The following is a 57,671-nucleotide window of genomic DNA, read 5'->3' on the forward strand; positions in this document are numbered from 1 at the left end:
CCGCGGCCATCAGGCTGGCGATCAGCCATTCCTCAAGATGGTCAAGAATTTTCATGGGAGTCTCCTACAGACGCATGGATGGCCCGCCCGACGCAATGCGGCCTGCCGGCGCAATGCCGGCAAGCCGCAGGAGGCTGCTGCAACGGACCGCTTGTGATTACTTGCCGCCGAGCGCGGCCGCTTCCTTGTTGACGGCGTCGATGGTGGCCTTGCCGATGCGGCTTTCCATGTCCTTCTGGACCGGCGCCAGCGCCTTGCGCCATTCGGCCTTCTCCTTGTCGTTCAGCGCATAGATTTCGGTCTTGCCGGACGCCTTGACCGCCGCCATGGCCTTGTCGTTTTCCTGCTGGGCGATGGCGTTGGCGTACTTGGTCGCATCCTTCATCGCCACTTCCAGCTGGGTGCGCACGTCCGCCGGGAGGCCGTCCCAGAACTTCTTGTTCACGATGACCGCATAGCCCAGGTAGCCATGGTCGGACACGGTCACGTGCTTCTGCACTTCATGCATCTTCTGGGTGTAGAGGTTGGACGGCGGATTCTCGGTGCCGTCCACCACGCCGGTCTGCAGCGCCTGGTAGACCTCGGAGAAGGCCATCACCTGCGGGTTCGCGCCCAGCGCGCGCATCTGCGCGTCCAGCACCTTGGACGACTGGATGCGCATCTTCATGCCCTTGAAGTCGGCCGGCACATGCATCGGCTTGTTGGACGACATGACCTTGAAGCCGTTGTCCCAGTAGGCCAGGCCGGTGATGCCCTTGGGTTCGAGCTTCTTGAACAGGTCCTTGCCGACCGGGCCTTCGGTGACGCGGTACAGCACGTCCTTGGACGGGAAGATGTAAGGCAGGTCGAAAACCTCGAATTCCTTCACGCCCAGCGGGCCGAACTTGGCCAGCGACGGCGCCAGCATCTGCACCGCGCCCAGCTGCAGCGCTTCCATTTCTTCCTTGTCCTTGTACAGCGTGCTGTTCGGGTACACTTCGACCTTCACGCGACCCTTGGTGCCCTTCTCCGCCAGTTCCTTGAAACGCTCCGCCGCCTTGCCCTTGGGCGTGTCGTTCGCCACCACGTGGCTGAATTTGATCACGATGGGCGCTTGGGCAAAGGCCGGTCCGGCCACGATGGCGGCGCCAGCCAGCGCCAGATAAAGGGACTTGAATTTCATGATTTCTCCAGGTGGATAAGAATGTTTCTTGTTTTTCTTGCTGTTAATTAACAGGCAGCACATTCTGTGCAAGTGGTTCCAATGTCACAACTGTGGATAACCACAATAGCCAAAGCCGGACTTAATGTTTCCGCAAAGATACAATTTCTGCCATGCCTGTTCCCCTCTTCTTTTCGCTGCCCGGTTTTCCAAGCAGAAAGCACGCCTGGCGCTGGCTGCTGCCGGTATTCCTGCTGCTGTTGTTCCTGTTTGCGCTGCTGTGGCTGCCCTGGCAGGCGCAGCACATGGAATCGACCGAGCGCCAGGAGCAGCTGATCGCCGACACGCTGTGGGTGGAGCAGACGGTGCGTTTCCAGCTCGGGCGCAACGAGGAAAGCCTGCGCCTAGTGGCGTCCGACATGCTGGCCGGCTACCTGGAAGGCCGCAAATGGAACGACAGGCTGGACGCCCTGCTGCGCAACAGCCGGGAACTGGCGCGGGTGGCCTGGCTGGATGCCGACGGCAACCAGGTCAAGGGCACCGACGACGGCAGCGAACTGACACTGGCCGAGCTGCCGCTGGCCTCGCGCCAGGCGCTGGAAAAGGCCCGCGACACCCGCACGCCGCAATACGGCCAGCCGGTGCGTTCGTCCAGCGGCGCGATGACGCTGGACTATTACGTGCCGCTCTTGCGCGGCAGCGAGTACCGGGGCACCCTGGTGGCGACCTACTCCACCGCCAGCATCCTCGACCAGCTGGTGCCATGGTGGTTTGCGCAGGATAACGAGATCCTGCTCACCGACAGCGACGACACCGTGCTGGACCGGCGCGCCTCGGGCGGCCCCGGCCGCAATGTGTACACCCATACCCGCGCGCTCGACCTGCCGGGCGTGGTGCTGAACCTGCGCACCAACAGCATCAAGAGCGCGCCGCGGCTGCTGCCCAACCTGCTGGTCGGCTCGGTGATCGTGCTGTCGCTGGGCCTGCTGTGGAGCCTGGCGGCGCTGTGGCGCGACATCAACCGCCGGCTGGCGGCCGAGGGCGCGCTGCGCCAGCAGGTGTCGTTCCGCGCCGCGATGGAAAACTCGCTGGTGACCGGCCTGCGGGCGCGCGACCTGGAAGGACGGGTCACCTATGTCAATCCCGCGTTCTGCCGGATGGTCGGGCTGCCGGCGTCGGACATCATCGGCCGCCTGCCGCCCATGCCCTACTGGGCGCCGGAAGCGATGGACGAATACCACGACCGGTTTTCCCGGGTGCTGGCCGGCAGCGTCACGCCGCGCTTCGAAACGGTATTCCAGCGCGCCGACGGCGAGCGCTTCCCGGTGCTGGTGTTCGAAGCGCCGCTCTTGGACGATGCCGGCCGCCAGACCGGCTGGATGGGCTCGATCCTCGACGTGTCCGACCTGCGACGCGCCGAGAACATCAACCGCCAGCAGCAGGAAAAGCTGCAGGCCAGCGCCCGCCTGGCCAGCATGGGCGAGATCGCCTCCACCCTGGCGCACGAACTCAACCAGCCGCTGGCGGCGATCTCCAGCTATGCCACCGGCGCGCTGAACCTGCTGGAACGGGCGCCGGCAGCCGGCGTCGACCACGGCATGCTCAGGAGCGCGCTGGAAAAAGCCAGCGCCCAGGCGCAGCGCGCCGGCCAGATCATCCGCAGCGTCCATGCCTTCGTCAGGAAGCGCGACCCGGCGCGGATGCCGATCGATGTCGGCCAGCTGCTCGACGGCCTGCTGCCGCTGGTGGAACTGCAGGCGCGCCAGTTCTTCGTGGCCATCCACATCAACAGCGCGCCCGGCCTGCCCAGGGTGCTGGGCGACGGCGTGATGCTGGAGCAGGTGCTGCTGAACCTGACCCGCAACGGCATCGAGTCGATGCAGACGGTGCAGCCGGAACGCCGCATCCTGCGCATCCAGGCCGCCCTCGACCAGAGCGCATCCACGCCGATGATCGCTATCTCCGTCACCGACCAGGGCCACGGCATCCCGGACGACGTGGCCGAGCGGCTGTTCTCGCCCTTTTTCTCGACCAAGTCCGAGGGCATGGGCATGGGCCTGAACATCTGCCGCACCGTCGTGGAATTCCACGGCGGCACCCTGAGCCACAGCCATAATCCGCAAGGCGGCACGGTGTTCCGCTTCACGCTGCCGGTCATGACGCGCGCCGCGGATGCGGCGCTGCCTGCGCAATGAGGCGGCGCAGAATGCGCATCGGGAATTTTCGATACACTGGTTTGCCGGAGCCGGAGCTGATGCTGGCGCCACCGCCGCAAACCATCTTTCACCAGGAACACCGATGCTGCACATTGTCGATGACGAGGAAGTGATCCAGGACGCGCTGTCCTGGCTGGCGCAGTCGCGCGGTATCGCCGCCACCGCCTATGACGGCGCCGACGCCTTCCTCGCCGCGCTGGAAGCCCGGCCCGGCTTCGACGAAGGCGGGGAATGCCTGCTGCTGGACATCCGCATGCCCGGCACCAGCGGCATCGCGCTGTTCGAGACGCTGGATGCGCGCGGCCTGACGGCGCGGTTGCCGGTGATCTTCCTGACCGGCCACGGCGACGTGCCGATGGCGGTCAGCGCCCTGAAGCGCGGCGCCTTCGATTTTTTCGAGAAGCCGTTCAACGACAACAGCCTGATGGACCGGGTCGAAGAGGCGCTGGCCGCCTCGCGCAGCGCGGGCGCTTCCGCCGCCATCCATGACCGCCTGACGGCGCTGTCGGCGCGCGAGCGCGAAGTGCTGGACCTGATCCTGGAAGGCAAGATGAACAAGGTGATCGCCGACTGCCTGGGCATCTCGATGCGCACGGTGGAAGTGCACCGGGCGCACATCTTCGACAAGATGAACGTCAAGACCGCCGTCGAACTGGCGCGCCTGCTGAAGTAGGCGGCGCAGCATGAACGGCAGGAACGGCGCGTGAAGCACAGGCTTGCGGTATTCGACTTCGACGGCACGCTGGCCGACTCGTTTCCCTTCTTTCTCGCCAGCTTCGGCGAACTGGCCCGTGCCCACGGATTCCGCCCGCTGGACCGCGGCAATCTCGATGAACTGCGCCGGCTCGACGCCAGGCAACTGATGCGCCATGTCGGCCTGCCGGCATGGAAGGTGCCGCTGGTGGCGATGGATTTCCGGCGCCTGATGGCGGCCAGGACGGCGCAGATCACGCTGTTCGACGGCATGCCCGCCCTGCTGCGCGACCTGGCCGATGCCGGCGTCGAACTGGCGGTGCTGAGTTCGAATTCGCGCGAGAACGTGCAGGCGGTGCTCGGCCCCGCCCTGAGCGGGCTGATCCGCCATCTCGATTGCGGCGTGTCGCTGCTGGGCAAGAAGCGCAAGCTGCGCGCGCTGCTCAACCGGACCGGCTTTGCGCCGGGTCAGACCGTGTGCGTAGGCGACGAGATTCGCGACATCGAGGCCGCCCGCGGCGTGCGGGCCGCCGCCGCCGCGGTCGGCTGGGGCTATACCCTGCCGGACGCGCTGGCGGCGCACCAGCCCGACACGCTGGCGCACACCGTGGCGCAGCTGCGCGACTACCTGGAACGGGCTTGATATCCCCCACCGCACCCGGCCCAGGCTTTTCATCCGGTAACATGTAGCCTTTCGCCGCACGGCAAGACAGCGCCCCTCCATGTCCATCGCATCCATTCTTCTGCCCGATTTTTCCCTGATCCTGCTTGGCGTGATCCTGATGCGCATCACCCGCTGGGGCAGCGAATTCTGGGCCGGGCTGGAAAAGATGGTGTATTACGTGCTGTTCCCGGCGCTGCTGTTCTATTCCACCTCGCGCACGCCGCTGGACTTTTCCGCCACCGGCAGGCTGATCCAGGCGGCGCTGCTGCTGGTGCTGGGCGGCGTGGCGATGGGCTGGCTGGCCAAGCCGCTGTTCAAGGTCGGGCCGATGAGCTTCGAGTCGGCGCTGCAGACCGCCTTCCGCTTCAATTCCTATATGGCGCTGGCGATTGCCTACCGTCTGGGCGGCGAAAACGGCACCTCGATGATGGCGCTGATCATCGGTTTCGCGGTCCCGCTGTGCAATATGGCGGCAGTCCATGCGCTGGTCCACAAGAGCGGCGGCCTGGCGAAGGAACTGGCGAAGAATCCGCTGCTGCTGGCCACCGCCAGCGGCGTGCTGTACAACCTGTCGGGCCTGCCGATGCCGGAGGTGGCCGGCGTGCTGCTGTCGCGCATGGGCAATGCGTCGATCGCGCTGGGCCTGATCCTGGTCGGCGCCGGCCTGCGGCTGTCGGGACTGTCGGAAGGCAAGGCGATGTCGACCTATTTCATCGCGGTCAAGCTGCTGGCGATGCCGGCGCTGGCGATGCTGCTGGGCCGCCTGTTCGGGCTGCCCTGGCTGCAGCTGCAGATCCTGGTGATGTTCGGCGCCCTGCCGACCGCGTCCAGCGCCTATGTGCTGGCGGCGCGGCTGGGCGGCAATGCGCCGCTGGTGGCCTTCATCATCTCGGCCGGCACGCTGGTGTCGATCGCCACCCTGCCGCTCTGGCTATACCTGTCGCGCTAACGCATGGCGCGCCAGCGCCCAGGCCACATGTTCCCGCACCAGCGGCGAACCATCCGCCGCGCGTGACTGCAGCGCGGCGACGATGCCGGCATCGCCGGCCAGCCCGGCATCGGCCGCATTGCCCAGGCCGACGGCGATGTTGCGCAGCCAGCGTTCATGGCCGATGCGGCGGATCGCGCTGCCCTGCAGGCGCTGGTCGAATTCCTGCTCGGTCCAGGCGAACAGTTCCGAAAGCGTTGCCTGGTCCAGGCCGTTGCGCACGTCGAAATCCGGCAGGCTGGCGCGCTGCGCGAACTTGTTCCAGGGGCAGACCAGCTGGCAGTCGTCGCAGCCTAGGATCCGGTTGCCGATCAGCGGCCGCAAGTCGAGCGGTATGCTGCCTTTCAGCTCGATCGTCAGATAGGAAATGCAGCGCCGCGCATCCATGCGCTGCGGGCCGAGGATGGCCTGCGTCGGGCAGGCCGTGATGCAGGCCTGGCAGCCGCCGCAATGGGCGCTGACCGGCGCATCGACCGGCAGCGCCAGGTCGGTATAGATCTCGCCCAGGAAATACATCGAGCCGGCGTCGCGGTTGAGCAGCAGCGTGTGCTTGCCGCGCCATCCGAGGCCGGACTTGTCGGCCAGCGCCACTTCCAGCACCGGCGCCGAATCGGTGAAAACGCGATAGCCGAAGGCGCCGATTTCCGCCTCCACCCGCTGTGCCAGCTGCTGCAGCCGGCTGCGCAGCACCTTGTGATAGTCGCGGCCGCGGGCATACACCGACACCACCGCCGCCCGCGGATCGGCCAGGCGCGCCGCCTCCCGCTCGCGCCAGCCGGCGCCGGCGTCGCGCGGCAGATAGTCCATGCGCGCCGCGATCACGCGCCGGGTGCCGGGCACCAGTTCCGCCGGGCGGGTACGCTTGCTGCCGTGGGCTGCCATATAATCCATCTCGCCGTGGAAGCCGGCGGCCAGCCATGCCTCGAACCCCGGTTCGCTGGCAGACAGGTCGGCATCGGCGATGCGCACGTCGGCAAAGCCAAGCTCGCGGCCCCAGGCCTTGATGGCCACGGCCAGCGCGTCAAGGTCGATAGCGTCGATAGCGCTTTCGTGTTGCACAATGATCAATCCCGTTTTCTCTGAGCCAGCCATTTTAAAAGATGCAGCATTTCGAAGCAGAACTGAAGGATGAAGCCGGCACCCTGGCCCTGGGCGCGGCGCTGTCGCGCGCGCTGGCGCCGGGCCTGACGATCTACCTGCATGGCGACCTCGGCGCCGGCAAGACCGCCCTCACCCGCGCGCTGCTGCATGCGGCCGGCCATCCCGGCCATGTGAAGAGCCCGACCTATACCCTGGCCGAGCCCTACACGGTGGAGCTGGCCGGCCAGCCGGTGGACGTGGTGCATTTCGACCTGTACCGCATGGCCGGCCCGGACGAGTTTCTCGACGCCGGCTTCCGCGACTACTTCAACCACCGCACCGTCTGCATCATCGAGTGGCCGGAAAAGGCAGAGGGCGTGTTGCCCCCGCCCGACATCAACGTCTTCCTCACCATGCATGGCACAGGCCGTAAGGTAGAATTACAGGCCCTGTCTCCCCACGGTTCCCAATGTCTCGAACGCCTGCACTTCGCGCCCAACCTGTAACGTCGCGCAACCGCCGCGTGCTGCTCAAGGCCGGCGGCACCCTGCTGCTGTCGATGATGGGACCGGCACCGGCGCGTGCCGCGCAGATCGTCGGCGTGCGTGTCTGGCCGGCCGAGGAATATACCCGCGTCACGCTGGAAAACGACAGCGACCTGAAGACCACCCACTTCCTGGTGAAAGATCCGGAGCGCATGGTGGTCGACATCGAAGGCCTGGACCTGAGCCCGGCCCTGAAGAGCCTGGTGGCCAAGATCCAGTCCAACGACCCTTATATCCGCCAGGTGCGGGTCGGGCAGAACCGGCCCGGCGTGGTGCGCCTGGTGTTCGACCTGAAGGAGGAAGTACGGCCGCAGGTGTTCGTGCTGCCGCCGGTGGGCAGCTACCAGCACCGGCTGATCTTCGACCTCTACCCGGTCAATCCGCCCGACCTGATCGCCGCGCTGATCGAAAAGGGCGACTGGATGAAGGAATTGCCCAAGGGGCCTTCGCGGGAGCTGCCGCCGGAATTCGGCGCGCCTGCGCTGGAAAACCGGCCGCTGCCCAAGCCGCAGCCGTCCGAGCCGCAGATCGCGAAGAAGGAGCCGCAGGAAGACGCCCCGCCCAACCTGAACCGCATGATCACCATTGCGCTCGACCCCGGCCATGGCGGCGAGGACCCGGGCGCGGTCGGCGCTTCCGGCAGCTTCGAGAAGGACGTGGTGCTGGCCATCGCCAAGCGGCTCAAGGCCAAGATCGAGCAGCAGCCCAACATGCGGGTGATGCTGACCCGCGACGCCGATTATTTCGTGCCGCTGCAGGTGCGGGTGCAGAAGGCGCGCAAGGTGCAGGCCGACCTGTTCGTGTCCATCCATGCCGACGCCTTCGTCGAGCCGACCGCCCGCGGCTCCTCGGTGTTCGCGCTGTCGGAAAAGGGCGCCAGCTCGACCGCCGCGCGCTGGCTGGCCAACAAGGAAAACGCGGCCGACCTGATCGGCGGCGTGAACCTGCGCGGCCAGGACAGGCAACTGGCCAGCGTGCTGCTGGACCTGTCCACCACCGCCCAGATCAATGACAGCATGAAGCTCGCGCGCGCGGTGTTGAATGAAATCGGCGGCATCAACCGGCTGCACAAGCGCTCGGTGGAACAGGCCGGCTTTGCGGTACTGAAAGCACCGGACATTCCCAGCATCCTGGTCGAAACCGCCTTCATCTCCAACCCGGAGGAGGAAGCGCGGCTGACCGACAACGGCTACCAGGACCAGATGGCGGAGGCGCTGATGACCGGCATCCGCAAGTACTTCTCGAAGAACCCGCCGCTGGCCAGGAACAAGCTGACCTGAGCGGCGAACGCGCCGGGCGGGTTAATCCAGATGACTGCGTGGCTTAACCGCGTGCAAAGCGGCGGTAGAACTTCAGCATCACGCCCAGCGCCACCGGAATCACCGCGGCGCCTACGCCGATCAGGACGATGGTGGTCAGGTGGTCGCGGATGATGGGGATATTGCCGAAGAAGTATCCGGCCGCCACCAGGCCCACCACCCACAGCAGCGCGCCGGTCACGTTATACAGCTGGAACTTGGCAAAGCTCATGTTCGACACGCCGGCCACGAACGGCGCGAAGGTGCGCACCACCGGCACGAAGCGCGCCAGGATGATGGTCTTGCCGCCGTGGTTCTCGTAGAAGGCATGGGTTTTTTCCAGCGCCGCGCGGTCCAGCCAGCGGTAGTCATGGGTAAACACCTTCTGGCCGATGGCACTGCCGATCAGGTAGTTCACGGTATTGCCGGCAATCGCCGCAAACAGCAGCAGGCCCATCAGCAGCCAGACATTCAGTTCGCCGGTGGCGGCAAAGGCGCCGCCGATGAACAGCAGGGTGTCGCCGGGCAGGAAAGGAAACACGACCAGGCCGGTCTCGGCAAACACGATGGCGGAAAGCACGCCATAGACCATCTGGCCATATTCGGCGATGACCTTGCCGAGAGACTTGTCGACATGCAGGATCATGTCGACGAGTTGCATGAAATCCATTGTTTTCCTTGTAAAAATGTTAAAGAAAGGCCGCAAAATCATACACTACGACTTGCCGGAACGACCATCCTTGCCGGGCGTTCAACGCTCGACGGCGCGCAAACCTGGTGTTCGCAGAAGGCTATAATCGCTGTATGAATGCACAGATACAGCAGGCGCGACGCGCCATCCAGCCGCTTTCCGACCAGCTCATTTCCCAGATCGCCGCCGGCGAAGTCATCGAGCGCCCCGCCGCAGTGGTCAAGGAACTGCTGGAAAACGCGCTCGACGCCGGCGCCACCCAGATCACGATCAAGCTCGACCAGGGCGGCGTCAAGCGCATCGCCATCTGCGACAACGGCCGCGGCATTCCGCCTGAGGAAATGCCGCTGGCCCTGGCGCGCCATGCCACTTCCAAGATCGCCTCACTGTCCGACCTGGAAAGCGTGCTGTCGCTGGGCTTTCGCGGCGAGGCGCTGGCTTCCATCGCCTCGGTGGCCCAGGTCACGCTGACCTCGCGCACGCCCGACGCGGCGCATGCCTGGGAAATCGCGCCCGGCGCCCGCGAGCCGGCGCCGGCATCCGGCGCGGTCGGCACCACGATCGATGTGCAGGACCTGTATTTCAATACGCCGGCGCGGCGCAAGTTCCTGAAGTCGGAACAGACCGAGTACGGCCACTGCGTGGAAGTCGTGCGCCGCATCGCGCTGGCGCGGCCGGATGTCGCCTTCACCCTGAGCCACAACGGCCGCACCGCCGAGCACTGGACCGCCTGCGAGATGGACAAGCGCAGCGCACAGTTGCTGGGCGACGACTTCGCCCGCGCCAGGCTGCCACTGGAGGAAGCCAGCGGCGTGCTGCGCATCCACGGCTTTGCCGGGCTGCCCACCGCCGCCCGGCTGCGCGCCGACGCCCAGTACTTCTACGTCAACGGCCGCTTCGTGCGCGACAAGCTGCTCACGCACGCGGTGCGCGCCGCCTACCAGGACGTGCTGCATGGCGACCGCTATCCGTCCTATGTGCTGCGGCTGGACCTGGACCCGACCCTGGTCGACGTGAACGTGCATCCGTCCAAGATCGAGGTGCGCTTCCGCGACGGCCGGGCGGTGCACCAGTTCGTGTTCCACGCCGTGAGCCGGGCGCTGGCCCAGACCTCGGCCACCGCCGCCGGCGCCGCGCCGGCGCCGCAGCCGGCCGCCACACTGGCGGGCACGGCGCCCTGGCGGCCGCAGCCGCAGCAGCAGGCCACGTTCGCGTCGCAGTTCACGCCGCGCTTCGGCGATACCGGCAGCGGCGGCGGCGTGGCCCAGTCCACCGCCAGTTACGGTGCGCTGTTTTCGGACCTGAAGCCGGCCGGCGACGCCAGGCCAGCCAGCCTGTTCGACGCCGGCGACCTGGCCGCTTCCGCATCGACAGCCTTCGCCGCGCCAGCCGCCCATGCCCAGTCCCAGGCCGGGAATGCGGATGCCGAGGAATTCCCGCTGGGCTTCGCGCTGGCCCAGCTGCACGGCATCTTCGTGCTGGCGCAGAACGCGGCCGGCCTGGTGCTGGTGGACATGCATGCGGCCCATGAACGCATCCTGTACGAGGAATTCAAGCGCTCGCTGGACGCGGACGCGGTGCAGGTGCAGCCGCTGCTGATCCCGGTGACCTTCTTCGCCGACCCGGTCGAGGTCGGCGCCGTCGAGGAAAACCGCGAGACGCTGGAAGCGCTCGGCTTCGACATCGCGGTGATGTCGCCCACCACGCTGGCGGTGCGGGCAATTCCCGTGCTGCTGAAGAATGCCGACGCCCAGGGCCTGGCGCGCGACGTGCTGCGCGATTTGCGCGAATACGGCGGCTCGCGGGTGCTGGTCGAGCGCCGCAACGAATTGCTGGGCACGCTGGCCTGCCATACCGCGGTGCGCGCCAACCGGGCGCTGACGGTGCCGGAAATGAATGCGCTGCTGCGCCAGATGGAAGCCACCGAGCGCGCCGACCAGTGCAACCATGGCCGGCCGACCTGGGTGCAGCTTGGGCTGTCCGAGCTCGACCGCCTGTTCCTGCGCGGCCAATAGCATGAGCGACCCGACAAGCCAGGCGCTGCCGCTGGCGGTGGCCATCATGGGCCCGACCGCGTCCGGCAAGACCGGCGCGGCACTGGAGATTGCGCGCCGGCGGCCCTGCGAAATCATCTCGGTCGACTCGGCCCTGGTCTACCGCGGCATGGATATCGGCACCGCCAAGCCCACGCCGGAGGAACTGGCGGCGGCGCCGCATCACCTGATCGACATCATCGACCCGGCCCAGAGCTACTCGGTGATGCAATTCCGCGACGACGCGCTGCGCCTGGTGCGGGAGATTCAAGGCCGCGGCGCGCTGCCGCTCTTGGTCGGCGGCACCATGCTCTATTTCAAGGCGCTGCGCGACGGCCTGGACGACCTGCCGCGCGCCGACCCGGCGCTGCGCGCCGAACTCGACCGCGACGCCGCCGAACTCGGCATGCCGGCGTTGCACGCCCGCCTGGCCGAACTCGATCCGCCGACCGCGGCGCGCCTGAAGCCCAATGACAGCCAGCGCATCCAGCGCGCGCTGGAAGTCATCCGCCTGACCGGCCAGCCGATGTCGGCACTACTGGCCAAGGCGCCGCCCGCCGCCCTGCCCTTCCGCCTGCTGCCGATCGCGCTGGAACCTTCCGACCGCGCCCAGCTGCATGCCCGCATCGCAGCGCGTTTCGATGCGATGCTGGAGGCGCCGGGCGGCGGCCTGCTGGAAGAAGTGCGCCGCCTGCGGGCCCGGGGCGACCTGCATCCCGAGTTGCCGTCCATGCGCTGCGTCGGCTACCGCCAGGCCTGGGAATACCTGGATGGCGAGATCGACCAGGCAGCGCTGCGCGACAAGGGCATCGCCGCCACCCGCCAGCTGGCAAAGCGGCAGCTGACCTGGCTGCGTTCCATGCCCGACCGCATCGTGGTGGATTGCCTGCAGACGACGCCGGCGGAACGGGTTCTGAAACAGATCGACGCGGCGCAGGCGTGATTTTGCATCCCTGGTGCAACTTATGGCTTGACAGTTCCAGCCAAACCGGTCAGAATCTCGTGCTCGTTTGGTGATATAGCTCAGTTGGTTAGAGCACAGCACTCATAATGCTGGGGTCGGTGGTTCAAGTCCACCTATCACCACCAGAAATACCAAGGCCGCTGATTCGCAAGGATCAGCGGCCTTTCTGTTTCGGCACAGCGAAAAGCCGTGCCTGGCGGACGCGGCCGTCCGTCAAAACGCCAAATGCATCCTCGCCGAGGCCACCGACACCGGCCCCCTGTCACGGTTGTAGCCGGGGTTGATGATGCGCTGGTAATCCAGGCTGAGCCAGGCGCTTCTGGCCAGGCGCAGGCTGTAATAGATCTCGCCGATGCGCTCGCGGCCATAGTTCAGCGCGCCGTCGCCCAGGAAGGCGCCGAGGCCGCCGGCGGCCAGGTAGCGCTGGTGGGCCGGACTCAGGCCATTGAATGCCACCGCCATTCCCAGCGTGTCGTCCGCGCGCGACCATGCGCGTCCCTTGATCGATACGCCGGTCGACAGCGACTGGTCGATCTCGGTGAAGGCATAGGTCTCGGTGCGGCCGTCATGCCTGCTTGCGCGGGCGAAGATGCCAATGTCGTCCCACACTTCCTGCTCGAACGCCAATGCCACGCCGCGCTTGGATTGCTCGCGCCGCACCGCGGACAGGTCGGGGATGGCGCCGGCGGCGCTGGCGATGGCGTCGTCGAAAGCGCCCATGCGAGCATGGTTGCGGAACAGCAGCAAGCGCGTTTGCCCCGGCCGGCCAGCCAGCTGGTGCGCATGCTCGATCTCGATCTGGTCGCCGTAGTGGCGTCCGATGCGCCTGTCCAGCGCCAGGCCGTTGGACTGGGCAGGCTGCATGAAACGGCCGGCCCGGAATGCCCAGTCGTCCCGGTAGTACTCCAGCGCGGCGCCCCAGGAATAACCGCGCGCATCGGCGGCGAAATCGTAGGCGCCATGGGTCAGGAAGACCCAGTTCATGAACTGGGTGCGGGCGTCGTGCGCATAGCTGCTGGGGTCGAATACGTCGGTGACGGCCAGGTTGCCGGCGGTGAGCACCAGGCGTTCCTGCTTCGTTGTCATGGCGAACTGGTTGGCCTCGCCTTCCACCGGCAGGTCCTCGCCGCCCAGTGCCCAGGTCTTGCGCAGGAAAAGTCGCGACCGGTACAGGGTCGGATTCGGGCCGCTGACCTTCTGCTGCTCGCCGTTGGGAAAGCCGCCAAAGCCGTGCAGGCCGGAAAACGCCACGCCCTGCACCAGCTCGGGGTTGAACCAGATTTCCAGATCGGATGCCGGGCGCCAGCCAAGATAGGCGGTGCTGCTGAAGGTATAGGCTTTTTCCCTGCCGGGCAGCAGGCTGTTGGGACCGCTGTAGGCTGCCCTGAACGAGGGCTTCTGCTGCCAGATATAGGTGGCCTGAAAGCGGGCATCCCAGCGCTTGTCCTGCTCTGCTTGCTGGTCCGCTTGCTGGTCCGGTTTCTGATCCGCCTGCTGGGCGTGGACGGTGCAGGCGCCGAAACTCAATGCCAGGGCGGCCACGGTCCTGGCCAGGTGCCGTTTGCGTTTCGCAGGCGTCTTGCCACGATGTTGCTCACAAAATTTCTGCCGATTCATGTTCGCACTGCGCTCCTGCCCCATCGGCAAACGCCATGCCGGGCTGTTCGTGATTCTTCTTCCCCCGGCACAGGCTGGCGCATGTCATTGCATGGCCGGACCCTGCGCATCCGCCGGGCTCTGGCCGGCAGCGGTTGTTCCCCTGGGCTTGCGGAATGCGTACCAGGGCAATGCCTTCCTGAGCGCCGCCACCTCCCCGCTGGACTGCGCATTGTATCCCGGCATGTTGGCGATCGCTTCGAGCCACTGCTGCTGCCGCAGCAGTTCGCGCAGGCGCATCACGGCCGGCGTGTCCAGCGTCTCCTTCAGGCAGGCGAAGTAGTATTGCTCGCGGCCGAGCGGAATGAACTCCAGCCCGAACTGCGCCGCGGCGGCCTCGATGCCGATGCCGACATCGGCCGCGCCGCTGGCCACCGCGGCGGCGACGGCAAGATGGGTGGTCTCGGTATTGTCGTAGCCGATGACCGAGCCGCTGTCTATGCCTTCGCGCGCCAGCATCTGGTCGATTTCCAGCCGGGTGCCCGATCCAGGCTGGCGGTTGATGAAGCGCACGCCGGCGCGCTTGAGGTCGGCCAGCCCGGCAATGCGCCCGGGATTGCCGGCGGCCACCATCATGCCCTGCCGGCGCGTCAGGAAATTGATCAGCTTGTGCTTGCCGGGCTTGAGCAGCTTCTTGAAGGCTTTCTGGGTCAGGCTGCCGGGCGCGCGGTCTTCGCTGACATGAAAGCCGGCCAGCAGGCATTCGCCGCGCGACATCGCTTCGATCGACTCCATGCTCGGGCAGAAGTGCAGGTTCAGGTGCAGCCTGGCTTCGCGCTCGGTGTACTGCTTCAGCCGCGACAGCGCCAGGTCATGGCTGGCATGCAGCGACAGCACATGCACTTCCGGGTCGAAGGCCAGCGCGAATTCCCGTTCCATGCCGGCGCGCAGGTTTTCCAGTTCCGGCAGCGCCCGCGCCTTGGCGCGCTGCTCGGCAAACAGCAGTTTTTCGCCGAAGCCGGACAGGCGCGCGCCCCGGCCCTGGTTCCACACCACCAGTTCGGAGCCGAGCTGGCTCTCCCATTTGCGCAATGCGCCCCAGACATGCCGGTACGACAGCTTCAGCCGCTGCGCGGCCTGCGCCACCGAGCCGGTCTGGTGGATGGCGGCCAGCATGTCGAACAGCGGGTTGTCGAGCTGGGTCTGGGTGCTGGTTTCCTGCACCAGGGTGTAGGCCATTTTTATGCGTAACATAGGAAAACCCGTTCATATTGAGAGCTTAATTTTCGATGCGTAACATAGCACGGTGCCCGAAAGCGGCGATCACCTCAGGGGAAAAACGTGCAGAACATGAAACGACGCGTACTGGTTTTTGCAATGGCGGCAACGGTGGCAGCGGCGGCGCTGCCGGCAATGGGCCAGGAAGTGATCCGGCTCTCCACCACCACCAGCACCGAGAACTCCGGCCTGCTGCAATACCTGCTGCCCGCCTTTGAAACCAAGACCGGCAAGCGGGTGCATGTGATCTCGGTTGGCACCGGCAAGGCGCTGGAAATGGCCAGGAACGGCGATGTGGACGTGACGCTGGTGCATGCCCGCCCGTCCGAAGACAAGTTCGTCGCCGAAGGGCATGGCGTGAACCGGCGCGACGTGATGTACAACGACTTCATCCTGGTCGGCCCGCCCGCCGACCCGGCCGGCATCAGGGGCAGCAAGGATGTGCTCAAGGCCATGAAGAAAATCGCCGACAGCAAGGTGAAATTCATTTCCCGCGGCGACAACTCCGGCACCGACCAGATGGAAAAGGCCTACTGGAAGGAAGCCGGCGCCAAGCCCGAAGGCAGCGCCTATGTATCAGCCGGCCTGGGCATGGGCGAAGTGCTGAACATGGCGGCGGAAATGCAGGCCTATACCCTGACCGACCGCGCCACCTATGGCGCCTACAAGGCCAAGACCGGCCTTGCCGTCGAAGTGGAAGGCGACCCGAAGATGTTCAATCCGTACGGGATCATCGCAGTCAACCCGGCACGCCACCCGGCGGTGAACTACAAAGGCGCAATGCAGCTGATCGAATGGATCACGTCCGCCGAAGGACAGGCCAGCATCGCCAGCTTCAAGGTGGATGGCCAGCAGCTGTTCTTCCCTTCGGCAAAACACTGAGACCTTCACGACGTTGGCCGGCCAGAATGCCCTTTTGGCCGGCGCCTGCATTCCCGCTGCATCGCTGATCGACGACCATTCCCCTCTTTTCGTGCGAAGTTGCTTACACCGCGCACACATAATTTCCTAAAAGAAAAATAATTTGCCATCCGGAACCGGAAATAGTTACCATGCATCCCCTTGCTGTTGACATGGGATAGCGGCTCCCCTGCTCCCAGGCGATCTTGCATTTCATGCAACGCAGGCGACAGCAAATCGATGCGGGCGCCGCACTTGAAGGCGTCGGCAGAGCCGCATCAGCAGAAAAGGCAGTGGAAATCGTGTCAGTCCTGAAGAGAAACAATGTCCACATCCTCGGCAGCGGGCCAAAAGCCATGGTCTTCGCCCATGGCTACGGATGCGACCAGAATGTGTGGCGTTTCATCGCGCCCGCCCTTTCGGCGCAATACCGCACCGTGCTGTTCGACCATGTGGGCGCCGGCAAGTCCGACCTCGCGCAGTACAGTGCCCGGCGTTACAGCTCGCTGCAGGCCTATGCGGACGACCTGCTCCAGATCCTCGAAGCACTCGATGTCGAGCAGGCAATCTATGTCGGGCATTCGGTAAGCGCCATGATCGGCATCCTCGCAGCAATCCGCGCGCCGGAACGGTTCGACCGCCTGGTGCTGGTCGGTCCCTCGCCCTGCTACCTCAATGACGGCGACTACATCGGCGGCTTCACGCCGGCAGACATCGATGAACTGCTGGAAGTGCTGAGCGCAAATTACCTCGGCTGGTCCTCCAGCATGGCGCCGTTGATCATGAACCAGCCCAACCGGCCGGAACTGGCGGACGAGCTCTACAACAGCTTCTGCCGCACCGACCCGGAAGTGGCCAGGCAGTTCGCGCGCGTCACCTTTCTGAGCGATAACCGGGCCGACTTGCCGCTGCTGACCCGGCCTGCACTGATACTGCAATGCGCCGACGATGCGATTGCGCCGCCTACAGTGGGCGACTACATGCATCGCCATATGCCGCAAAGCACGCTGATCCGGATGGAGGCGGCAGGCCACTGCCCGCACATGTCCGCGCCGCAGGAAACCATCGCTGCGATCCGTTCCTTCGTATGAAAGCCGCTGACGCCTCAGCTCAGGCAGGCAACTGCCAGCCCGGTCCCGTGCTGCCGGAAGACAGCGTCGAGGAAATCTACGAGCAAGCCTCGTGCGGCTACCTGTCCACCGGCCCGGATGGCAGGATCATCAAGGTCAACCAGACCTTCCTCGACAGCACCGGCTACGCCCGCGACGAAGTGCTGGGCAGGAAGCGCTTCGAAGACTTCCTGACGCCGGCCGCGCGCATCTTTTTCCAGAGCCAGTCGTGGCCCTTGCTGCATCTGCAGGGCCGCATTGACGAGGTGGCTTACCAGATCGTCACCCGCAACGGCGAGCGGCTGCCGGCGCTGGTCAATATCCGGCAAAAGAATGACGGGCAGGGCCGCGCGCTGGTGCGGCGCATTACCGTGTTCAACGCCACCGACCGCTGGCGCTACGAACAGGAACTGCTCAAGGCGCGCCAGTCCTCCGAACAGTCCAGCCAGCAGTTCGAGGCGCTGAACCAGCAGCTGATGGACACGAATGCCGCGCTGCATGCGCAAGGCGAACGGCTGCGGGTCATCCTGAATTCGATCGCCGACGGCGTGATCGCCACCGACGTGGCCGGCCAGGTCACCTATCTCAACCCGGTGGCGGAAGCCATTACCGGCCGCAGCCGCAGCGAGGCCAGGGGCAAGCTGCTGGCCGACGTGCTGCCGATAGGCGAGGCGCAGGCAGCGGCGCTGCTGGCATCGGCCACCGGGCCGGCGCCAGGCCAGCCCGGCCACCGGGTGGCCCGGCTGCATCGTCCCGCGGGCGGAATCGCCCATGTGACGCTGTCGGCGCAGTCGATGCGCGATGCGGCCGGTGAACTGGTGGGCGCCGTGATTGCGATCCGGGACGTCACCGAAGCGCAGGAAATGCAGGCCCGGCTGCATTTCCAGGCCACCCATGACGCGCTGACCGGCCTGACCAACCGCAGCGAGTTCGAGCGCAGGCTGACAACCCTGCTGGCGGCGCCGGCCAGGAGCTGCGACATGCTGCTCTACCTGGACCTCGACCAGTTCAAGATCGTCAACGATACCTGCGGCCATGCCGCGGGCGACGAGCTGTTGCGCCAGGTGGCCACCATCATGCAGGGCGACCTGCGCGACAACGATACCCTGGCCCGCCTGGGCGGCGACGAGTTCGGCGTGATTCTGCGCCGCGCCACGCCCGAACAGGGAATGGCGGTGGCGCAGCGGCTGCGTGAGACCGTGTCGGACTTTCATTTCGTCTGGTGCGACAAGCTGTTTCCCATCGGTGCGAGCATCGGCGCGGTGCTGCTTGCGCCGGGACGGATGTCGATCACCGACGCGCTGCGGGTGGCGGACGCGGCCTGCTACATCGCCAAGGAAAGGGGCCGCAACCGCATCCACCTGTCGACGGCCGACGACCAGGCGATCCGGCAGCGCGAAGGCGAGATGAACTGGGTTGGCCACATCCACGAGGCGCTGCGCGAACAGCGCTTCGTGCTCTACACCCAGCGCCTGCAGGGCCTGGGGCCGGACAATGCCGCGGAAGACCATCGTGAAGTGCTGGTGCGCATGGTCGACCGCGACGGCGCCCTGATTGCGCCGGCCGCCTTCATCCCCGCGGCGGAACGCTACGGCCTGATGCCGCAGATCGACCGCTGGATCGTCGGCACCGTGCTGGCGCATGCCGCCGCGAACGCAACGACCTATGCGATCAACCTGTCCGGCGCCACCGTCTGCGACGAGACCTTTCTGGCATTCGTGCAGCAGAGCTTCCGCGACCATGGCACCGATCCCCGCCGGATCTGCTTCGAAATCACCGAGACGGCAGCCATCGCCAACCTGCGCCAGGCAACCGCGCTGATCCGGGAACTGAAGGTGATGGGCTGCCGGTTCTCGCTGGACGACTTCGGCAGCGGCATGTCGTCCTTCGCCTACCTGAAGCACCTGCCGGTGGACTACCTGAAGATCGACGGCAGCTTCGTCAAGGACATGCTGGACGATCCGGTCGACCGCGCGATGGTGGAATCGATCAACCATATCGGCCATGTAATGAAGCTGCGGACCGTGGCCGAGTTCGTCGAGAACGACGCGGTGCTCGATGCGCTGCGGGAAATCGGCGTAGATTATGCGCAGGGTTACGGCGTGCAGAAGCCGGTGCCGATGGGCACCCGCAGCCGGCAGGCCGTGGCCTGAGGCGGCCGGCGCCTGGCGCCACCATCCCACATTCCTTTCCTTACAAGGAGTCATGCGATGAAACACATGATCGCCAGCATTCTGCTCGTGGCGAGCCACGCGATGGCCGCCGACAGTCCCGCACCTCCGGCGGGCCTGGGCGCCACGGCGATTTTCGCCGGCGGCTGCTTCTGGTGCGTCGAAGCGGATTTTGAAAAGCTGCCCGGCGTGATAGCCGCCGAATCCGGCTACACCGGCGGCGCGGAAAAGAACCCGACCTATCAGCAGGTCAGCGCCGGCCGTACCGGCCATGCCGAGGCGGTGCGGGTCCGTTACGATCCGGCGCAGATCAGTTATGCGCAACTGCTGACGCACTTCTGGCGCAATATCGACCCGACCGTGAAGAACAGGCAGTTCTGCGACAGCGGCGCACAGTACCGCACCGCCATCTACTACCAGGACCCGGCGCAGCGCGAAGCGGCGCTGGCCAGCAAGGCGGCGCTGGAAAAGGAAAAACGCTTTGCACGGATAGAGACGGAAGTGACGGCAGCCGGCGCGTTTTACCCGGCCGAGCAATATCACCAGGACTATTACAAGAAGAATCCGGTGCGCTACAAGTTCTACCGCTACAACTGCGGCCGCGATGCACGGCTCAGGGAGTTATGGGGCGAGCCGCACTAGAGGGGGTTTACCTGGCGCAAGCGCTGGCCGGGCGCTTCCAGCCCCATGCCGATATTCATGACGGGCGCTATCGCGCCACCCAGCCGCCGCACACCGGAAACACCTGCCCCACGAAGCACGCCGCCGCGTCGCTGCACAGGAAGGCGGCAAACAGCGCATCCTCGCGCGGCGACACCAGCCGGCCCAGCGGCACTTCACGGCGCAGCCGTTCCTGGAATGCCGGCAGCGCCTGCACCTCGGGCGGAAAGTAAGTCGGGTTGTCGACGAAGTTCTGGGCGATCGCATTGACCTGCACATTGTGCGGCGCCACCTCCACGCCCACCGCCTGTATATAGGACAGCTGCGCGCCGCGGGCGGCGCTGTAGCTGGAGGTGCGCTTCATGCCGCGCAGGGCCGAGGCGCTGCCCATCAGCAGGATCCTGCCGGCGCGGCGGGCAATCATCGCCGGCAGCGCGCCGCGCACCAGCCGCGCCATCGGGTCCACCATGTGGCCGAATACATGCGCCCATTCCTCGTCGGTGGCGTCGGTGACGCTGGAAGTCGGCGCCGGCACCGCCAGGTTCAGCAGCAGCACATCGATCTCGCCGGCCTCGGCCAACGCCGCGGCCGAAGCCTCGGGCAGCCACAGCGACCGGGTGTCGGCCACCACCTGCGCGCCGAGTTCGGCGAACACCTCGCACAACGTCGGTCCCATGAAGGCGTCGGCCTGGGTAATCAGCACCCGCTTGCCGGACAGGTCAGGCATGGTCATAAGGCATTTCCTTTTCAGGTCAGCAGAACATCAGCGCCAGCATGGCGGCATCGTCCACCACCATCATGGTCAGCGTGATGGACCAGCACATCAGGTGTGCGCGGAGGTTTGCCAGTGAAAGTACATGCATGTCGGGCGGTGATCGGTTTTTGCTGTCGCAGTGTAGCAAAACCGTGATCGGTACAGGGACACGGAAACCGCTTGAAACGCGCAGAAAAAAATGCCCGCCAGAATGGGCGGGCTGAAAACAACATTGGAGGAGACTACAAGTCAATCACGGCGGCCAACCGGAAAACTTGATGCATCTGCACAAAATTATTTCTTCATAGAAATTTTAGCAAGCGCACCGCGCACTTCGAATTCCACCTTGTCCAATACCCTGCCCTGCCGGTCGAGCAGTTCCAGGCGATGCCGGCCTGGCCACGGCGCCCATGCATGGCCGTCGCGCCCATCGGCAAGCGGCTTGCCGTCCATGCGCCAGCGCGGCTGCGCCGTGCCCTGCGCCGAGAGCCGGATGCGCTGGCGCGCCGGCGGAATGTCCGGATCGAGCGCCACCACCATGCCCGGGGTCGGATAGCGGATCGCCGGCGCCAGCGCATCCGGTTCGACGGCGACGATCAGCGCCTGCCCGGTGCCGGGAAGGAAATACTCGGTGCGGGCCGCTTCCTCGCCGTGGCCGTAGCGGATCTCGCGCGCGGCAACGCCGGCCGGCCGGGCCGGCGCGGCGGCCGGCGCGCCGGCATGCAGGTAATGCATGATGTCCTGCCAGACCGGGGCCGCGCCGGTCACGCCGGAAACATTCCACATCGGCTCGCCCGAGGCATTACCGACCCAGACGCCCACCGTGTAGCGCGCCGAATAGCCGATGCACCAGTTGTCGCGCATGTCCTTGGAGGTGCCAGTCTTGACCGCGCTCCAGAAACGGGTGGACAGCGGGCTGTCCAGGCCAAAGGTGCGGGCGCGGGCGCTGTTGTCGGACAGGATGTCGCCAATGATCCAGGCGGTGCTGCCGTCCATGACCTGCGTAGCCGGCGCCGCCGGCGCGCCCAGCACGGTGCGCACCGGCTGGCTGCGCCCGCCGGCGGCCAGCGCCCGGTAGGCGTTGGTCAGCGCCAGCAGGCTGACGTCGGCGCTGCCCAGCGCCAGGCTGTAGCCATAGAAGTCGCCCGATTCCGGCAGCTTCACGCCCAGCGCCTGCAGCCGCTGGAACAGGCGCTCGGGCGTGACCATCACCAGCGTGCGCACGGCAGGAATGTTGAGCGAGGACGCCAGCGCGGTGCGCAGGCTGACCGCGCCCTTGTATTGCTGGTCGTAGTTCTGCGGCATGTACAGGCCGGACGCGGTGGCGAGGTTCAGCGGGCTGTCGTCCAGCAGCGAGGCCGCCGTCAGCCGGCGCTCTTCCAGCGCCAGGCCGTACACGAAAGGCTTCAGGGTGGAGCCGGCCTGGCGCGCCGCCAGCACCGCATCGACCTCGCGCGCGTCCGACAGCGCGCCGCTGGAGCCGACCCAGGCCAGCACCTCGCCGCTGGCATTGTCCAGCACCAGCACGGCGCTATCCTCGATATTGCGGCCGTCGAGCGCGGCCAGGTGCCGCTGCAGCACGTCGCGCGCATGGCGCTGCAGGCTGGCGTCCAGCGTGCTGGCGACCTGTCCGCCGGCCGCCTTCACCAGGCGCCGGCCGAGATGCGGCGCCAGCTGCGGCGCGCTGGCAACGGCGCGGTCGGGTCCGGCCAGGCGCGCCAGCCGCAGCTGCGTGAGCCCTTCCAGCCCCTGGCACAGCGCCGGCGCGCCCTGCTCGGTGACGATGGCGCAGGCGCGGCGCGCCACCAGCGCGGCGCTGGCATTGGGGCCGCGGATCAGCGCCACCGCCAGCGCCGACTCGACCTGGTCCAGCCCTTCCGGATGCTTGCCGAACATGACCCGCGCCAGCGCATGCACGCCGACCAGCTCGCCGCGGAAATTGACCAGGTTCAGATAGGCTTCCAGGATCTGGTCCTTGCGCCAGGTGCGCTCGAGCGCCTTGGCGGTCAGGGCCTGTTCCAGCTTCTGGCCGCCGCTGCGGGGCGCCGCACCGCGCCGCAGGTTTTCGTCGAGCAGGCCGGCCAGCTGCATCGTGATGGTGGAGGCGCCCCGGGTGCGGCTGTGCCAGACGCTGCCCCAGGCCGCGGCGGCCACCGCATTCCAGTCGACCCCGGCATGCTGGTAGAAACGCTTGTCCTCGGAAGCGATCAGGGCGCCGCGCATGGCCGGCGAGACGTCGGCCAGCGACACCCAGGCCAGGCGGCGTGCGCTGGCATCGATGCGCACCTGCTGCAGCGGCGCGCCGTGCCGGTCGAGCAGCAGCGCGTCCGACGGCCGGAAGCCGGCGCGCACCGCGTCATAGCCTGGCACTGCCTGGACGGCGGATGCCGCGCACAGCAGCAGCATGGGCAGCCAGCGCCGCATCACTTCACCTCCAGCGGCGCATTCGGCGCCAGGCCATGCATTTCCGGCGCATACATCGCTTCCACCCGGGTGGGCGGCAGCTGGAAGCGGCCGGGGTTGTTCAGGCGCACCGTGTAGCTGATGGTGCTCACGCCCTTGGGCAGGTAGCTGTAGTAGGCGCGGAAGCTGTCGAAGCTGCGCTCCTCAAAAGCTAGCCAGCCACCGGACGGCTGGGCATTGCCGGCGCTGGCAATGGCCGAGTCGCGCCCTAGGCCCGAGCCCAGGATGGTGGCGCCGGCCGGCACCGGGTCGGCCAGCACCACCTGGCTCATGTCGGCCTGGGCATCGACTTCCACCGTAATGCGCATCACGTCGCCGCGGCTGATTGCGCCCTCGGTCTGCCGCTCCACCATCTCGGTCTTGCGGGTGATCCGGTAGCCGCTGGAGAACGGCGCCTTCAGCGGCACCGCGGCCAAGCTCTGCAGCGTGACCCAGGGCTTGCCCGCGCCCTGCTGGGTCAGGGTGACGGCGTCGTCAGGCCGGGGCGGCGCCGCCTTCCACGGCAGTTCGATCTTGCCGGCGCCGCCGCTCCAGGCATGGCTGGCCGTCCGTTCGGCGCCGCCCTGGCGCAGCAGCGCGCGGGTGGCGCCGGCCGGCGCTTCGGCCTCGAACCGGGCCGAGAACTTGCGCAGCGCAAGCACGCCCCAGGCATTGGCGGTGGTGGTGTCCCAGTGGCCGCGCTGCTGGCGGCCGATGGCGCCGGTCAAGAGGCGCGGCAGGTCCTCGCGCCAGGCGGCATCGTCCAGCGAAGCCAGCACCATGCGCACCGCGTTGGCGTCGGCGCCGGCCATCTGCCACCACCAGTGGTCGCTGGCCTCGGTGGAAAAGCCCATGCGGCTGCCCTGGAAGTTAAGGCGTGCGCGCAATTCCTGCTGCGCATCCTGTAGCCGGCGCGCATGGTTGGGCAGGCCGGGCGTGCGGCGCAGGATGGCGATCCAGTCCAGCAGCGCCGAGGTCGGCCACAGGCCGGGCTGGACCTGGATCGCGTCCAGCCCGCGCGCCGGCATGCGGCCATAGCGCGACATCGCTTCCAGCGCCGCCAGCCGCCGCACGTCGCCATCCTTGCGCGGCGCCCAGTCGCGGCTGTCGATGCGGCCTTCGACATAGGCCTGCAGGCCCAGCAGCATGCGTTCCCTGCTCTGCTCCGGCAGCGCCAGGCCGGCTTCATGGCTGATCGCCAGCAGGTAGCTGGTCAGCGCGGTGCTGCCATGGGCATCGGCGCTGGAGGACGGGTAATAGCGGGCCAGGCCGTCGGTATCGAGATACAGCGGCAGTTCGGCCATCAGGCGCTGCCAGGCCGCCTGGTCGTCCAGGCCGATCGCGCGCGAGGTCTTCTGCTCCAGGCAGGAATACGGATATTCGCGGAAATAGCGCCGCAGGCCGTCGGCCGCGCCGGCCAGGCTGGGCGAGAGCGACACCGCGATGCCGCCGCGCCCCGGCAGCGCGTCGGCCGCCTGGGCCAGCGCGATGGTGCGACTGCCGTCCAGCTGGAACAGGCTGGCCTGCTGCACCGTGACCGGCACCGCCGGCGCCAGCCTTTGCTCGACCTTCAGCGCGTCGGCGGCGCGCACGCCGCCGCTTTCCTGCGCCTTCAATTCCCATGTCACCCGCTCGCCATCCGCCGGCGCCGTTACCTCCCAGCGCAGTTCCTGGGCCTGGCCGGCCGCCAGCGTCAGCCTGCGCGGCGCGGCATCGAGCGCCCGGCCGTCGACCAGCGCACTGACCGACAGCTCCATGCCGCGCTCGGCGCCGTTGCGCACGGTGGCCATCGCGCTATAGCGGTCGCCCTGGCGCACGAGCGGCGGCAGGCCGGCGATCAGCTGCACGTCCTGGGTGCTGCGGATGCTGGTCTGGCCGTAGCCGAACAGCGCAGCGCCGCTGGTGGCCACCGCGACGATGCGAAACGAGGACAGCGCATCGTTGAGCGGCACCTCGACCACGGCGCTGCCCTGCCCGTCCAGCCGCAGCGCCGGCCGCCACAGCAGCAGGGTGTCGGTCAGCTCGCGGGTGGCGGCGCGGCCGCCGCCACCGCCGGCCGGCATGGCCTTGCGGCCGAAATGGCGCTTGCCCACCACCTGCATCTGGGCGGTCGCCGTCTGCACGCCATAGCCGCGCCGCTGCAGCATGGCCGGCAACAGGTCCCAGCTGTCGTTGGACTGCAGTTCCAGCAGCGCCTCGTCCACCGCCGCCACGGCCACCTCGGCGCCGGCCGCCGGCCGGCCATCCGGCAGCGTGGCCCTGATCGTCACCTGCGCCTTGCCGCGCACCGGATAGGCCGACTGCGCCGCATCGACCTTCACCTCCAGCTTGTGGCCGGCGGTGCCCACCGCGATCTCGGCAATGCCGAAGCGGAAGGCCGGCTTGGCCAGGTCCACCATCGGCCCCGGCGCCTTCCAGGTGCGGAAGTCGGCCAGCCAGCTGCGCGGCTCGCGCCAGCCCCAGGTGAAGAAGGAATACCACGGCACCTCGCGCAGCCGGCCGCGCACCGCCAGCACCGACACATAGACATTCGGCGCATGGGCTGCCGTCACCGGCACCCGGATCACCGGGTCGCGGCCGTTGAGCTGCACCACCCGGGTTTCCAGCACGCCCTCGCGCTCGATGGCCACCAGCGCGGTGGCCTGGCGAAACGGCATGCGCGTCTGGAACACGGCGGTTTCGCCGGGCTGGTACTGCTTGCGCTCCGGCAGCAGGTCCATCCGGTCCTGGTTGCCGGCGCCGAACCAGACATCGTCGGCGCCGCTGACCCAGACCGTGGTCGATGCCCGCGCATGCCGGCCCTTGTCGTCGCTGGCCTGCGCGGTCAGTTCGACCTCGCCGGCCTCGCCCAGGTCGGCCTCGCAGACGAACAAACCGCGGGCATCCGACTTGCCGCTGCACAGCCGGCCGAGTTCCTTGCTGACGGTGTCGTTTTCATAGGCGTAGAAACCGCCGACCATGCGCTTGCGATGGGCATTGCGGCTATGGCGCACGCCGCTGATTTCCATCGCCACATTGGCGCGCGGCCGGCCGTCCAGGTCCAGCGCGAGCGCGGTCAGCCGGCTGCGCCTGCCAGCCGAAGCCCAGTGTTCCATCCTGATGCCGGCCACCACCGCCGCCGGCCACAGCGGCACGACCTGCGACACCGTCTGGATTTCGCCGTTGGGGTCGGCAAAGCGCATTTCCGCCAGCAGCTCGGATGCACCGGTGACGGCCGGCAGCTCGCGCACCGCGGTGCTGGCAATGCCGTTGCGGTCGAGCCGGATGGCAAGCTTGTCGGCGACGATCTTCTGTTCTTCCTCGTTCTCGGCGTTCCTGCCGGAGAAGCGGAATTCATCGTAGCCGGCAAAGGACGGCGTGCGATTGCGCATCAGCGCGGTCAGCTGCACCGGCAAGCCGGCCGCGCCGCCGCCGTTGAGGTAGTTCAGCTGCACCGTGAGCGGCACTTCCTTCGGCGCCACCTGCGGCGACTTCGGCGGCGCGATGCGGCCCTGCAGCACCGGCAGCCGGAATTCCTCGACCCGGAAGCTGCCGCTCGGGTAGCGGCGGCCGTGTCCGTCGTCGGCATCGGCATCGCCATCGGCATCGCCATCGGCATCGCCATCGGCATTGTCGCCGCCAGCCTTGACCGGGCCGCGGTCGAGCATCACGTCGTAGCGGCCCAGCCTGGCCTGCGCCGGGATGGCGAAACTGGTCTCGGCGCTGCCTTCGCCGCGCCAGGCCAGCGGAAAACGGAATTCCTGGCCGCTGCCCTGGTGCATGATGCGCACCCGGTTAGGCAAGTCGCCCGCCGGCGGCAGCGACAGGCCCTTGCCGGTTTCCACCCGCATCAGATGCTTCATCGACACCGTCTGGCCGGCGCGGAACAGGGTGCGGTCGAACACGGTATGGGCGCGCCTGGTGGCCACCGTAGCAGTGTCGACCGGCAGATTGAAACGGAACGGCTCGATGCCGTCATTCCAGGAGGTCAGCGCAAAGGCCATGTCGGGCTTGCCGCGGGCATCAGGGGCGCGGGCGCTGACGAACAGGCCGTCGACCAGCCGCTTGTCCCAGCGTTCGCTGCCGCATTGCGCGTCGAGCTGCCGGGACACCGTCGCCACGCCGTCGGCGCCGGTCCTGCCGCGCCACAGTTCCTTGCCGAAGCAATCGGAAATGCGCACATCGGCGTCGGGCACCGGCTTGCCTGAGTCGAGCGTGGTGACCCAGACCGCGCCATTCTCGCGGCCCACCTTCACATGCACGGCCAGGTTAGTCACCAGCGCGCTGGTGCGCACATACATCGGCGCCGGCTTGTCCAGCAGCGCCGTACCCAGCCGGGTCGAAGCCAGCTCCATCACATAGAAACCCGCGCCCGGCATCGGGATGCCGAGCACTTCGAACGGGCGCTGTGCGCCGCCATCGACATGCGGCCCGGGCAGCGGCGTCTTGCGCGCGCCTGGCTCCTTGTCCAGCAAGGCTAGGCTGCGTGTCTCCACGTTTTTACCGCCAACCGCAACCGAACTTTCATGGTAACGGTTCAGGCGCTTCATCCAGGCCATGATGGCGACGTCGCCTTCCACCTTCAGGCTGGCCAGCATGGGCGCGGCGGCGGCCTCGATGCCGCGCACCGTCACCGGCACCGCCGGCGCGTCGTCCAGCTCGATGATGCCGAACGGCGCGGCGGCGAACTTGGCCAGCGGCGGATAGGCCGCCATGGTCAGGTGCATCGGGAACAGGTTGGCATTGGCCAGAGGCCGGCCGGCATCGTCGACCAGCCGGTGCGGCAGTTCCAGCACCAGCCGGCCGTTTTCCGGGAAGGTGGGCTTGAAAGTGAGCATCGTCACCATGTCGGCGCCTTCATCGCCTTCGATGACCGGCGTGTATTTCCTGCTGCTGCCGCCCAGTGCGATTTTCTGCGCCATTTCGCGCTTGATCGGCGCGCTGAAGGACAGGGTCAGCGGCGACAGCGGCATGCAGCCGGCGCGGGCGTTTTCCCGTTCGCAGGAAAAGCTGGCGGTGAATGTCTTGCGTACCTTGTAGTCGAAGTGCTGCGGCTCGCTGGTGGCCATGCCGCTGGGCGTGGCCACGCCCTTGTCCCAGACCAGGCGCACCGCCGCATCGTTGGGCAGGCGCTGCGCGCATTGCAGCGCGGTGATGCGCTCGGGCGGCGTTTTCTGCGCGAACCGTTTGATCAGCGCCTCGCGCACCGGCCCCGTCACCAGCTTCACCGGAATGCGTTCCTGTATGCCCTCCGCCTCGCAATGGACATGGGCAAGCAGGCTGGCCTCGGTGGCCTGGCCGTTCTGCACGGTCAGGAATACCTGCTCCTCTTCCACCGGCATCCACTCTTGCGGCACGATGCGCTGCACCACCGGGCCGCCGATGTCGAACTGGAAGCTGGTCGCGCCCCGTACCGGCGTGCCGGATAGCAGCCTGAAGTCCTTATTCAATAGAAAGCGGCAGCTGACGCCTGCCGGCAGGTCGCGCTCGAAGTCATACACCCAGTTGCGCTCGTCGGCCCAGCGGCCGCTGCCGGCTTCGCTGCACCGGATGTCGAACGGCGCCGGCGCGCGCGGATCGCCGGCCTTCACCGCCGGCTCGGAAAACGTGGCCCGCACCTGGCGCGCCTTGCTGACCGTGCCCTGCGGCGAAAACTGGCTGATGGTTCCTGCCTGAGCCAGCACGGCCCAGGCCAGCAAGGCCACGCCGCACAGCCGACTGCGCTTACCCATATGCACTCCCTGTTGTTATTAAAGGCACAAAGCGACCCGAGTAAATTGCACCCGTTCCGGCGGCGCAGCCTCCCCGATTACGATAAACTCCTGATTTTTCATGATTTCGGATCCTGTTCATGGGCGCTAAACGCATCCTTTCGACCCTGGCAATCGGCGCGATGCTGGCCGCCAGCCTGCCCGCGCAGGCGCTGGAACGGCTGTTCCCGCCCAACTTCAAGCGCGGCACGCTATCCAATGTCGATTTCCCCAGCGTCAGCGTGAATGGCAGCCAGCGCAAGCTGGCGCCGGGCGCATGGATCAGGAACGAAAACAACATGATCGATATGCCGGTAACGCTGCGCGGTCGCGAGTTCACCGTGAACTACACCGAAAACCCGCAGGGCGACATCGACCGGGTATGGATCCTAACCCCGGCCGAAGCCAGCGCGCCGCTGCCCAAACAGTCTCAGCAATAACATTCCATGCAAAAGAAAGTATTCATCAAGACCTTCGGCTGCCAGATGAACGAGTACGACTCGGACAAGATGGCGGACGTGCTCAACGCTTCGGAAGGCTATGTCAAGACCGACACGCCGGACGATGCCGACATCATCCTCTTCAATACCTGCTCCGTGCGTGAAAAGGCGCAGGAAAAGGTATTTTCCGACCTTGGCCGGGTGCGCGAGCTCAAGCGGGCAAACCCGGATCTCGTGATCGGCGTGGGCGGCTGCGTGGCCTCGCAGGAAGGCGAGGCCATCATCAAGCGCGCGCCCTATGTCGACCTGGTGTTCGGCCCGCAGACCCTGCACCGCCTGCCCGACATGCTGCACAAGCGGCGCGACAGCGGCCGCTCGCAAGTGGACATTTCCTTTCCCGAGATCGAGAAGTTCGACCACCTGCCGCCGGCGCGGGTGGAAGGCCCGACCGCCTTCGTCTCCATCATGGAAGGCTGCAGCAAGTACTGCAGCTATTGCGTGGTGCCCTATACCCGCGGCGAGGAAGTGTCGCGCCGCTTCGACGACGTGCTGGCCGAAGTGGCCGGCCTGGAAGCCCAGGGCGTGAAGGAAATCACGCTGCTGGGGCAGAACGTCAATGCCTACCGCGGCGAAATGGCCGACGGCGAGATCGCCGACTTCGCGCTCCTGATCGAATACATCGCAGAACTCGACGGCATCGAGCGCATCCGCTACGTCACCAGCCATCCCAAGGAATTTACCCAGCGCCTGATCGACGCCTATGCCCGCGTGCCCAAGCTGGTCAATCACCTTTACCTGCCGGCCCAGCACGGCGCCGACAAGATCCTGGCGGCAATGAAGCGCGGCTATACCGCGCTGGAATACAAGTCCATCATCCGCCGCCTGCGCGAAGTGCGGCCCGACATTGCGATCTCCTCCGACTTCATCGTCGGCTTTCCGGGCGAGACCGATGCCGACTTCGAGGCCATGATGAAGCTCATCAGCGACGTCGGCTACGACAACAGCTTTTCCTTCATTTTCAGCCCGCGCCCCGGCACGCCGGCCGCCAACCTGGCCGACGACACGCCGCACGAAGTCAAGCTGGCCCGCCTGCAGCGACTGCAGGCGGCGATTGCCGACAACACCCGGCGCTACAGCGACCGCATGGTGGGCAGCGTGCAGCGCATCCTGGTCGAAGGTCCTTCCAAGAAGGACCCGCAGCAGCTGCAGGGACGCACGGAAAACAACCGTGTTGTCAATTTTGAAGGTAATGCGGAACTGATCGGCCAGATGGTCGATCTTCGTATTACCGAGTCCTTTGCCTATTCGCTGCGCGGCGAACTGATATCCGATTGAAACCCTTTCTCACAGACAAGAAGCACACCCCCGACTTGAAGAACAAACCCCTGCAACCCATGCATTTCGAGCCCCAGCCGGTAGACAACAACCGGCTGGCCCACCTGTGCGGTCCGATGGATGAAAACCTGCGCCAGATCTCCGCGGCGCTGGACGTCACGCTGTTCCGGCGCGGCGAAAAATTCATCGTCTCCGGCGCCAACGCCGAGCGCGCGGTCGACATCCTGCAAAAGTTCTATGCGCTGGCCGACCGGCCGGTGTCGGTGGAAGACGTGCAGCTGGCGCTGGTGGAACAGCGCGCCACCCTGGCGCAGGCGGTCGAGAAGCCGGCGATCCTGGCCAGGAAGACCGAGATCGATGAACAGCAGCCGCCGGTGGAGATGCCGGTGCTGAAAACCCGGCGCAACGACCTGCGCGGGCGCACGCCGCACCAGAACCATTACCTGAAGGCCATCCTGGAGCACGACGTCACCTTCGGCATCGGCCCGGCCGGCACCGGCAAGACCTACCTGGCGGTGGCCTGCGCGGTCGATGCGCTGGAACGCGACGCGGTCAAGCGCATCGTGCTGACCCGCCCGGCGGTGGAAGCCGGCGAACGGCTGGGTTTCCTGCCCGGCGACCTGGCGCAGAAGGTCGACCCCTACCTGCGCCCGCTGTACGACGCGCTGTACGACCTGATGGGCTTCGACCGGGTGCAGAAGATGTTCGAGAAGCAGGCCATCGAGATCGCGCCGCTGGCCTACATGCGCGGCCGCACGCTCAACCATGCCTTCATCATTCTGGACGAGGCGCAGAACACCACGCCCGAGCAGATGAAGATGTTCCTCACCCGCATCGGCTTCGGCAGCAAGTCGGTGGTGACCGGCGACGTGACGCAGATCGACCTGCAGCGCAACCAGAAATCCGGCCTGGTCGACGCGATGAATGTACTGAAGGACGTGCGCGGCATTGCCTTCACCCACTTCACCAGCGCCGACGTGGTGCGCCATCCGCTGGTGGCGCGCATCGTGGACGCCTATGAATTGGCCAGCGAAGTCAGCGCGGCCACAGCCAGCTTCAAAGATGCCCTCAAAAAATAAGCTGACACTGTCCCTGCAGTTTGCCGACCCGCGCGCCCGCGAGCAGTTGAACCGCTCCGACGTGCGGCGCTGGGCGCAGGCCGCGCTGTTCGCGCCGGCCGAACTCACCATCCGCTTCGTCGATGCCGAGGAAGGCCGCACCCTGAACCGCGACTACCGCGGCAAGGACTACGCCACCAACGTGCTGACCTTCGCCTATACCGAGGATGAAAACGCGCCGGTCACCGAGGCCGACATCATTCTCTGCACCGACGTGCTGGAACGGGAAGCGGCCGAACAGGGCCTTGAAATCGGCGCCCATGCCGCCCATCTGATCGTTCACGGCGTGCTGCATGCCCAGGGCTACGACCATGAGGACGAGGTGGAAGCGGCCGAAATGGAAGCCCTGGAAACCGAGATCCTGGCCACGCTGGGCATTGCCAATCCCTATGCCGAACGCTGAACGCCGAGTCGCCATGGCGCAAGTGCGCATCCGGTTTTCGTGGCCTCCCTGTCAACTGTTGTATCCTATCTCCCTTTAAAACGACGGCATTACGCCACTATGCAAGACTATCCCAGTAGCGTTAAGAATCCTGACGCCAAACCCCACCGGTCACTGCTGGAACGCCTGACCGCCCTGATTTCCCCCGAACCAGAAAACCGCGCAGAACTGCTGGAAATTCTGCACGACGCCCATGAGCGCAACCTGATCGACGCCGATGCGCTGTCGATGATCGAAGGCGTGTTCCAGGTTTCCGACCTGTCCGCCCGCGACATCATGGTGCCGCGCTCCCAGGTCGACATGGTCGACATCAGCAAGCCGATCGAGGAATGGATGCCGCTGGTGCTGGAAACCGCGCATTCCCGCTTTCCCGCCGTCGATGGCGAGCGCGACAAGGTGATCGGCATCCTGCTGGCCAAGGACCTGCTGCGCTATTACGCGGAAGAATCGTTCGACGTGCGCGGCATGCTGCGTCCGGCGGTGTTCATTCCCGAATCGAAGCGCCTGAACGTGCTGCTGCGCGACTTCCGCGCCAACCGCAACCACATGGCGGTGGTGGTCGACGAATACGGCGGCGTGGCTGGCCTGATCACCATCGAGGACGTGCTGGAGCAGATCGTCGGCGACATCGAGGATGAATACGATTTCGACGAGGAAGAGGACAATATCCTCGCCTTAAAGGACGGCCCCCTGGGCCCGCGCTGGCGGGTCAAGGCGCTGACCGAGATCGAGCAGTTCAACGACAGCATCGGCACCCATTTCAACGACGACGGCGTCGACACCATAGGCGGCCTGGTGGCCGGCCACCTGGGCCGCATGCCGCGCAAGGGCGAAGCCTTCGACCTGGCCGGCCTGCGCTTCGAGGTCTTGCGGGCCGACGCCCGCCAGGTGCATGTGCTGCTGGTGGAAAAACTCCCGCCCGCGCCGCCTCCCCAGGACGAAGACAATCTCTGAACCGAAGCGGCCGCAAGCCGCCTCATCCCGGCGCCGCCCGCCTCTTCCGGGGCGGCAGCGCCGGGCTGCCTGACATCAACCAATAACAAGACGCGGATGCCTTCCGATTCCCTTTCCCCCGCACTTTCACGCTGGGCGCCGCTGTGGGCGCTGCTGGCCGGCGCCTTTGCCGTATTGTCCTTTGCGCCGCTGTCATGGTGGCCGCTGCAGATCGTCAGCCTGGCGCTGCTGCTGTGGCTGGCGCTGGGCCAGAACCGCCCGCGCCGCAGCGCCCTGATCGGCTGGTGCTTCAGCCTCGGCTGGATGGTGGCCGGCACCCACTGGCTGTACATCAGCATGCACGACTATGGCGGCATGCCGGCGCCGATCGCGGCCGCGGCCGTGCTGCTGCTGTCGGCGGCGATGGCGTTGTATGCAGCCATGGCCATGGCGGCCGGCACCTGGCTGCGGCTGCGCTGCGCGCTGTCGCCGGCAACCACCCTGCTGCTGGTCTATCCGCCGCTGTGGGCGCTGGGCGAATGGTTGCGCAACTGGGTCGCCACCGGCTTTCCGTGGATCGTGTCCGGCTATGCCCATGTCAACAGCCCGCTGGCCGGCTATGCGCCGGTGCTGGGCGTCTACGGCATCGGCTGGCTGGCGGTGCTGCTGGCCGGCTGCCTGGTGCTGGCGTTCGGCCCGCGCCGCAAGCTGGCATGGACGCTGGGCGTCGCGGTGATGGCGCTGGGCCTGGCGCTGAACCAGCTGGCCTGGACCGAAAACAATGGCGGGCCGATCTCGGTGCGCCTGCTGCAGGGCAATGTGCCGCAGGAAATGAAGTTCAATCCGGAACGCACCAATGACACCCTGGCGCTGTACCACGAGATGCTGACCGAGGCCCGCGCCGACCTGATCGCCACGCCGGAGACCGCGCTGCCGCTGATGGCGCATGCGCTGCCGCCGGACTACCTGGAACTGCTGTCCTCCTTTGCTCGCCAGTCAAAGAGCAATCTGCTGGTCGGCGTGCCGGTCAGCGACCATCCCGGCGCCTATGCCAACAGCCTGCTCGGCTTCAATGCCGCCGGCGCGCCCCAGCCCTACCGCTACGACAAGCACCACCTGGTGCCGTTCGGCGAATTCATCCCGCCGGGCTTCCGCTGGTTCGTCGAGCTGATGAACATTCCGCTGGGCGACTTCACCCGCGGCGCGCCGGTGCAGGCGCCGTTCGAGGCGGCCGGCCAGTGGGTGTTGCCCAATATCTGCTATGAAGACCTGTTCGGCGAAGAGATTGCCGACCAGATCGCCGCCAGCTATTTTTCCGGCCAGCCGCAGGCCACCATAATGCTCAACGTGTCCAATATCGCCTGGTTCGGCGATTCCATCGCGCTGCCGCAGCATCTGCAGATCTCGCAGATGCGCGCGCTGGAAATGCGTCGGCCCATGCTGCGCGCCACCAATACCGGCGCCACCGCCGTGGTGGATGCGCGCGGCCGGGTGCAGGCGCAGCTGGCGCCCTTCACCTTCGGCGTGCTGAGCGCGCAGGTGCAGGGCATGCGCGGCTGGACGCCCTACATCCTGTTCGGCAATACGCTGGTGCTGACAGCGGCGCTGCTGGTGCTGGGGGGAGTATGGTATGGCGCGCGGAAGCGCCGCAGGGAAGGCGCAGCAGCCGTGGCGTGAAAGTGCGGTGCGACGCGGCGGAATGCCCCTGTGGTGTATTCCGCCCTACGACTGGCATGGCGCAAGGATGGCGCCATGCCGGCGGCCTGAAAGCGCTGGCTTTTCAATAAGGTGATACCGCGGCGGCCAGGCCGCCACGGTCGTTGCGGATCAGGAGTTCTCGAACTTGATGTTCTGCTTCTTGACCACCGATTTCGCCTTCTCCAGCTCGTACTTGATCTCGGCGGCATGCTGGGCCGGCGTATTGGCGGCCGATTCGGCGCCGTTCTGCTTGAGCTTGTCGCGCACGTCCGGCAGGGCCAGGACCTTGTTGGCCGCGGCGTTGAGGCGGGTGATGATGGCTTCCGGCGTCTTGGCCGGCGCCACCAGGCCATACCATGCCGGGTCGTTGACTTCCTTCAAGCCCAGCTCGGCAAAGGTCGGCACATTCGGCAAGACTTCCAGCCGCTTGGGCGCGGCCACCGCGATCGGACGGATCTTGCCGCTCTGGATATGGCCCATCGACGAAGGCAGGTTGTCGAACATCATTTCCACCTGGCCGCCGAGCAGGTCGATCAGCGCCGGGCCCGAGCCGCGATACGGCATGTGGGTGATGAAGGTGCCGGTCGAGATCTTGAACTGCTCGCCCATCATGTGCAGCACGCTGCAGACGCCGGAAGAAGCGTAGTTGAATTTGCCCGGATTCTTTTTCACCAGCTCGATGAACTGCTTGTAGTCCTGCGCCGGGAACTTGTTGGTCACGGTCAGCACGTTGGGCGTGCGCGCCAGGTTGGACACCGGCGCGAAGCTGGTGACGGGGTCGTATTGCAGGTTCGGATTGCAGGCGGCATTGACCGCGTGGGTGGAAATCGTGGAGATGCCCAGGGTGTAGCCATCGGGTGCGGCGCGGGCCACCGCGGTCGCGCCCAGCGCGCCGCCGGCGCCGGCGCGGTTTTCCACCACCACTGTCTGGCCCAGTTCCTTGGTCAGCTTGTCGGCAACGATGCGGGCCACGATGTCGGTGGTGCCCCCCGGCGCGAATGGCACGATCAGGGTCACCGGCTTGTTGGGATAGGAGCTATCGGCATGGGCGCTGGCGGCAAAAGCCATGGCGCAGGCGACTACAAGTTTCAAAGGTTTCATGACAGGTCTTTCCGCAAATGGCAATCATTTAACAAAACGGTCGCCATTCTAAGCCAAGCAGGAACAAAACCCTATCCGAAAACCGCAAGGATTCCCGATTTGCAAGCCGGCGCATGCCTACGCCGGCTTGCAATACCGGAACCGGTTCAGCGCCCGCGCTGGGTTGATGCGGCAATGCAGTCCACGCCAAGTACGTTGGCAGGAAGGGAAACCCCGCAACCGGCAACCTGCACTGCGGCGCCGGTTGCGGGCGTTTGCCTGGCGCCTGCACGCTGCATCGGATCGAGCAGGTTGACACGGGAAGTCAGGTTGGGTGGCTGGTCGATCTGCAGTGTGCCGCTGGCATAGCTGATCGCATAATTCTGGCTCTGCAGACCGGCCGGCGTGATGCGGTAGCTGCCGGGAAGCAGCGCCCCCTGTGCCGTACCACCGTAGCCAAGCTGGCCGCCGAGCACATCGGCAGTCTCGTCGCCTGCGAGGCCTGCAATGGCGACGCCGTTGCCGCCCTCGTAAGGGATGGCGTCGTAGGTCTTGCGAGCGCCGTTGGCGGTGACGGTCAGCGGCGCCGGTGAAATGGTGCTGCTCATGTTGGGCGAGAGCCTGAGCAGATAATTGTTGCCGCCGTTGCCGTCATTGACGGTGATGCCGCTGACGGTCACCGTCTTGTTGCCCGCGCCGGCATTGCGGTCGGCGAAGGCGAATGCGCCGCCGCTCAGGCTGTCGCCGGCATACAGCCTGCCCTCAACAATCGCGGCAGCCGCGCCGGGAGCATCGACCGTGCCGTCATAGGTCTTGGCCACATTGCCGGCGCTCACCGTGAGCACTGCCGGATTGATCGTGCTGCTGCGATTGGGCGCATAACTCACCTGGTAATTCCTGCCGCCATTGCCGTCGTCGACTGTGAAGCCGCTCACGGTCACCGTCTTGTTGCCGGCGCCGACATTGCGGTCTGTGAAGGCAATCAGGCCGTTGTCCGCCAGCTTGTCGCCGAACAGCGTGCCGCCCGACACGATGGGCGTTGCGGCGACGGCCAGGGTGCCGTCGTAGGTTTTGACGACGTCGTTCACACCGACCGTGAGCGCGGCAGGATCGATCCTGCTGGTCCTGTTCGGCACGATCGTCACGTCATAGTTGCTGCTTTCATCACGCGTATTGCCATCGATGATGCGCATGTCCTTGACGGTAACGGTCTTGTTGTTGCCGGCATTCCGGTCGGCGAAGCTGGCAATGCCGCTCACCAGGGAATCGTTTCCAAATATCCGGTCCTTGATGGTCACCGGAAAGCCACTGACCGCATTGGTGCCGTCGTAGGTCTTGACCACCTGATCGACGATGACATTGAAGGGTGCGCGGCTGATCCGGCTCGTGGTGTTGGGTCTGTAGGTGATCGCGTAATTGCCAGTGTTATTGTCATTGTTCGGTTTCAGGACGCTGACGCTGCTGATGTTGACGGTCTTGTTGTCGCCGGCATTCTGGTCGCTGAAGGTAAACACGCCGCCCGCCAGCGCGTCGTTGTTGTAAAGACGGCCATTGAGCGTGCGCACAGTACCGGCCGCCGACACGGTGCCGTCATAGGTCTTGCTGACATCGTCCACACCAAGCACGAGCGGCGCGGGATTGATGGTGCTGGTTTTGTTGTCTGCCAGCACAAGCGTGTAGTTCCTGCCGCCATTGCCGTCGTTGACTGTCACGTTGCTGACAGTGACTGTCTTGTTGCCGGCGCCGGCATTGGGGTCGGTAAAGGCGAATGTGCCGCCGACAAGACTGTCATCCTTGTAGAGCTTGTATAGCCTGGAATCGGCAACGGCCGCGGCGGCGCCAAGGGCGCTGTCGGTACCGTCATAGGTCTTGATCACATCCCTGGTGCTGACCACCAGCGGCGCGGGATTGATGGTGCTGGTTGTATTATTCAGCAGCGTCAGCGCGTAGTTATTGCCATCGTTTCCGTCAATCACTCTTACGTCTCTGACCGTGACTGTCTTGTTACCGCTGCCAGCATTGACGTCAGTAAAGGCGTATGTACCACCGACGACGCGATCGCCGGCGTACACGGTGCCCTGGGTGACTTGCGGACCGCCGCCAACCGCGCTGGGTGTCCCATCATAGTTCTTGGTGACATTTTCCGTGGTGACCGTCAGTGGCGCAGGGACGATCTTCAGATTGCCGCCTGTGATGTCATATCCCTGCTGCGTCGAAGACGGGGAATAGGTGCCCGCATCCCTGCCGGTCGCCGCAGTAAAGTCAAGCCTGGGCGCATCTGGCAGCGGTCCGGACTGTTTTTCACTGTTATAGACAGAGGTAAGCCCCCCTAGCGTCAGGTCCTGCATGAAACTGCGCAGCAGCGGCATGGTCACGCCGTCATAAATGCGCCATACCGCGGTGCTGCCGCCGGCGTTGCTGATGCTCCATCCGCTATTTGCAAACGTCCCCGTTGCCATCAGTTCCTTGCCGGTCCTGCCTACGCCAAAATCAGAATCGCCTTTAGAGCCAATCCCAGTACCACCATTGGCAATGGAATCAGTGTTCCAGTAGCTGGAAACTATTTTCGCCTTTGCTTCTGCCGCACCTATCAAACCGCCGACTGATAACGGATTGCTGCCAGTGACATTCATCGCTCCGCTTGCATAACTGTTGCTTACTTCCGCATCTCCCTGCATGTACCCGATCAGACCGCCCACATGTACCGGATTATTGCCAGGGATGTTTACCGAGCCACGGGCATAGCTGTCAGTTACTTTTGTTTTTTCCTGCGCGTAACCGACCAGGCCGCCTATTTGAACCGCCCCATCGCCGACTGCATTCACTGAGCCCGTGGCATAACTGTTTTTAATGACGCCAGTGTCCAGAATGACAATCCCGGTCAGACCACCTATGGTCTGACGGCCTGTTACGTTACCGACCGCATAGCTATTCTCGATCAAGCCGCCGTTCTGGCCGACCAGGCCGCCCACTTGTGCCATTTCTGCGGCATCCACATTTCCTTTGGCATAGCTGTTCCTGATTGTGCTCTGGATATTTATTCCCACCAATCCGCCAACTCCCAGAAGGGCATTGTCACCTTGCTTGACCGCGGTTACCTTGCCGGTAGCATTACTGTTGCTTACCGATGCACCATCCGTCATCCACCCAACCAGACCGCCTACGGCCTGTGTACCCGTTACGTTGGCCGCTGATGATGAACCATCGATATTGCCCGTTCCCAAATTTCTTCCCACCAAGCCACCTATGTTCCAGCCGTCGTCAGCACCGCCTCCAACCGTGCCGGTGACTGTGCCAGTGGAAGAAACATTGCTTATCCTGCCTAAATTTTGGCCTGCCAGTATGCCGACATCCACGCGCGCTGTGACGTCTGCATCGACCAGTTTGATATTACGAATGTCGGCAGTACTGGTGGTTGTGGCAAACAGTCCCGCTTGGGTATTTGCGGCGTAATTAATGAACAGGCCGTTGATGCTATGTCCTAGTCCCTCCAGGGTACCCCCAAAGTTTCTTATCGGCCTGAAACCCTGTTCAACGTTCCAGTTGCGGGTCTCTTTTGCATCGATGTCTGTACCTAGTACGTAATTTTCCTTGCCTCTCATACCTTGCAGGCTTGTGCCTCCGTTCACGTCACTTGGCAAACCAACGGTTGTGATGACTTTATAGGACTTCAACTCACTACCAAGACCCTGCCTTGTTGTGAATGTCGTGGTGTCGGCAAGGTTTATCTTGGCATTATTGAGGAAATACGTTCCTATGCCGTCCGAACTCTGGCCAGTCCACAGACTGAGGCCTGCGTCGCCTTTGGCTTCCATATCGGCATTGATATAGATGTTACGGTGCGCCTTCAGCGTAAGCTTGCCTGCTCCCTCCCATTTAACTGCGGCACTGACAAAGACGTCACCGCCCGTGCCAGGGGAGCCCTGTGTTGCAAGCGTCACCACCGCGCCGCCCTTGAGGGCATCCGTCAGCGTCTGATTGCCTATGGATGAGCTCGTTTGACCACCGCCTTCGACAATGGAAAAATCTTCGGGATCGATCAGCCAGCTGCCATTGACGCCTTCCCGGGCTCGGGCATGGACCCGTGCGCCATCCAGGATCTTCACTCTTGCAGCGCTGGTCTCCACCGCGCCGCCATCGCCTGACACCGGCGCCGACACATCGATCTGGCCATTCATCGTCAGCTGGCCGCGCTGCATGTCGCCCATCAGCCTGACCCGGCCGCTGACATCGTTGAGCGTCTGCGCCTCGATCACGCCGTCATGATTGACCAGCGCCGCACCGATGTTTTCCGCTGCCTTCGCCTCAAGGTTGACATTGCCGCCGTTGGCGCTGATGCGGCCGGTCACGCGGTTGTCGGCCAGCGCATTCAGGCTGCCAGTGTTGACCGTCACGGACATCAGGCCGCTGTCGCCCAGCTGGAGGGTGACCTTGTCGCCGGCCGACATCCAGGCATTGCCCTGTTGCGCCGATATGCCGCCCTCGTTGATGACCTGCGGCGCGATTAGCGCAACATAGCCGCCCGGACTGGCAGTCAAACTGCCCTGGTTCGTGATGCCGCCAGCGGCGCCGGCATTCTGCAGCAGCAGTTCCTTCCCGCCCTGCATGAAGCTGGCGGTGTCTATATTGAGGGTCGATGCCAGCAGCCCTTGCGCATTGACGGTGGCGCCGGCGCCGAACAGCACGCCGTTCGGGTTCAGGATGAACACCTGGCCATTGGCGCTCAGGCTGCCGGACAGTTCGGTCGCGCCCGTTCCGACGACCCGATTGAGCGCAATGGCGGAGGCGCCAGGCTGCCTGAACACGATAGCTTCACCGGCCTTGCTCGAGAAGCTGTTCCAGTTGATTGCCAGCCTGGGGCTGTCCTGGGTAATGGTGGTGGTGGGGCCGCTTTGCGCGATGCCGCCGCTGCCGCCGACAATGCTTCCCCCGCCGGGCGCGCCATAGGCGCCGGGCGCCGCAATCAGGCTGAGCAGGGTCAGCGTTCCCGCAAGGCGGTAGCAGCCGGCAGACGGTGCAACGTGAAAGACCTGAACGGGTGTCGTGCGGGGCTGGGGCAGCGTGCCCGGATCGGCATGCTTCGGAGTGGAATGCAGAGAATGGTCGTTCAATTAAATCTCCGTGGAGGATGGGGCAATACGACAACTGGCATGCCGTGGCTGCGAAATGAACATGCCCATCAATTGGCCATGCATGGCGGATGGCCAACGTGGGAGCGGCTGAAAAGCGTTTTCCTTAAATTTTTCGATTTGCTTGTTTGTCTACAGAACGCTCAATTGGTGAATACGTGGAACTTGTAGTTCCATAAGAGCAATCAGGCAGGTCAGCCATTCGTTCCAGGAACAGAAAATCGTTCATGGCACGCACAAGATGGTTCTCATTACCCAGCCCGGCACAGCATTAAGCTGGCGCAAGGCCGCAGTCGCGCATCGTGGGATAAACATGAAGCAGCAGGCGCAGCATCGGCCATCTCGTGGCGGCCATGCCGGAACTGTCGGTAAGCTCCTACACGAGAATCGGAGAAACACGGGTATTGAAAATTTTGCATTTCAGAGATGATGGGATACGCAAAATTTGCAAAACCGATTACGACGGGAGAACCCCATGAACAATGGACTGAACGTATGCGGTGCAGTGCTGGGTGTGCCAGACAGAGAAAACCGAAACGTCACCCCATTCCAGGCCCAGAACGATGAGCAGGACTGCCTGCGCCCTGCCGCTGCGTCCGATGCCATGATGCGCTGCGGCGAACTGTACGGTAGTTCCGATTCCATGCAGCACTTGTACAAGCTCATCACCAAGGTCGCGCCCACGCGCGCCAACGTGCTGATCTGCGGGGAAAGCGGCACCGGCAAGGAGCTGGTGGCCAGCGAGATACACCGGCTCAGCAGGGAAAGCGACAAGCCTTTCGTTGCGCTCAACTGCGGCGCCATTTCCCCACAGCTGATCGAGGCCGAGCTGTTCGGCCACGAGCGCGGCAGCTTCACCGGCGCGGTGCGCATGCACAAGGGCTGTTTCGAGCGTGCCGCCGGCGGCACCCTGTTTCTCGACGAGCTGACCGAAATGTCGATGGAAATGCAGGTCAAGCTGCTGCGCGTACTCGAAACCGGCCGCTTCTCCCGTGTCGGCGCCGACGATGAAATCCATGTCAAGGTCAGGGTGATCGCGGCCACCAACCGCGACCCGCAGCAGGCGGTCGATACCGGCATCCTGCGCAGCGACCTGTTCTATCGCCTCTCGGTCTTCCCGATCTCGGTGCCGACACTGCGCGAGCGCGAACAGGACATCGAGTTGCTGGCCAAGGTGTTCCTGGCCAGGCTCAACGAGGAGGACGGCACGCGCAAGGTGTTTTCCAAATCGTCGCGCCGCTTCCTGAATGAATACCACTGGCCGGGCAATGTGCGCGAACTGAAGAACATGGTGCACCGCGCCTTCATCCTGGCCGACCAGGACGTGGACCTGGCGGCGGCGATAGGCGCCACCAAGCCGGTAGTGTCGGGCGTGGAAAGCGATTGCGTCACCTTCCCGCTGGGCAGCAGGCTGGCCGATGCCGAGCAGCGCCTGATCTTCGCCACGCTGGGCTATTGCGGCGGCAACAAGACGCAGACCGCGGAAGTGCTGGGCGTGAGCCTGAAGACGCTCTACAACCGGCTTAATGAATACCAGTCCAAGGTATTTACGGGCGACCCGGACCTGCAGGGCCGCGGGATGGGCGTAAACGTGAATTCGGGCGTCTGAAAACTTTTCAAGGGAAGCACTGTATTGTTTTCAAGCCAGCATGGAACATTTACAGAGATATAACAGAATTTATCTAACCCATTGATTCTTAAAGGAGGGAAGAGCTGGCCCACAGATTGCTATATTGTTCATGACCAAGGTCGAATGCGGGCTGGACAGTAATTCAAGGAAAGACTTTCCATCCCGGATTTTTAAGTCGTCAAACGCCGCGTCTGGCCGGAGACATTTTTCTTGATGTACTTTTTGGAGATCAAAATGAACTTTATTATCTGGATAGTGGTAGGCGGCCTTCTGGGCTGGGTAGCAAGCATGATCATGCGTACCGACGCACAACAAGGGATGTTCCTGAACGTTGTTGTTGGCATCATCGGCGCGTTGCTGGGCGGCTGGTTGCTGGCCCCTCTGTTTGGCACTGGCACCATTAACCAGAACGATTTCTCCATTAGCTCGCTGCTGGTTTCGCTGCTTGGCGCCGTGATCTTGCTGGCCATCGTCAATCTGTTCCGCCGCGGCAGCCCACGCTAAGCACGGAGGAATCGTTGATCTTCGGAAGAATACCCATCGGCTGGCTGGTCCGCCGGTGGGTTACCCCTTCCGAATGATCGTCATGCTTTCGTCCGCTCCCCTTCCTGTTCTCCCTCTGTTCTCCCTCTCCGTTTTTTCCTTCTGATCGTTTTGCTTTGGGTCGCCATTCGATGGCTGCCACGGCATTGATCGCGTGAATGGTGCCGTTGCAGTTGCTGCAGTGCTGCAGTTGCCGTTGCCGTTGCAGTTGCTTTTAAGTCCCGTTGAGCGCGCCGTGACGTCGGTGCGTGGAGCGGGAAAAGGTGCGGCGTCTGTCTGAGCCAAGCGTAGCTTGGCGAGTTTAGCCGCGCCCCGCTCCATGCATCGACGGCACGGGGACCCTCGCGCAGCGAGGGCGCGATCACCGGGTCGCCTTTTCTTGCCTACTTCTTTTGGCGAAGCAAAAGAAGTAGGTCGCCTGCCGGGGCGAACTCCCGGCCTGGTCATGACGATAGTGAGGTCGTGTTGCTTCACCAGCCGTAAAGATGTCACTGCGAAGCAGCAGTTGCTTTTGACGTTAAGCCATGGTCCAACGAGCACGTCAAAAACCACACCGACAGTGCTACCCTGGCCTTGCCGGATGACGCAAGGCGGCTGCACTGCCGTGGAGACAAGCCGGGAGTCCGTCCCGGCGGCCGGGTCACTTTTTTTGCTTCGCTGTATAGACCGGGGACATAGGTTACACATGTGCCGGGACATGGGTAACAGATTTAATCGTGCTTTTCGGCATTGCGCAAGTCGATTTGGCCAAATCGCTGATGCGCAAAGTACAGGTCATAAATGCCGTCCTGGCCTGACAGGGCGCGGGCCGCAATACGATGCCTGTGCAAGGCGCTGGAGACGCGAAAGCTGCGCTTGTGGAACTTCACATGCCCGTTCCACCCGACGGTCTCCACCAGGTCTTCCTGCGGATAAACAATCTCTGGCAATCGCTCGGGATAGGCCAGACGGCTTTGCCGGAACCGGGTTACCGGCGTGGCCATGCCGATGGCTTCATGCGGCCGCTCGTTGTTGTAGATCATTCGCCAGCGGTCGAATGCGTTCTGGACCTCCTCAAGGTCAACGAAGTGACGCCCGTGCAGCACATCTGCCTTGAGCGTGCGATGGAAACGTTCGTCCTTGCCATTGGTCTGTGGATGAGCCGGACGACTGTGACTGATGCGAATGCCCAGCTGAATCAACCAGATGGTGAGCTTGGTGATGCCATGCTCGTGCTGCGACGGACTGCCCCATGGAGAACCGTTGTCAGCGTTGATCCGTACTGGCATGCCGTGATGGCGAAAGGCAGTTTCCAGAGCTGCCTGCACAGTGGCAGTGTCCGGGTTCAGGCAAGCCTGCAGGACGATGTTGTAGCGTGAATGATCATCCAGCACGGTCAGTGGATGACACGTGGCCTGGCCGGTCTGGAAATGGCCCTTGAAGTCGATCTGCCAGAGATCATTGGGCTGGGCATGCTCGAAGCGCTGCCAGGCGGTGCTGTTTGCGCTTGCCTTTTCTGAGATCAAGCCATGTCGATGCAGAATCCGGGTAATGGTGCTGGGGGTTGGCACCTGGATGTGACCCTGATTGAGCAGGCTGCGATGAATCTTGCGGCCGCCCCAGGTGGGGTGTTTCAGACGCACCTTCACTACCAGCTCTTCGTTTGCCTGGCTGGTACGCAGTGGCGTATTGCAGGGTCTGCGCGAGCAGTCCTGCAGGCCAGCAGGGCCCTGCGTCATGCTGCGTTCACGCCATTTGTATCCTGTCTTGCGACTGATTCCAAAACGCGTGCATAGGGCACTGAAGTTCACGCCATCCTGCTGCGCTAGCGCCGTAAATTCTTGTCGAAGGGTCATCATGTCAACGTCTTTCCAGGGCATGGTTAGAGAATCCTTTGGCTTGATATGGAATACGCCAAAGTGTTACCCATGTCCCGGCACAGTTGTTACCCATGTCCCCGGTCTATACACTTCGCCAAAAAAAGTAACCAAAAAAAGGCGACCCGGTGATCGCGCCCCGCTGCGCGGGGTGCCCGTGCCAGCGGTACCCGGAGCGGGGCGCGGCTAAACTCGCCAAGCTGCGCTTGGCTCAGACAGACGCCGCACCTTTTCCCGCTCCGGGCACCGCTGACACGGCGCGCTCAACGGGACTTAAAAGCCACTGCAACGGCAACTGCAACCACAACGGCAACGGCAACGGCAACGGCAACGGCAACCGCAACCGCAACCGCAACCGCAACCGCAACCGCAACCGCAACCGCAACCGCAACCGCAACCGCAACCGCAACCGCAACCGCAACCGCAACCGCAACCGCAACTGTCGCTGCGCGTACGTCAAAAGCAACAGCAGAAGCAACCGCAGGCCCCCTCCCGCTAACCCGCGCTGCGCTTCTGCGCCTCCTCCGCATACAGTTCCTTCTTCGACAGCTTGCCTACCGGCGTCTTCGGCAAGGCCTGCCTGATCTCCAGCGCCTGCACCATTTCATGCTTGCCCAGGCGGGACTTCAGGAAAGCCTGCAATTCTTCCAGGGTGAAGCCGGCACCCCCCTGCTTCAAGGTAACGAAAGCCTTGGGCGACTGGCCACGGTAGGCGTCAGGCACACCGATCACGCTCACCTCCGATACCGACGGATGCTCGTAGATCGCCTCCTCCACCACGCGCGGATAGACGTTGTAGCCGCTGCACAGAATCATGTCCTTGGTGCGGTCGACGATGTAGACATAGCCGTCCTGGTCCATGTAGCCGACGTCGCCGGTGCGGAAGAAACCGTCTTCCGTCATCGACTCGGCGGTCGCTTCCGGCTTGTTCCAGTAGCCCTTCATCACATTCGGCCCCTTGATGCACAGTTCGCCGCGCTCGCCCTGCGGCAGGGTCACCGCCGGATCGTCGACGCTGATGAACTTCATCGTCACGCCCACCGTCGGCAGGCCGCAGGAACCGGCACGCTGCGGCACATGGGCCGGGGTGAAGGTGCCGGTGGGCGAGGTCTCGGTCATGCCCCAGCCTTCCAGCAGGCTGCAGCCGGTGGCCTGCTGGAAGCGCTGGTTGACTTCCACCGGCAGCGGCGCGCCGCCCGAGCCGCAGAACTTCAACGCGCTCAGGTCGTACTTGCCGGCGTCGGGATGATTCAGGATGGCGGTGTACATCGTCGGCACGCCGGGGAACACGGTGATCTTCTTGGCCGCCAGGTCCTTCAGCACCGCGTCGGCATCGAAACGGGTATGCAGCACGATCTCGGCCCCCAGGCGCAGGCCAAACAGCATGTCCACCGTCAACGCATAGATGTGGAACAGCGGCAGCACCGCCAGCACCCTTTCCTTGCCCTCTTCCAGCACACGCGGCTCGCCGCTGACGATGGCCATGATCTGGGCGACCGCCGAGCTCAGGTTGGCATGGGTCAGCATCGCGCCCTTGGGCAGGCCGGTGGTGCCGCCGGTGTACTGCAGCACGGCGACCGCGTCATGCAGGTTGGCCGGCAATGCATGGCGCTCATAGTGGCCGTCATTGTCGAGCAGGCCTGAAAACGGCATCTGCATGTCGTCGTCCTGCACCTCGGCCAGCATGCCGGCGCCCTGCAGGTGCGCGCGCACCGCCTGCGGATGGCCGCTCATTTCGTCCAGGCTGCCGACCACCAGCTTCTTCAGGCGGCTCTTGCCCATCAGGCCGCGCATCTGCGGATACAGCGCGGCCAGGTCCAGCGTCACCATGATGTCGCTGCGGCTGTCTTCGACCTTGTGCTCCAGCACCTTGGCCGCATCCAGCGGCGAGTAGTTGACCACGGTGCCGCCGGCCTTCAGCACGCCGAAGAAGCCGATCACGTAATGCGGCGTGTTGGGCAGGAACAGGCCGACATGCACGCCGGGCGCAACGCCCAGCTTCTGGAAGCCGGCAGCGGCCCGGTTGGTCAGGTCCTTCAGTTCGCGGTAGCTGGTCTTTTTGCCCATGAATTCCAGCGCGGTCTGCTCCGGCCAGCGCGCGGCGGCGTCGTCGAGGATCTGCTGCACCGGCATCGCCGTCAGCGGCGCGTCCCAGTGCACGCCGGGGGGATAGGACTTGATCCAGGGGTGTTGATGCATTCTGTTGTCTCCGTGTAGGTGTTCCGGGGTGGGCGGCATTCTTCGGATGCCTGTTGCGCCAGTGGCAAGCTTATCTCAAGCGGCCGAATGCAGAAAGGCAAAATGCCCTGCGCGCCGGAACCTGCCGCAGCAGGCGTGGCGCACAGGGCATTGTTCATGCCTCATGCTTCATCGAGAGTGGGCTTCAATGCGCCTTCATCGCCGCCTTGTGACGGGCCAGTTCCAGCCGGCCGATCTGGTTGCGATGCACCTCGTCCGGGCCATCGGCGATGCGCAGCGCGCGCGCGCCGGCATAGGCCGGGGCCAGGAAGGGGTCGGTCATGCCGCCGCCACCCTGCGCCTGGATCGCCCAGTCGATCACCCGGCAGGCCATGTTGGGCGCGGCCACCTTGATCATCGCGATCTCCTTGGCGGCGGCCTTGTTGCCCACCGTGTCCATCATCTGCGCCGCGTTCAGCACCAGGAAGCGGGCCTGGTCGATGTCGATGCGGGCCTCGGCGATGCGCTCCAGCGTCACGCCCTGCTCCGCCACCGGGCGGCCGAATGCCACCCGCGACAGGGTGCGCTTGCACATCTGGTCCAGCGCGCGCTCGGCCAGGCCGATCAGGCGCATGCAGTGGTGGATGCGGCCCGGCCCGAGGCGGCCCTGGGCGATCTCGAAGCCGCGGCCCTCGCCCAGCAGGATGTTGGAGACCGGCACCCGCACGTTCTCGAACACGGTCTCGGCATGGCCATGCGGCGCATCGTCGAAGCCGAACACCGGCAGATGGCGGGCGATGGTCACGCCCGGCGTGTCGCGCGGCACGATGATCATCGACTGCTGCTTGTGGCGGTCGGGGTTGTCGGGGTCGGTCTTGCCCATGAAGATGAAGACCTTGCAGCGCGGGTCGTTGGCGCCGGACGACCACCACTTGCGGCCGTTGATTACATACTCGTCGCCATCGCGCTCGATGCGGGCTTCGATATTGGTGGCGTCCGACGACGCCACCGCCGGCTCGGTCATGGCGAAGCAGGAGCGGATCTCGCCGGCCAGGAGCGGCGCCAGCCACTGCTTCTGGTGCTCCTCGGTGCCGTAGCGAGCCAGCACTTCCATGTTGCCGGTGTCGGGCGCGCTGCAGTTGAAGACCTCGGGCGACCAGATCGCGCGGCCCATGATCTCGCACAGCGGCGCATATTCCAGGTTGGTCAGGCCGGCGCCGTGGCGCGACTCCGGCAGGAACAGGTTCCACAGGCCGGCGTCGCGCGCCTTGTGCTTCAGTTCCTCGATCACACGGGTTGGCTGCCAGGCATTGCCGTTCCTGCGGTTGGTCTCCACCTCGTCGAAATAGCGCTGCTCACTTGGAAATACATGCTCGTCCATGAAGGCCAAAAGACGTGACTGCAGGTCCTTCACCTTGTCGCTGTACTGGAAATCCATGGGGTGCTCCCTTGCGTGATTGTGGGTTTGACTGGGTTGACTGGCTTAACTGCAGAGATAGCCGCCGTCGACGTTCAGCGCCGCGCCGGTGGTATAGCTGGCCGCGTCGGAGGCCAGGTACAGCACCGCGCCCGCCATTTCGGAAGGCTCGGCGACGCGCCGCATCGGAATGCGCGACAGCGCCTGTTCCAGGATCACCGGGTTGTGGAACAGGGCCGAGGCGAACTTGGTGTCGGTCGCGCCCGGCAGCAGCGCATTGACGCGCACCTTCTGCGGCGCGCATTCGCGGGCAAAGGCCTTGGTCATCGAGATCACGGCCGCCTTGGTGATGGAATAGATGCCCTGCTGCGCGCCGGGCGTGACGCCATTGACCGAGGCCACGTTGACGATGCTGCCGCCGCCGTTCCTGGCCATCAGCTTCGCCGCCGCCGACGACATGAAGAAGTAGCCGCGGATGTTGACGTCCACAGTCTTCTGGAAGGCGCCGACATCGGTCTCGGTGATGTGGCCGAAATGCGGATTGGTGGCGGCATTGTTGATCAGGATGTCGATGCGGCCATGCTTGGCCTCCAGGTCAGCGAACAGCTTGTCGATCTGGGCCATCTCGCCAATGTGGCAGGCATAGGCCTCGGCCTTGCCGCCGTCCTCGCGGATCGATGCCGCCACCGCCTCGCAGGCATCCTGCTTGCGGCTCGACACGATCACATGCGCGCCCTGTGCCGCCAGCAGACGGGCAATGCCCTCGCCGATGCCGCGCGATGCGCCGGTGACCAGTGCGATCTTGCCGGTCAGGTCGAATGGGTTCTTCGGGTTCATGCTTGTCTCCTCGTGGTATCTGTCTTATCGGTAGGTGATGGACTTCTTCTCGCCCAGCAGTTCCAGGTGGGCATAGCTGTTCATCGTGCTCAGCGTTACATGGCCGGGGCGGTACAGCAGGCGGGTGACGGCGGCATTGACCAGCGTCCAGTTCAGCTTGGCCATGCGCTCGTCCGACAGGCCCAGCAGATGCTGGCACAGCGTGGCGATGGTGCCGCCGGAGGTGAACACCACGATGCGCTGCGAGGCGCCGGCGCCCTCCAGCAGGCGCTGCAACGCGGCCAATACACGCTCCCGGAACATCGGCCAGGTCTCGGCATATTCGCTGTCGTAACGGCCATCCATCCAGCGCGACATCGATTCCTCGAACAGGCGCTGGTAGACCTCCTTGGCATTGTCGGTTTCCAGGAAGAACTGCTTGACCGCGATCGGGTCGACGAAATCCGGGCGGTGGCGCTGCAGCACCTCGCGGTGGTCGTATTCATTGAAGCCGGCGTCGGTCACCCAGCCCGTGGCCGGATAAGGCTGCGGCAGTTGCGTGAGGCAAGCTTCCGCGGTCTGGCGATGCCGTTCCATGTCGCCTGTGACCACCTGGTCGAACTGCACGCCGCAGTCGGCAAACCACTTGCCCAAGAGCCTGCCCTGTTCCATGCCGAGCTCGGACAGCTGGTCATAGTTTTCCTTGCCGAAGGAAGCCTGACCGTGCCGCACCAGATAAATCTGTCCCATGACTACCTCTGCTCATGTTGCGATGCAAACCATGGTACAGAGTCGATTACAATCGATCAAATGAATACGGATAATCAACTTCCATCAATATGATGCATATATCCAGGGTCGACCTGAACCTCTTCATCGTCTTCGACGCCATCTATAGCGAAGGCAGCGTGACCCGCGCCAGCGCCAAGCTGAACCTGACCCAGCCCGCCATCAGCCATGCGCTGGGCCGGCTGCGCACGATGTTCGGCGACCCGCTGTTCGTGCGCAAGGGGCACCTGATGGTGTCGACGCCGCTGGCGCGCAGCATCATCGAGCCGGTGCGGCAATCCCTGCGCGGCTTCGAGGTGACCCTCAACAAGCTCAATCGCTTCGATGCGGCCACCACTGAGAAGCAGTTCACGCTGGCGCTGCGCGACGTGCTGGAAGCCACCATACTGCCGCCATTGATGACGGCGATGGACCGCGACGCGCCCAGGGCCCGAGTGGCCGCGGTGCAGGTCGATCGGCGCGAACTGGAAGGCGAGCTGCAGGCCGGCACCCTGGACTGCGCGATCGACGTGCTGCTGCCGCTGGGCGACGACATCCGCCATACCCGCATCCTGGCCGACCGCACCCTGGTGGTGGCTCGGCGCGGCCATCCGCGGCTGCAGGGCGGCATCACGCTGGAGCAGTATCTGGCCGAAGACCATGTGCTTGCTAGTTCGCGCCGCAAGGGCCCAGGCATCGAGGACTTCGAACTGAGCCGCCTGGGCATGCAGCGCAACATCCGCCTGCGCTGCCAGCATTACTTCGCCGCCTGCCGCGTGGTCAGCCAGACCGACCTGATCCTGACCATGCCCGAGCGCTATGCCCGCGTGGCCAACCAGCAGTTCGACAACCAGCTGCTGCCGCTGCCGATCGGCATGCCGGCATGGGATGTGTATATGTACTGGCATGCGAATGTCGAGGACGATCCGGCCAACCGCTGGCTGCGCGACAAGCTGATCGCGGCGGTGGTGGGCTGAGAGAGGGTTGCGGGTCGGCTTGGAGTGCCGCCAGCGATGCCGGCAATGTCCACTTCAACCCCCACATCACCTTCCGGCAATGCGAACTGTCGAGTACTAAATATGACTTTTACATGCAACTTTTACAACGTGAAGGATTTTTCAGGCTGATGCTCTCTGGCATCCGCAGGCACAGGTTTTGCAGATAGGGAGCCATCGGGTTGTTGTTCATAAAACAATAGGTTGACCACCACATGACGCTCCGCAGAACCACCACCCTGTTTTCCGCCAGCATCCTGGCACTGGCGTTGATGCCATCCGGTGCCCATGCCGCAGACCCGGCCACCGATGACGGCAACTGGCCGATGGCGGCGAAAGACCATGCCAACACCCGCTATAGCGGCCTGAACCAGATCACTACCGCCAATGTGAAGGACCTGAAGCCTGTCTTCACCTTTTCCACCGGCGTGCTGCGCGGCCATGAGGGCGCGCCATTGGTAGTAGACGACACGATGTACATCGTCGCGCCCTATCCCAACTACCTGTATGCGCTGGACCTGAAGCAGCCGGGCGCGCCGATGAAATGGCGCTTCGAGCCCAAGCCCGATGCCAGTTCCCAGGGCGTGGCCTGCTGCGACGTGGTCAATCGCGGCGCCGCCTTTGCCGATGGCCGCATCTTCTTCAATACGCTCGACAACCAGACCATCGCGGTCGACGCCAAAACCGGCAAGGAAATCTGGCGCGCCAAACTGGGCGACATCAATGTCGGCGAAACCATCACCATGGCGCCGCTGGTGGTGAAGGGCCGTGTTCTGGTTGGCAACAGCGGCGGCGAACTGGGCGTGCGCGGCTGGCTGACGGCGCTCGACGCCGCCACCGGCAAGCAGGTCTGGCGCGCCTACAGCACCGGCCCCGACCGTGATGTGCTGATCGGCGAGAGCTACAAGCCGTATTACGCGCAGGACCGCGGCAAGGACCTGGGCGTGTCGACCTGGCCCGGCGGCGCCTGGAAGATTGGCGGCGGCAATGTCTGGGGCTTCGTCTCCTACGACCCGGAAACCGACCTGGTCTATTACGGCACCGGCAATCCCGGCCCGTGGAACCCTGAGCAGCGGCCCGGCGCCAACAAGTTCACCTCCGGCATCTTCGCCCGCAAGCCCGACACTGGCGAGGCTGCCTGGTTCTACCAGCTGAGCCCGCATGACCTGCATGACTACGACGGCGTGAATGAAAACGTGCTGGTCGACCTGAGCATCGAAGGCACGCAGCGCAAGGTGCTGCTGCATCCGGACCGCAATGGCTATGTGTACGTGATGGACCGGCGCAATGGCCAGGTGCTGTCCGCCACGCCCTATGTGCATATCACCACCAGCCAAGGCGTGGACCTGCAGACCGGCGCCCTGAAGTACGACTCGAAAACCGAGCCGCGGGCTGGCGAAGTGGTCCGCAATATCTGCCCGGCCTCACCTGGCGGCAAGGACTGGCAGCCATCGGCCTGGTCGCCGCGCACCCAGCTGCTGTACCTGCCGCATCAGAACCTGTGCCAGGACGCATCCACGTCCCAGGCCAGCTATATCGCCGGCACGCCCTATGTCGGCGCGGACATCAAGATGCATCCCGGCCCGGGCGGCCATCGCGGCGAGTTCAGTGCCTGGGACCCGGTGCGCAACACCAAGGCCTGGCGCATCCAGGAAAATTTCCCGGTATGGAGCGGCGCGCTGGCGACCGCGGGCGATGTGGTGTTCTACGGCACGCTGGAAGGCTGGTTCAAGGCGGTGGACGCGAAGGATGGCAAGCTCTTGTGGCAGTTCAAGACCGGCTCCGGCATCATCGGCCAGCCGATCAGCTATCGCGGCCCGGATGGCAAGCAGTACATCGCCGTGCTGTCGGGCGTGGGCGGCTGGGCCGGCGCCATCGTCGCGGGCGGCCTGGATGCGCGTGACGGCACGGCGGCCAACGGCATGGTCAATGCAACGGCGGACCTTCCCCAGCAAACCGGTATGGGCGGCATGCTCTATGTCTTCGCGCTTCCCTGACCCACGGGCGCTTGCCCGCTGCCTGCTGCTGGCCCTGGCCGCCATGTCGAGCGCCGATGCGGCCGATGCGGGACGCGTGCTGCGCGTATGCGCGGACCCGGACAACCTGCCCTATTCGCATCAGGATGAAAGCGGTTTCGAGAACCGCATCGCGGCCATCGTGGCCGACGAGCTCGGCGCATCGCTGCAGTATGAATGGCAGCCGTTGCGCCGCGGCTTCGTCAGAAAGACCATGGGCACTGGCCGCTGCGATGTCTTCATCGGCGTGCCGGCCGGCTTCGAGCGGGTGCTGACCACGCAGCCTTATTACCGCTCTTCCTATGTGTTCGTCTGGCGCCGCGGCGACGATGCGCCGCACAGCTTTGCCGACCCGCGCATTGCAACGCAGCCCATCGGCGTCCAGCTGGTGGGCAACGACATGGCGGCCACGCCACCGGGCCACGCGCTGGCCCGCGCCGGCGCGCTGTCGAACGTGATTGGCTACCCGGTCTACGGTGACCGGCCGGCCGCCAGCCGCATGATCAAGGCACTGGCCAGCCATGCGATTGACAGCGCGCTGTTGTGGGGGCCGCAGGCAGGCTACTTCGCCAGGCGCGCCGCGGTCCCGATGGAGATGGCAATAGCCGATGCCCCAGCCGGCCTGCAGGCGCCGTTCGAATTCGCTATCGCAATGGGCGTGGCCCGTGGCAATGCCGTGCTGCGTGACGAACTCGACGCCGTGCTGCGGCATCGCCGCAACGATATCGACGCGGTGCTGGCGCAGTATGCAGTCCCCCGCACTGACCCCGGCCAGGAGAACACACGATGAATCCGCCTTTTGTCCGCCGCCTGTGCGCCTGTGCTGTGCTGCTGGTCCTGCTGTCGGGCTGCTACCGGGAACAGCGGCCGCTGCCTGGTGCACCGCCGACTGCCTCACCGACCGATCCCTTGCGCCTGAGCGGGCTGCAACCGGGCGAGCCCAAGGCCAGCGCCAAGGCAAGCAATCCCTTTGAAGAGAATGCCTATGCGGCTTCCCAGGGCAAACGCCTGTTCAAGCAGTACAACTGCGCCGGCTGTCACGGCAGCGGCGGCGGTGGCGGCATGGGCCCGGCCCTGATGGACGACAAGTGGATCTATGGGCCGGAGCCGGCCAACGTCTACGCCACCATCGTGCAGGGCCGGCCAAACGGCATGCCGTCATTCGGCGGCCACATACCGGAAGAGCAACTATGGCAGCTGGTTGCCTATGTGCGCTCGCTCAGCGGGCAACTGGGTTCAGCCGTCGCGCCGGCGCGTAGCGACAGCCTCAGCCCCGGTAAGGCAGAGCAGCAGCGCGAGAAGGAAGAGCCCAAGGAGGGAGGGCAGCCGCAGCAGGCGCAATGACCATGAAAGCCCTCGTCCTCCTTCCCTTCCTGCTGCATGCGGCCACGGTGGCGGCGGCGCCGTCGCAGAACGCGCTGCGGCCGGCCGGCATCCAGGCCGAACGCATTCACGACTTGTGGCTGCTCACGGTCGGCGTCTGCGCCGTGGTGTTCGCGGCCGTGCTGGTGGCGCTGCTGCTGGCGCTGTGGCGCTCCGGCCGTAGCGACGCCACCACGGCGCCCGACGTTGCCTCGCTGGCCGCGCCCGAGCCGACATTGAAGCGCAATGTGCTGCTGGCGGTCGGCGCCTCGATCGCGCTGCTGTTCGTGCTGATCGTCGCCGACTTCCAGACCGACCGCCTGCTCGGCCGCATGCCGCTGGCCGACGCGGTGCACATCGAGGTCACCGCGCACCAGTGGTGGTGGGAAGCCCGCTACAACGACCCCGAGCCCGGCAAGATCTTCAGCACCGCCAACGAGCTGCATATCCCGGTGGGGCGCCCGGTGATCATGACGTTGAAGAGCAGCGACGTGATCCATACCTTCTGGCTGCCCAACCTGCATGGCAAGAAGGACATGATCCCCGGCCGCACCTCGCTGATCCGGCTGCGCGCCGACCAGCCCGGCACCTATCGCGGCCAGTGCGCCGAGTTCTGCGGCCTGGAGCACGCGATGATGGCCTTCCTCGTCACCGCCGAGCCCAACGAGAGCTATGAAGCCTGGGCCGATGCCCAGCGCCGCGAAGCCTCCAATGTGCTGAGCGCGCGGGAAAGCCGCGGCCGCCAGGTGTTCATGGAGCGCAGCTGCGTGATGTGCCACACGGTCCAGGGCAGCGGCGCCAATGCCGTGTTCGGCCCCGACCTGACCCACGTGGCCAGCCGCCAGACCCTGGCCTCGGGCGTGCTGCCCAATAACCGCCAGCAGATGGCTGCCTGGGTCACCCAGCCGCAGAAGCTCAAGCCCGGCACCAACATGCCGGCGACGGCCCTGTCGGGCGAGGAACTGGAGGCGCTGCTGGATTACCTGGGCACACTGAAATGACGACCACCATCACCACACCGACGCAGACCGGCCAGCGCGACAGCGCGCGGCGACTGGAAGAGACATGGCGCGATCCACCCGGCCTGTACGGCTGGCTCGCCGCCATCAACCACAAGACCATCGCGGTGCGCTTCATGCTCACCACCTTCGGTTTCTTCGTTGCCGGCGGCGTGCTGGCGCTGATCATGCGGCTGCAGCTGGCGCGCCCGGAAAACACCCTGGTCGGACCCGACTTCTACAACCAGCTCTTCACCATGCATGGCACCACGATGATGTTCCTGTTCGCGGTGCCGGTGATGCAGGCGGTCGGCTCCTACCTGGTGCCGCTGATGCTGGGCGCGCGCAGCCTGGCCTTCCCGCGCATGAACGCCTTCGCCTACTGGATATTCCTGTTCGGCGGCCTGATGCTGTATGCCGCCTTCCTGCTCGACATCGGCCCCGACGCCGGCTGGTTCGCCTATGTGCCGCTGGCCGGTCCGGACTACTCGCCGGGCAAGCGGGTCGACTTCTGGGCCCAGCTGGTGACCTTCACCGAGCTGTCGGCGCTGCTGGAGGCGGTGATCCTGATCACCACCATCTTCAAGATGCGCGCGCCCGGCATGACCCTGAACCGCATGCCGCTGTATGTGTGGACCATGCTGGTGACTTCCTTCATGGTGCTGTTCGCGATGCCCTCGGTGATGCTGGCCAGCACCGCGCTCATCACCGACCGGCTGGTCGGCACGCACTTCTACAATCCGGCCGAGGGCGGCGACGCGCTGCTGTGGCAGCACCTGTTCTGGTTCTTCGGCCACCCGGAGGTGTACCTGATCTTCATTCCGCCGCTGGGCTTCATGTCGTCCATCATCGCCACCTTCTCGCGCCGGCCGATCTATGCCTATCCGGCGATGGTGCTGGCCGTGATCGCCACCGCCTTCCTCGCCTTCGGCCTGTGGGTGCATCACATGTACGCCACCAACATTCCCGAGCTTGGCAAGAGCTTCTTCACCGCGTCCAGCGCGATGATCGCGATACCGACCGCGGTCCAGATCTTCTGCTGGATCTCCACGCTATGGACCGGCAGGCTCAACTTCAAGACGCCGCTGCTGTTTGCCCTTGGCTTCTTCTTCATTCTCACCCTGGGCGGCCTGACCGGCATCATCCTGGCCTCGGTGGCGCTGGACCTGCAGGTGCATGACACCTTTTTCGTGGTGGCGCACCTGCATTACGTGCTGATCGGCGGCGCGGTGTTTCCGCTGTTTGGCGCCTTCTATTACTGGTTCCCCAAGTTCACAGGCAGGCTGCTGAGCGAGACGCTGGGCAAATGGAACTTCTGGCTGTTCTTCATCGGCTTCAATGTCAGCTTCTTTCCGATGCACCTGCTGGGCCTGGCCGGCATGCCGCGCCGGGTCTGGACCTATCCGGCCGGCATGGGCTGGGACCGGATGAACCTGGCCGCCACCGTCGGCGGCATGATCATTGCCGTCAGCGTGCTGCTGTTCATCATCAACGTGCTCAGGAGCCGCCGCCACGGCGTGCCGGCCGGCCCCAACCCATGGGGCGCCGGCACGCTGGAATGGGGCACCGACTCGCCGCCGCCGGCCGGCAACTTCGTCTCGCCGCCGGTATGCGGCGGCCGCTATCCGCTGTGGGAGCCGGACGGCGTGCCGGCCCATGTGACCGGCCTGGCGGACGACAAGCGGGAAATCCTCACCACCACGCTGATGGACGCGGTGCCGGACCTGCGGCCGGCGATGCCGTCGCCCAACATCTGGCCGTTCGCAAGCGCGGTGGCGGTGACGATCCTGTTCGTCGGCAGCATCTTCACGCCCTGGGCCGTGGTCTGGGGCGCGGTGCCGGTGGCCATCGGCATGACGCTGTGGTTCTGGCCGAGGAAGAAGGAGACCAGGAAGAATGTCGAAAGCGAGGTGCATCCATGAAGCCGGGCATGCATGAACCGGGCAGGCTCGACGTGAGCGCCCTT

General features: G+C 65.0%; 43 protein-coding genes and 1 tRNA gene (2 of these 44 only partly in view). 28 read left to right on the top strand and 16 right to left on the bottom strand.

Features of this window, described 5'->3' with window-relative positions:
* Together ABC383_RS10055 and ABC383_RS10060 are read right to left on the bottom strand one after the other, a co-directional pair.
* Positions 1-55, bottom strand: partial view of a TRAP transporter small permease gene (locus ABC383_RS10055; RefSeq protein WP_413013622.1) — the beginning only. Its footprint begins 515 nt before the window's first position; the window shows 55 of its 570 coding nt (coding positions 1-55); its start codon is at positions 53-55; its stop codon lies beyond the left edge, outside the window.
* Between the two features lie 102 nt (positions 56-157).
* Positions 158-1,162 carry a TRAP transporter substrate-binding protein gene (locus ABC383_RS10060; RefSeq protein WP_413013624.1) on the bottom strand — a complete coding sequence of 335 codons (1,005 nt, stop codon included), beginning with the start codon at positions 1,160-1,162 and terminating at the stop codon, positions 158-160.
* A gap of 152 nt (positions 1,163-1,314) precedes the next feature.
* Between ABC383_RS10060 and ABC383_RS10065 the strand changes: the two genes are divergently transcribed.
* The 4 genes from ABC383_RS10065 (at position 1,315) to ABC383_RS10080 (ending at position 5,663) form a co-directional block, all read left to right on the top strand.
* The gene (locus ABC383_RS10065; RefSeq protein WP_413013625.1) at positions 1,315-3,336 is read left to right on the top strand and encodes a sensor histidine kinase; all 2,022 of its coding nucleotides are present in this window, start codon (positions 1,315-1,317) and stop codon (positions 3,334-3,336) included.
* 103 nt (positions 3,337-3,439) lie between these two features.
* Positions 3,440-4,030: a response regulator transcription factor gene (locus tag ABC383_RS10070; RefSeq protein WP_413013627.1), complete on the top strand. Its 591-nt coding sequence runs from the start codon at positions 3,440-3,442 to the stop codon at positions 4,028-4,030.
* A gap of 30 nt (positions 4,031-4,060) precedes the next feature.
* Positions 4,061-4,693 (top strand): HAD hydrolase-like protein, encoded by a 633-nt coding sequence (locus ABC383_RS10075; protein WP_413013629.1) that lies wholly within the window; start codon positions 4,061-4,063, stop codon positions 4,691-4,693.
* A gap of 79 nt (positions 4,694-4,772) precedes the next feature.
* On the top strand, positions 4,773-5,663 hold the full coding sequence (locus ABC383_RS10080) for an AEC family transporter (protein WP_413013631.1): 891 nt from the start codon (positions 4,773-4,775) through the stop codon (positions 5,661-5,663).
* On the opposite strand, the gene queG is transcribed toward ABC383_RS10080, so the two are convergent.
* The gene (gene queG / locus ABC383_RS10085) at positions 5,646-6,770 is read right to left on the bottom strand and encodes a tRNA epoxyqueuosine(34) reductase QueG (protein WP_413013632.1); all 1,125 of its coding nucleotides are present in this window, start codon (positions 6,768-6,770) and stop codon (positions 5,646-5,648) included. The genes ABC383_RS10080 and queG overlap by 18 nt on opposite strands.
* 32 nt (positions 6,771-6,802) lie before the next feature.
* Here queG and tsaE point away from each other — a divergent pair, with 32 nt between their 5' ends.
* Positions 6,803-7,288, top strand: a complete 486-nt coding sequence (tsaE, locus tag ABC383_RS10090) for a tRNA (adenosine(37)-N6)-threonylcarbamoyltransferase complex ATPase subunit type 1 TsaE (protein ID WP_194711668.1) — start codon at positions 6,803-6,805, stop codon at positions 7,286-7,288.
* Positions 7,252-8,607: an N-acetylmuramoyl-L-alanine amidase gene (locus ABC383_RS10095; protein ID WP_413013635.1), complete on the top strand. Its 1,356-nt coding sequence runs from the start codon at positions 7,252-7,254 to the stop codon at positions 8,605-8,607. Before tsaE ends, ABC383_RS10095 begins: the two co-directional genes overlap by 37 nt.
* Before the next feature lie 43 nt (positions 8,608-8,650).
* Here ABC383_RS10095 and ABC383_RS10100 read toward each other — a convergent pair whose 3' ends face one another.
* Positions 8,651-9,295 (bottom strand): VTT domain-containing protein, encoded by a 645-nt coding sequence (locus tag ABC383_RS10100; RefSeq protein ID WP_413013636.1) that lies wholly within the window; start codon positions 9,293-9,295, stop codon positions 8,651-8,653.
* A 134-nt stretch (positions 9,296-9,429) separates the two neighbouring features.
* Here ABC383_RS10100 and mutL point away from each other — a divergent pair, with 134 nt between their 5' ends.
* The 3 genes from mutL (at position 9,430) to ABC383_RS10115 (ending at position 12,438) form a co-directional block, all read left to right on the top strand.
* Positions 9,430-11,331: a DNA mismatch repair endonuclease MutL gene (gene mutL / locus ABC383_RS10105; RefSeq protein WP_413013638.1), complete on the top strand. Its 1,902-nt coding sequence runs from the start codon at positions 9,430-9,432 to the stop codon at positions 11,329-11,331.
* Position 11,332: 1 nt separating this feature from the next.
* Positions 11,333-12,292 carry a tRNA (adenosine(37)-N6)-dimethylallyltransferase MiaA gene (gene miaA, locus ABC383_RS10110; protein ID WP_413013640.1) on the top strand — a complete coding sequence of 320 codons (960 nt, stop codon included), beginning with the start codon at positions 11,333-11,335 and terminating at the stop codon, positions 12,290-12,292.
* Between the two features lie 69 nt (positions 12,293-12,361).
* Positions 12,362-12,438 (top strand) — tRNA-Met (locus ABC383_RS10115).
* An 88-nt stretch (positions 12,439-12,526) separates the two neighbouring features.
* On the opposite strand, the gene ABC383_RS10120 is transcribed toward ABC383_RS10115, so the two are convergent.
* Both ABC383_RS10120 and ABC383_RS10125 read right to left on the bottom strand, forming a co-directional pair.
* Positions 12,527-13,855 (bottom strand): carbohydrate porin, encoded by a 1,329-nt coding sequence (locus tag ABC383_RS10120; RefSeq protein WP_413013641.1) that lies wholly within the window; start codon positions 13,853-13,855, stop codon positions 12,527-12,529.
* A 159-nt stretch (positions 13,856-14,014) separates the two neighbouring features.
* The gene (locus ABC383_RS10125; protein ID WP_413013643.1) at positions 14,015-15,163 is read right to left on the bottom strand and encodes a substrate-binding domain-containing protein; all 1,149 of its coding nucleotides are present in this window, start codon (positions 15,161-15,163) and stop codon (positions 14,015-14,017) included.
* 96 nt (positions 15,164-15,259) lie between these two features.
* On the opposite strand from ABC383_RS10125, the gene ABC383_RS10130 reads away from it, so the two are divergent.
* The 4 genes from ABC383_RS10130 to msrA all read left to right on the top strand — a co-directional run bounded on the left by ABC383_RS10130 (position 15,260) and on the right by msrA (position 20,009).
* Positions 15,260-16,069: an ABC transporter substrate-binding protein gene (locus tag ABC383_RS10130; protein ID WP_413013645.1), complete on the top strand. Its 810-nt coding sequence runs from the start codon at positions 15,260-15,262 to the stop codon at positions 16,067-16,069.
* Positions 16,070-16,389: 320 nt separating this feature from the next.
* Positions 16,390-17,178 carry an alpha/beta fold hydrolase gene (locus ABC383_RS10135; protein ID WP_413016292.1) on the top strand — a complete coding sequence of 263 codons (789 nt, stop codon included), beginning with the start codon at positions 16,390-16,392 and terminating at the stop codon, positions 17,176-17,178.
* On the top strand, positions 17,175-19,349 hold the full coding sequence (locus tag ABC383_RS10140) for a bifunctional diguanylate cyclase/phosphodiesterase (protein ID WP_413013647.1): 2,175 nt from the start codon (positions 17,175-17,177) through the stop codon (positions 19,347-19,349). Before ABC383_RS10135 ends, ABC383_RS10140 begins: the two co-directional genes overlap by 4 nt.
* Before the next feature lie 57 nt (positions 19,350-19,406).
* A complete protein-coding gene (gene msrA, locus ABC383_RS10145; RefSeq protein ID WP_413013648.1) occupies positions 19,407-20,009 on the top strand; it encodes a peptide-methionine (S)-S-oxide reductase MsrA in 603 nt (200 codons plus the stop codon).
* A 67-nt stretch (positions 20,010-20,076) separates the two neighbouring features.
* Here the strand turns inward: msrA and ABC383_RS10150 are convergent, their stop codons facing one another.
* From ABC383_RS10150 to ABC383_RS10160, 3 genes are all read right to left on the bottom strand, one after another.
* A complete protein-coding gene (locus tag ABC383_RS10150; protein ID WP_413013649.1) occupies positions 20,077-20,760 on the bottom strand; it encodes an SDR family NAD(P)-dependent oxidoreductase in 684 nt (227 codons plus the stop codon).
* Between the two features lie 315 nt (positions 20,761-21,075).
* Positions 21,076-23,205: a penicillin-binding protein 1C gene (gene pbpC / locus ABC383_RS10155; RefSeq protein WP_413013651.1), complete on the bottom strand. Its 2,130-nt coding sequence runs from the start codon at positions 23,203-23,205 to the stop codon at positions 21,076-21,078.
* Positions 23,205-28,934, bottom strand: coding sequence for an alpha-2-macroglobulin family protein (locus ABC383_RS10160; protein ID WP_413013653.1), 5,730 nt, complete (start codon positions 28,932-28,934; stop codon positions 23,205-23,207). The genes pbpC and ABC383_RS10160 overlap by 1 nt, the downstream gene beginning before the upstream one ends.
* 119 nt (positions 28,935-29,053) lie before the next feature.
* On the opposite strand from ABC383_RS10160, the gene ABC383_RS10165 reads away from it, so the two are divergent.
* The 6 genes from ABC383_RS10165 to lnt all read left to right on the top strand — a co-directional run bounded on the left by ABC383_RS10165 (position 29,054) and on the right by lnt (position 34,897).
* Positions 29,054-29,392, top strand: coding sequence for a hypothetical protein (locus tag ABC383_RS10165; RefSeq protein ID WP_413013655.1), 339 nt, complete (start codon positions 29,054-29,056; stop codon positions 29,390-29,392).
* A gap of 6 nt (positions 29,393-29,398) precedes the next feature.
* Positions 29,399-30,727: a tRNA (N6-isopentenyl adenosine(37)-C2)-methylthiotransferase MiaB gene (gene miaB, locus ABC383_RS10170; protein ID WP_413013657.1), complete on the top strand. Its 1,329-nt coding sequence runs from the start codon at positions 29,399-29,401 to the stop codon at positions 30,725-30,727.
* Positions 30,728-30,762: 35 nt separating this feature from the next.
* Positions 30,763-31,806, top strand: coding sequence for a PhoH family protein (locus tag ABC383_RS10175; RefSeq protein WP_413013659.1), 1,044 nt, complete (start codon positions 30,763-30,765; stop codon positions 31,804-31,806).
* On the top strand, positions 31,790-32,248 hold the full coding sequence (ybeY, locus tag ABC383_RS10180) for an rRNA maturation RNase YbeY (protein ID WP_413013661.1): 459 nt from the start codon (positions 31,790-31,792) through the stop codon (positions 32,246-32,248). The genes ABC383_RS10175 and ybeY overlap by 17 nt, the downstream gene beginning before the upstream one ends.
* A 99-nt stretch (positions 32,249-32,347) precedes the next feature.
* The gene (locus ABC383_RS10185) at positions 32,348-33,241 is read left to right on the top strand and encodes a CorC family transporter (protein ID WP_413013663.1); all 894 of its coding nucleotides are present in this window, start codon (positions 32,348-32,350) and stop codon (positions 33,239-33,241) included.
* Positions 33,242-33,337: 96 nt separating this feature from the next.
* Positions 33,338-34,897: an apolipoprotein N-acyltransferase gene (gene lnt / locus ABC383_RS10190; protein WP_413013665.1), complete on the top strand. Its 1,560-nt coding sequence runs from the start codon at positions 33,338-33,340 to the stop codon at positions 34,895-34,897.
* 150 nt (positions 34,898-35,047) lie between these two features.
* Here the strand turns inward: lnt and ABC383_RS10195 are convergent, their stop codons facing one another.
* Together ABC383_RS10195 and ABC383_RS10200 are read right to left on the bottom strand one after the other, a co-directional pair.
* Positions 35,048-36,019, bottom strand: a complete 972-nt coding sequence (locus ABC383_RS10195; RefSeq protein ID WP_413013666.1) for a tripartite tricarboxylate transporter substrate binding protein BugE — start codon at positions 36,017-36,019, stop codon at positions 35,048-35,050.
* Positions 36,020-36,165: 146 nt separating this feature from the next.
* Entirely contained in the window at positions 36,166-41,109 is a 4,944-nt protein-coding gene (locus ABC383_RS10200; protein ID WP_413013667.1) for a YDG domain-containing protein, read from the bottom strand.
* A 493-nt stretch (positions 41,110-41,602) separates the two neighbouring features.
* Between ABC383_RS10200 and ABC383_RS10205 the strand changes: the two genes are divergently transcribed.
* Both ABC383_RS10205 and ABC383_RS10210 read left to right on the top strand, forming a co-directional pair.
* Entirely contained in the window at positions 41,603-42,736 is a 1,134-nt protein-coding gene (locus ABC383_RS10205; protein WP_413013669.1) for a sigma-54 interaction domain-containing protein, read from the top strand.
* A 255-nt stretch (positions 42,737-42,991) separates the two neighbouring features.
* On the top strand, positions 42,992-43,261 hold the full coding sequence (locus tag ABC383_RS10210; RefSeq protein WP_194711649.1) for a GlsB/YeaQ/YmgE family stress response membrane protein: 270 nt from the start codon (positions 42,992-42,994) through the stop codon (positions 43,259-43,261).
* Between the two features lie 749 nt (positions 43,262-44,010).
* Here ABC383_RS10210 and ABC383_RS10215 read toward each other — a convergent pair.
* The 5 genes from ABC383_RS10215 to ABC383_RS10235 form a co-directional block, all read right to left on the bottom strand.
* Positions 44,011-45,159 carry an IS481 family transposase gene (locus tag ABC383_RS10215; protein ID WP_413012297.1) on the bottom strand — a complete coding sequence of 383 codons (1,149 nt, stop codon included), beginning with the start codon at positions 45,157-45,159 and terminating at the stop codon, positions 44,011-44,013.
* Between the two features lie 492 nt (positions 45,160-45,651).
* Positions 45,652-47,355 carry a long-chain-fatty-acid--CoA ligase gene (locus ABC383_RS10220; protein WP_413013671.1) on the bottom strand — a complete coding sequence of 568 codons (1,704 nt, stop codon included), beginning with the start codon at positions 47,353-47,355 and terminating at the stop codon, positions 45,652-45,654.
* Positions 47,356-47,539: 184 nt separating this feature from the next.
* A complete protein-coding gene (locus ABC383_RS10225; RefSeq protein WP_413013673.1) occupies positions 47,540-48,772 on the bottom strand; it encodes an acyl-CoA dehydrogenase family protein in 1,233 nt (410 codons plus the stop codon).
* A gap of 45 nt (positions 48,773-48,817) precedes the next feature.
* Positions 48,818-49,588 carry an SDR family oxidoreductase gene (locus ABC383_RS10230; RefSeq protein ID WP_413013674.1) on the bottom strand — a complete coding sequence of 257 codons (771 nt, stop codon included), beginning with the start codon at positions 49,586-49,588 and terminating at the stop codon, positions 48,818-48,820.
* Between the two features lie 24 nt (positions 49,589-49,612).
* Positions 49,613-50,317 (bottom strand): histidine phosphatase family protein, encoded by a 705-nt coding sequence (locus tag ABC383_RS10235; protein ID WP_413013676.1) that lies wholly within the window; start codon positions 50,315-50,317, stop codon positions 49,613-49,615.
* Between the two features lie 92 nt (positions 50,318-50,409).
* On the opposite strand from ABC383_RS10235, the gene ABC383_RS10240 reads away from it, so the two are divergent.
* The 7 genes from ABC383_RS10240 to ABC383_RS10270 form a co-directional block, all read left to right on the top strand.
* Positions 50,410-51,312: a LysR family transcriptional regulator gene (locus tag ABC383_RS10240; RefSeq protein WP_413016294.1), complete on the top strand. Its 903-nt coding sequence runs from the start codon at positions 50,410-50,412 to the stop codon at positions 51,310-51,312.
* Between the two features lie 233 nt (positions 51,313-51,545).
* Positions 51,546-53,327, top strand: coding sequence for a methanol/ethanol family PQQ-dependent dehydrogenase (locus ABC383_RS10245; protein ID WP_413013678.1), 1,782 nt, complete (start codon positions 51,546-51,548; stop codon positions 53,325-53,327).
* A complete protein-coding gene (locus ABC383_RS10250) occupies positions 53,308-54,135 on the top strand; it encodes a quinoprotein dehydrogenase-associated putative ABC transporter substrate-binding protein (protein WP_413013680.1) in 828 nt (275 codons plus the stop codon). Before ABC383_RS10245 ends, ABC383_RS10250 begins: the two co-directional genes overlap by 20 nt.
* A complete protein-coding gene (locus ABC383_RS10255; RefSeq protein WP_413013682.1) occupies positions 54,132-54,689 on the top strand; it encodes a c-type cytochrome in 558 nt (185 codons plus the stop codon). Before ABC383_RS10250 ends, ABC383_RS10255 begins: the two co-directional genes overlap by 4 nt.
* A gap of 2 nt (positions 54,690-54,691) precedes the next feature.
* On the top strand, positions 54,692-55,708 hold the full coding sequence (gene coxB, locus ABC383_RS10260; RefSeq protein WP_413013684.1) for a cytochrome c oxidase subunit II: 1,017 nt from the start codon (positions 54,692-54,694) through the stop codon (positions 55,706-55,708).
* On the top strand, positions 55,705-57,627 hold the full coding sequence (gene ctaD, locus ABC383_RS10265; RefSeq protein WP_413013686.1) for a cytochrome c oxidase subunit I: 1,923 nt from the start codon (positions 55,705-55,707) through the stop codon (positions 57,625-57,627). Before coxB ends, ctaD begins: the two co-directional genes overlap by 4 nt.
* A protein-coding gene (locus ABC383_RS10270; protein WP_413013688.1) for a cytochrome c oxidase subunit 3 crosses the window boundary here: on the top strand, positions 57,624-57,671 show its beginning. The gene runs 564 nt beyond the window's last position; only the first 48 of its 612 coding nucleotides appear in the window; its start codon is at positions 57,624-57,626; the stop codon falls past the right edge of the window. The genes ctaD and ABC383_RS10270 overlap by 4 nt, the downstream gene beginning before the upstream one ends.

Origin of the sequence: Noviherbaspirillum phoenicis (genome assembly GCF_047237965.1) — a bacterium.
Taxonomy (GTDB): Bacteria; Pseudomonadota; Gammaproteobacteria; order Burkholderiales; family Burkholderiaceae_D; genus Noviherbaspirillum_A.

Bases quoted from the DNA above. Each gene is read 5' to 3' on its own strand.
- ABC383_RS10060 (WP_413013624.1), bottom strand. From the start codon at position 1,162: ATGAAATTCAAGTCCCTTTATCTGGCGCTGGCTGGCGCCGCCATCGTG.
- ABC383_RS10065 (WP_413013625.1), top strand. From the start codon at position 1,315: ATGCCTGTTCCCCTCTTCTTTTCGCTGCCCGGTTTTCCAAGCAGAAAG.
- ABC383_RS10070 (WP_413013627.1), top strand. From the start codon at position 3,440: ATGCTGCACATTGTCGATGACGAGGAAGTGATCCAGGACGCGCTGTCC.
- ABC383_RS10080 (WP_413013631.1), top strand. From the start codon at position 4,773: ATGTCCATCGCATCCATTCTTCTGCCCGATTTTTCCCTGATCCTGCTT.
- tsaE (WP_194711668.1), top strand. From the start codon at position 6,803: ATGCAGCATTTCGAAGCAGAACTGAAGGATGAAGCCGGCACCCTGGCC.
- ABC383_RS10095 (WP_413013635.1), top strand. From the start codon at position 7,252: ATGTCTCGAACGCCTGCACTTCGCGCCCAACCTGTAACGTCGCGCAAC.
- ABC383_RS10100 (WP_413013636.1), bottom strand. From the start codon at position 9,295: ATGGATTTCATGCAACTCGTCGACATGATCCTGCATGTCGACAAGTCT.
- mutL (WP_413013638.1), top strand. From the start codon at position 9,430: ATGAATGCACAGATACAGCAGGCGCGACGCGCCATCCAGCCGCTTTCC.
- miaA (WP_413013640.1), top strand. From the start codon at position 11,333: ATGAGCGACCCGACAAGCCAGGCGCTGCCGCTGGCGGTGGCCATCATG.
- ABC383_RS10125 (WP_413013643.1), bottom strand. From the start codon at position 15,163: ATGTTACGCATAAAAATGGCCTACACCCTGGTGCAGGAAACCAGCACC.
- ABC383_RS10130 (WP_413013645.1), top strand. From the start codon at position 15,260: ATGAAACGACGCGTACTGGTTTTTGCAATGGCGGCAACGGTGGCAGCG.
- ABC383_RS10140 (WP_413013647.1), top strand. From the start codon at position 17,175: ATGAAAGCCGCTGACGCCTCAGCTCAGGCAGGCAACTGCCAGCCCGGT.
- msrA (WP_413013648.1), top strand. From the start codon at position 19,407: ATGAAACACATGATCGCCAGCATTCTGCTCGTGGCGAGCCACGCGATG.
- ABC383_RS10150 (WP_413013649.1), bottom strand. From the start codon at position 20,760: ATGACCATGCCTGACCTGTCCGGCAAGCGGGTGCTGATTACCCAGGCC.
- pbpC (WP_413013651.1), bottom strand. From the start codon at position 23,205: ATGCGGCGCTGGCTGCCCATGCTGCTGCTGTGCGCGGCATCCGCCGTC.
- ABC383_RS10160 (WP_413013653.1), bottom strand. From the start codon at position 28,934: ATGGGTAAGCGCAGTCGGCTGTGCGGCGTGGCCTTGCTGGCCTGGGCC.
- ABC383_RS10165 (WP_413013655.1), top strand. From the start codon at position 29,054: ATGGGCGCTAAACGCATCCTTTCGACCCTGGCAATCGGCGCGATGCTG.
- miaB (WP_413013657.1), top strand. From the start codon at position 29,399: ATGCAAAAGAAAGTATTCATCAAGACCTTCGGCTGCCAGATGAACGAG.
- ybeY (WP_413013661.1), top strand. From the start codon at position 31,790: ATGCCCTCAAAAAATAAGCTGACACTGTCCCTGCAGTTTGCCGACCCG.
- ABC383_RS10185 (WP_413013663.1), top strand. From the start codon at position 32,348: ATGCAAGACTATCCCAGTAGCGTTAAGAATCCTGACGCCAAACCCCAC.
- lnt (WP_413013665.1), top strand. From the start codon at position 33,338: ATGCCTTCCGATTCCCTTTCCCCCGCACTTTCACGCTGGGCGCCGCTG.
- ABC383_RS10195 (WP_413013666.1), bottom strand. From the start codon at position 36,019: ATGAAACCTTTGAAACTTGTAGTCGCCTGCGCCATGGCTTTTGCCGCC.
- ABC383_RS10205 (WP_413013669.1), top strand. From the start codon at position 41,603: ATGAACAATGGACTGAACGTATGCGGTGCAGTGCTGGGTGTGCCAGAC.
- ABC383_RS10210 (WP_194711649.1), top strand. From the start codon at position 42,992: ATGAACTTTATTATCTGGATAGTGGTAGGCGGCCTTCTGGGCTGGGTA.
- ABC383_RS10215 (WP_413012297.1), bottom strand. From the start codon at position 45,159: ATGCCCTGGAAAGACGTTGACATGATGACCCTTCGACAAGAATTTACG.
- ABC383_RS10220 (WP_413013671.1), bottom strand. From the start codon at position 47,355: ATGCATCAACACCCCTGGATCAAGTCCTATCCCCCCGGCGTGCACTGG.
- ABC383_RS10225 (WP_413013673.1), bottom strand. From the start codon at position 48,772: ATGGATTTCCAGTACAGCGACAAGGTGAAGGACCTGCAGTCACGTCTT.
- ABC383_RS10230 (WP_413013674.1), bottom strand. From the start codon at position 49,588: ATGAACCCGAAGAACCCATTCGACCTGACCGGCAAGATCGCACTGGTC.
- ABC383_RS10235 (WP_413013676.1), bottom strand. From the start codon at position 50,317: ATGGGACAGATTTATCTGGTGCGGCACGGTCAGGCTTCCTTCGGCAAG.
- ABC383_RS10240 (WP_413016294.1), top strand. From the start codon at position 50,410: ATGCATATATCCAGGGTCGACCTGAACCTCTTCATCGTCTTCGACGCC.
- ABC383_RS10245 (WP_413013678.1), top strand. From the start codon at position 51,546: ATGACGCTCCGCAGAACCACCACCCTGTTTTCCGCCAGCATCCTGGCA.
- ABC383_RS10250 (WP_413013680.1), top strand. From the start codon at position 53,308: ATGTCTTCGCGCTTCCCTGACCCACGGGCGCTTGCCCGCTGCCTGCTG.
- ABC383_RS10255 (WP_413013682.1), top strand. From the start codon at position 54,132: ATGAATCCGCCTTTTGTCCGCCGCCTGTGCGCCTGTGCTGTGCTGCTG.
- coxB (WP_413013684.1), top strand. From the start codon at position 54,692: ATGAAAGCCCTCGTCCTCCTTCCCTTCCTGCTGCATGCGGCCACGGTG.
- ctaD (WP_413013686.1), top strand. From the start codon at position 55,705: ATGACGACCACCATCACCACACCGACGCAGACCGGCCAGCGCGACAGC.